General features: G+C 63.4%; 55 protein-coding genes and 1 pseudogene (1 of these 56 running past the window's edge). 25 read left to right on the top strand and 31 right to left on the bottom strand.

What is annotated here, in order from left to right:
• The 5 genes and pseudogenes from JQ624_RS38635 to JQ624_RS19870 form a co-directional block, all read left to right on the top strand.
• A pseudogene (locus tag JQ624_RS38635) lies at positions 1-117 on the top strand (chemotaxis protein CheW); the annotation flags it as partial.
• A 58-nt stretch (positions 118-175) separates the two neighbouring features.
• Entirely contained in the window at positions 176-541 is a 366-nt protein-coding gene (locus JQ624_RS19855) for a PleD family two-component system response regulator (protein ID WP_108517399.1), read from the top strand.
• Between the two features lie 82 nt (positions 542-623).
• Positions 624-1,793: a chemotaxis response regulator protein-glutamate methylesterase gene (locus JQ624_RS19860; protein WP_212420606.1), complete on the top strand. Its 1,170-nt coding sequence runs from the start codon at positions 624-626 to the stop codon at positions 1,791-1,793.
• Positions 1,790-2,668 (top strand): protein-glutamate O-methyltransferase CheR, encoded by an 879-nt coding sequence (locus JQ624_RS19865; protein WP_212420607.1) that lies wholly within the window; start codon positions 1,790-1,792, stop codon positions 2,666-2,668. Before JQ624_RS19860 ends, JQ624_RS19865 begins: the two co-directional genes overlap by 4 nt.
• 70 nt (positions 2,669-2,738) lie before the next feature.
• The gene (locus JQ624_RS19870; RefSeq protein ID WP_212420608.1) at positions 2,739-3,155 is read left to right on the top strand and encodes a hypothetical protein; all 417 of its coding nucleotides are present in this window, start codon (positions 2,739-2,741) and stop codon (positions 3,153-3,155) included.
• 10 nt (positions 3,156-3,165) lie between these two features.
• Here JQ624_RS19870 and JQ624_RS19875 read toward each other — a convergent pair whose 3' ends face one another.
• The 4 genes from JQ624_RS19875 to ctrA all read right to left on the bottom strand — a co-directional run bounded on the left by JQ624_RS19875 (position 3,166) and on the right by ctrA (position 6,012).
• Positions 3,166-4,323, bottom strand: coding sequence for a glutathionylspermidine synthase family protein (locus JQ624_RS19875; protein WP_212420609.1), 1,158 nt, complete (start codon positions 4,321-4,323; stop codon positions 3,166-3,168).
• Positions 4,324-4,328: 5 nt separating this feature from the next.
• On the bottom strand, positions 4,329-4,736 hold the full coding sequence (locus JQ624_RS19880) for a hypothetical protein (protein ID WP_212420610.1): 408 nt from the start codon (positions 4,734-4,736) through the stop codon (positions 4,329-4,331).
• A 2-nt stretch (positions 4,737-4,738) separates the two neighbouring features.
• Positions 4,739-5,143 carry a DUF350 domain-containing protein gene (locus JQ624_RS19885; RefSeq protein ID WP_212420611.1) on the bottom strand — a complete coding sequence of 135 codons (405 nt, stop codon included), beginning with the start codon at positions 5,141-5,143 and terminating at the stop codon, positions 4,739-4,741.
• A gap of 167 nt (positions 5,144-5,310) precedes the next feature.
• Positions 5,311-6,012 (bottom strand): response regulator transcription factor CtrA, encoded by a 702-nt coding sequence (ctrA, locus tag JQ624_RS19890; RefSeq protein WP_008138878.1) that lies wholly within the window; start codon positions 6,010-6,012, stop codon positions 5,311-5,313.
• A gap of 366 nt (positions 6,013-6,378) precedes the next feature.
• On the opposite strand from ctrA, the gene fliI reads away from it, so the two are divergent.
• The 4 genes from fliI (at position 6,379) to JQ624_RS19910 (ending at position 9,887) form a co-directional block, all read left to right on the top strand.
• Positions 6,379-7,704: a flagellar protein export ATPase FliI gene (gene fliI, locus JQ624_RS19895; protein ID WP_212420612.1), complete on the top strand. Its 1,326-nt coding sequence runs from the start codon at positions 6,379-6,381 to the stop codon at positions 7,702-7,704.
• A gap of 108 nt (positions 7,705-7,812) precedes the next feature.
• Positions 7,813-8,229, top strand: coding sequence for a flagellar export protein FliJ (gene fliJ, locus JQ624_RS19900; protein WP_057842912.1), 417 nt, complete (start codon positions 7,813-7,815; stop codon positions 8,227-8,229).
• A 180-nt stretch (positions 8,230-8,409) separates the two neighbouring features.
• Positions 8,410-8,955, top strand: coding sequence for a sigma-70 family RNA polymerase sigma factor (locus tag JQ624_RS19905; RefSeq protein ID WP_212420613.1), 546 nt, complete (start codon positions 8,410-8,412; stop codon positions 8,953-8,955).
• A 17-nt stretch (positions 8,956-8,972) separates the two neighbouring features.
• Positions 8,973-9,887, top strand: coding sequence for an anti-sigma factor domain-containing protein (locus JQ624_RS19910; protein ID WP_212420614.1), 915 nt, complete (start codon positions 8,973-8,975; stop codon positions 9,885-9,887).
• A 192-nt stretch (positions 9,888-10,079) separates the two neighbouring features.
• Here JQ624_RS19910 and JQ624_RS19915 read toward each other — a convergent pair whose 3' ends face one another.
• From JQ624_RS19915 to flhA, 5 genes are all read right to left on the bottom strand, one after another.
• On the bottom strand, positions 10,080-10,286 hold the full coding sequence (locus JQ624_RS19915) for a hypothetical protein (RefSeq protein ID WP_212420615.1): 207 nt from the start codon (positions 10,284-10,286) through the stop codon (positions 10,080-10,082).
• Between the two features lie 313 nt (positions 10,287-10,599).
• Positions 10,600-11,538 carry a U32 family peptidase gene (locus tag JQ624_RS19920; protein WP_312014454.1) on the bottom strand — a complete coding sequence of 313 codons (939 nt, stop codon included), beginning with the start codon at positions 11,536-11,538 and terminating at the stop codon, positions 10,600-10,602.
• Positions 11,535-12,551: a peptidase U32 family protein gene (locus tag JQ624_RS19925; RefSeq protein ID WP_212420616.1), complete on the bottom strand. Its 1,017-nt coding sequence runs from the start codon at positions 12,549-12,551 to the stop codon at positions 11,535-11,537. The genes JQ624_RS19920 and JQ624_RS19925 overlap by 4 nt, the downstream gene beginning before the upstream one ends.
• Complete coding sequence (locus JQ624_RS19930; protein WP_212420617.1) at positions 12,544-13,077, bottom strand: SCP2 domain-containing protein; 534 nt, start codon at positions 13,075-13,077, stop codon at positions 12,544-12,546. Before JQ624_RS19930 ends, JQ624_RS19925 begins: the two co-directional genes overlap by 8 nt.
• Positions 13,078-13,200: 123 nt before the next feature.
• Complete coding sequence (flhA, locus tag JQ624_RS19935; protein WP_212420618.1) at positions 13,201-15,336, bottom strand: flagellar biosynthesis protein FlhA; 2,136 nt, start codon at positions 15,334-15,336, stop codon at positions 13,201-13,203.
• Positions 15,337-16,918: 1,582 nt separating this feature from the next.
• On the opposite strand from flhA, the gene JQ624_RS19940 reads away from it, so the two are divergent.
• The gene (locus JQ624_RS19940; RefSeq protein ID WP_212420619.1) at positions 16,919-17,167 is read left to right on the top strand and encodes a hypothetical protein; all 249 of its coding nucleotides are present in this window, start codon (positions 16,919-16,921) and stop codon (positions 17,165-17,167) included.
• A 149-nt stretch (positions 17,168-17,316) separates the two neighbouring features.
• Positions 17,317-17,778, top strand: a complete 462-nt coding sequence (locus JQ624_RS19945) for a GNAT family N-acetyltransferase (protein WP_212420620.1) — start codon at positions 17,317-17,319, stop codon at positions 17,776-17,778.
• 378 nt (positions 17,779-18,156) lie between these two features.
• Here the strand turns inward: JQ624_RS19945 and JQ624_RS19950 are convergent, their stop codons facing one another.
• A complete protein-coding gene (locus JQ624_RS19950) occupies positions 18,157-18,360 on the bottom strand; it encodes a hypothetical protein (RefSeq protein WP_212420621.1) in 204 nt (67 codons plus the stop codon).
• A 384-nt stretch (positions 18,361-18,744) separates the two neighbouring features.
• Between JQ624_RS19950 and JQ624_RS19955 the strand changes: the two genes are divergently transcribed.
• Entirely contained in the window at positions 18,745-19,011 is a 267-nt protein-coding gene (locus JQ624_RS19955; protein WP_212420622.1) for a hypothetical protein, read from the top strand.
• A gap of 861 nt (positions 19,012-19,872) precedes the next feature.
• Here the strand turns inward: JQ624_RS19955 and JQ624_RS19960 are convergent.
• Positions 19,873-20,325: a hypothetical protein gene (locus tag JQ624_RS19960; protein ID WP_212420623.1), complete on the bottom strand. Its 453-nt coding sequence runs from the start codon at positions 20,323-20,325 to the stop codon at positions 19,873-19,875.
• A gap of 392 nt (positions 20,326-20,717) precedes the next feature.
• On the opposite strand from JQ624_RS19960, the gene JQ624_RS19965 reads away from it, so the two are divergent.
• Positions 20,718-21,560 (top strand): GNAT family N-acetyltransferase, encoded by an 843-nt coding sequence (locus JQ624_RS19965; protein WP_212420624.1) that lies wholly within the window; start codon positions 20,718-20,720, stop codon positions 21,558-21,560.
• A 173-nt stretch (positions 21,561-21,733) separates the two neighbouring features.
• Here the strand turns inward: JQ624_RS19965 and JQ624_RS19970 are convergent, their stop codons facing one another.
• The 7 genes from JQ624_RS19970 to JQ624_RS20000 all read right to left on the bottom strand — a co-directional run bounded on the left by JQ624_RS19970 (position 21,734) and on the right by JQ624_RS20000 (position 27,464).
• Positions 21,734-22,795: an AI-2E family transporter gene (locus JQ624_RS19970; RefSeq protein WP_212420625.1), complete on the bottom strand. Its 1,062-nt coding sequence runs from the start codon at positions 22,793-22,795 to the stop codon at positions 21,734-21,736.
• A gap of 145 nt (positions 22,796-22,940) precedes the next feature.
• On the bottom strand, positions 22,941-23,243 hold the full coding sequence (locus JQ624_RS19975) for a copper-binding protein (RefSeq protein WP_212420626.1): 303 nt from the start codon (positions 23,241-23,243) through the stop codon (positions 22,941-22,943).
• A 47-nt stretch (positions 23,244-23,290) separates the two neighbouring features.
• Positions 23,291-23,764, bottom strand: a complete 474-nt coding sequence (locus tag JQ624_RS19980) for a cupredoxin domain-containing protein (protein ID WP_212420627.1) — start codon at positions 23,762-23,764, stop codon at positions 23,291-23,293.
• A gap of 60 nt (positions 23,765-23,824) precedes the next feature.
• A complete protein-coding gene (locus tag JQ624_RS19985) occupies positions 23,825-25,198 on the bottom strand; it encodes a multicopper oxidase family protein (RefSeq protein ID WP_212420628.1) in 1,374 nt (457 codons plus the stop codon).
• Positions 25,199-25,211: 13 nt separating this feature from the next.
• Positions 25,212-26,648, bottom strand: a complete 1,437-nt coding sequence (locus JQ624_RS19990) for a TolC family protein (protein WP_249129933.1) — start codon at positions 26,646-26,648, stop codon at positions 25,212-25,214.
• On the bottom strand, positions 26,645-26,941 hold the full coding sequence (locus JQ624_RS19995; RefSeq protein ID WP_212420629.1) for a hypothetical protein: 297 nt from the start codon (positions 26,939-26,941) through the stop codon (positions 26,645-26,647). The genes JQ624_RS19990 and JQ624_RS19995 overlap by 4 nt, the downstream gene beginning before the upstream one ends.
• 79 nt (positions 26,942-27,020) lie before the next feature.
• Positions 27,021-27,464 carry a hypothetical protein gene (locus tag JQ624_RS20000; RefSeq protein ID WP_212420630.1) on the bottom strand — a complete coding sequence of 148 codons (444 nt, stop codon included), beginning with the start codon at positions 27,462-27,464 and terminating at the stop codon, positions 27,021-27,023.
• A 196-nt stretch (positions 27,465-27,660) separates the two neighbouring features.
• On the opposite strand from JQ624_RS20000, the gene JQ624_RS20005 reads away from it, so the two are divergent.
• Positions 27,661-28,830 (top strand): MFS transporter, encoded by a 1,170-nt coding sequence (locus tag JQ624_RS20005; protein WP_249129944.1) that lies wholly within the window; start codon positions 27,661-27,663, stop codon positions 28,828-28,830.
• Between the two features lie 61 nt (positions 28,831-28,891).
• Here the strand turns inward: JQ624_RS20005 and JQ624_RS20010 are convergent, their stop codons facing one another.
• Positions 28,892-29,296, bottom strand: a complete 405-nt coding sequence (locus JQ624_RS20010) for a DUF4864 domain-containing protein (RefSeq protein ID WP_212420632.1) — start codon at positions 29,294-29,296, stop codon at positions 28,892-28,894.
• 127 nt (positions 29,297-29,423) lie between these two features.
• Positions 29,424-29,861 carry a cupin domain-containing protein gene (locus JQ624_RS20015; protein ID WP_212420633.1) on the bottom strand — a complete coding sequence of 146 codons (438 nt, stop codon included), beginning with the start codon at positions 29,859-29,861 and terminating at the stop codon, positions 29,424-29,426.
• 124 nt (positions 29,862-29,985) lie between these two features.
• On the opposite strand from JQ624_RS20015, the gene JQ624_RS20020 reads away from it, so the two are divergent.
• Positions 29,986-30,879 (top strand): LysR family transcriptional regulator, encoded by an 894-nt coding sequence (locus JQ624_RS20020; RefSeq protein ID WP_212420634.1) that lies wholly within the window; start codon positions 29,986-29,988, stop codon positions 30,877-30,879.
• 21 nt (positions 30,880-30,900) lie between these two features.
• Here the strand turns inward: JQ624_RS20020 and JQ624_RS20025 are convergent, their stop codons facing one another.
• Together JQ624_RS20025 and JQ624_RS20030 are read right to left on the bottom strand one after the other, a co-directional pair.
• Positions 30,901-32,442 carry a lysozyme inhibitor LprI family protein gene (locus tag JQ624_RS20025; protein WP_212420635.1) on the bottom strand — a complete coding sequence of 514 codons (1,542 nt, stop codon included), beginning with the start codon at positions 32,440-32,442 and terminating at the stop codon, positions 30,901-30,903.
• Positions 32,443-32,580: 138 nt separating this feature from the next.
• A complete protein-coding gene (locus JQ624_RS20030; protein ID WP_212420636.1) occupies positions 32,581-33,129 on the bottom strand; it encodes a cupin domain-containing protein in 549 nt (182 codons plus the stop codon).
• Positions 33,130-33,283: 154 nt separating this feature from the next.
• On the opposite strand from JQ624_RS20030, the gene JQ624_RS20035 reads away from it, so the two are divergent.
• Both JQ624_RS20035 and JQ624_RS20040 read left to right on the top strand, forming a co-directional pair.
• Entirely contained in the window at positions 33,284-34,612 is a 1,329-nt protein-coding gene (locus JQ624_RS20035; RefSeq protein ID WP_212420637.1) for an aspartate aminotransferase family protein, read from the top strand.
• Positions 34,613-34,673: 61 nt separating this feature from the next.
• Entirely contained in the window at positions 34,674-35,939 is a 1,266-nt protein-coding gene (locus tag JQ624_RS20040) for a D-amino acid dehydrogenase (protein ID WP_212420638.1), read from the top strand.
• Positions 35,940-36,045: 106 nt separating this feature from the next.
• Here JQ624_RS20040 and JQ624_RS20045 read toward each other — a convergent pair whose 3' ends face one another.
• The 3 genes from JQ624_RS20045 to JQ624_RS20055 form a co-directional block, all read right to left on the bottom strand.
• On the bottom strand, positions 36,046-36,327 hold the full coding sequence (locus JQ624_RS20045) for a hypothetical protein (RefSeq protein WP_249129934.1): 282 nt from the start codon (positions 36,325-36,327) through the stop codon (positions 36,046-36,048).
• A gap of 382 nt (positions 36,328-36,709) precedes the next feature.
• Positions 36,710-38,479 (bottom strand): adenylate/guanylate cyclase domain-containing protein, encoded by a 1,770-nt coding sequence (locus JQ624_RS20050; protein ID WP_283816936.1) that lies wholly within the window; start codon positions 38,477-38,479, stop codon positions 36,710-36,712.
• Positions 38,480-38,567: 88 nt separating this feature from the next.
• Positions 38,568-39,251 (bottom strand): cupin domain-containing protein, encoded by a 684-nt coding sequence (locus JQ624_RS20055; RefSeq protein WP_212420640.1) that lies wholly within the window; start codon positions 39,249-39,251, stop codon positions 38,568-38,570.
• Positions 39,252-39,415: 164 nt separating this feature from the next.
• Here JQ624_RS20055 and JQ624_RS20060 point away from each other — a divergent pair, with 164 nt between their 5' ends.
• From JQ624_RS20060 to JQ624_RS20080, 5 genes are all read left to right on the top strand, one after another.
• Positions 39,416-40,183, top strand: coding sequence for an ABC transporter substrate-binding protein (locus JQ624_RS20060; protein ID WP_212420641.1), 768 nt, complete (start codon positions 39,416-39,418; stop codon positions 40,181-40,183).
• The gene (locus JQ624_RS20065) at positions 40,183-40,836 is read left to right on the top strand and encodes an amino acid ABC transporter permease (RefSeq protein ID WP_212420642.1); all 654 of its coding nucleotides are present in this window, start codon (positions 40,183-40,185) and stop codon (positions 40,834-40,836) included. Before JQ624_RS20060 ends, JQ624_RS20065 begins: the two co-directional genes overlap by 1 nt.
• The gene (locus JQ624_RS20070) at positions 40,833-41,564 is read left to right on the top strand and encodes an amino acid ABC transporter ATP-binding protein (protein ID WP_212420643.1); all 732 of its coding nucleotides are present in this window, start codon (positions 40,833-40,835) and stop codon (positions 41,562-41,564) included. Before JQ624_RS20065 ends, JQ624_RS20070 begins: the two co-directional genes overlap by 4 nt.
• Before the next feature lie 22 nt (positions 41,565-41,586).
• Positions 41,587-42,873 carry an FAD-binding oxidoreductase gene (locus tag JQ624_RS20075; RefSeq protein WP_212420746.1) on the top strand — a complete coding sequence of 429 codons (1,287 nt, stop codon included), beginning with the start codon at positions 41,587-41,589 and terminating at the stop codon, positions 42,871-42,873.
• Between the two features lie 101 nt (positions 42,874-42,974).
• A complete protein-coding gene (locus JQ624_RS20080; protein ID WP_212420644.1) occupies positions 42,975-44,285 on the top strand; it encodes a DUF1236 domain-containing protein in 1,311 nt (436 codons plus the stop codon).
• Between the two features lie 166 nt (positions 44,286-44,451).
• Here JQ624_RS20080 and JQ624_RS20085 read toward each other — a convergent pair whose 3' ends face one another.
• Positions 44,452-46,041, bottom strand: coding sequence for a gamma-glutamyltransferase (locus JQ624_RS20085; RefSeq protein WP_212420645.1), 1,590 nt, complete (start codon positions 46,039-46,041; stop codon positions 44,452-44,454).
• A 203-nt stretch (positions 46,042-46,244) separates the two neighbouring features.
• Between JQ624_RS20085 and JQ624_RS20090 the strand changes: the two genes are divergently transcribed.
• Together JQ624_RS20090 and JQ624_RS20095 are read left to right on the top strand one after the other, a co-directional pair.
• A complete protein-coding gene (locus JQ624_RS20090) occupies positions 46,245-46,976 on the top strand; it encodes a gamma-glutamylcyclotransferase (RefSeq protein WP_212420646.1) in 732 nt (243 codons plus the stop codon).
• 171 nt (positions 46,977-47,147) lie between these two features.
• Entirely contained in the window at positions 47,148-48,818 is a 1,671-nt protein-coding gene (locus JQ624_RS20095; RefSeq protein WP_212420647.1) for an NAD(P)/FAD-dependent oxidoreductase, read from the top strand.
• A gap of 134 nt (positions 48,819-48,952) precedes the next feature.
• Here the strand turns inward: JQ624_RS20095 and JQ624_RS20100 are convergent, their stop codons facing one another.
• The 4 genes from JQ624_RS20100 to JQ624_RS20115 form a co-directional block, all read right to left on the bottom strand.
• Positions 48,953-50,314, bottom strand: coding sequence for a tetratricopeptide repeat protein (locus JQ624_RS20100; protein WP_212420648.1), 1,362 nt, complete (start codon positions 50,312-50,314; stop codon positions 48,953-48,955).
• Positions 50,315-50,621: 307 nt separating this feature from the next.
• On the bottom strand, positions 50,622-51,473 hold the full coding sequence (locus JQ624_RS20105; RefSeq protein WP_212420649.1) for a phytanoyl-CoA dioxygenase family protein: 852 nt from the start codon (positions 51,471-51,473) through the stop codon (positions 50,622-50,624).
• A 116-nt stretch (positions 51,474-51,589) separates the two neighbouring features.
• A complete protein-coding gene (locus JQ624_RS20110; protein WP_212420650.1) occupies positions 51,590-52,090 on the bottom strand; it encodes an L-2-amino-thiazoline-4-carboxylic acid hydrolase in 501 nt (166 codons plus the stop codon).
• 36 nt (positions 52,091-52,126) lie between these two features.
• On the bottom strand, positions 52,127-52,504 hold the full coding sequence (locus JQ624_RS20115; protein ID WP_212420651.1) for a nuclear transport factor 2 family protein: 378 nt from the start codon (positions 52,502-52,504) through the stop codon (positions 52,127-52,129).
• Positions 52,505-52,654: 150 nt separating this feature from the next.
• On the opposite strand from JQ624_RS20115, the gene JQ624_RS20120 reads away from it, so the two are divergent.
• A complete protein-coding gene (locus JQ624_RS20120) occupies positions 52,655-53,023 on the top strand; it encodes a TfoX/Sxy family protein (RefSeq protein WP_212420652.1) in 369 nt (122 codons plus the stop codon).
• A 53-nt stretch (positions 53,024-53,076) separates the two neighbouring features.
• Here JQ624_RS20120 and JQ624_RS20125 read toward each other — a convergent pair whose 3' ends face one another.
• Positions 53,077-55,424: the 3' portion of an alpha/beta hydrolase fold domain-containing protein gene (locus tag JQ624_RS20125; RefSeq protein ID WP_212420653.1), read on the bottom strand. The gene runs 331 nt beyond the window's last position; 2,348 of the gene's 2,679 nt are visible here — the last part of the coding sequence; its start codon lies off the right edge, out of view — the gene reads right to left on this strand; its stop codon occupies positions 53,077-53,079.

A 55,424-nucleotide genomic window follows, 5' to 3' on the forward strand; every position in this document is an offset into this window, starting at 1 on the left:
CTCGACCCCCGCATGGCCAAGCTCGCCGGCGGCGTTCACCGTCTCGACGGCCAGCTCATGGTCGTCCTCGACGTCGATCGTGTTCTCGAAATCGTGCCGGACCTGATGGCGGCATGAAGACCGAACCTGGAATGGAAACATCCCTCTTGGGATCTGGTGCAAGTGGAGACCTAAAATGAAAACATGTCTGGTCGTCGATGACTCGAGCGTCATCCGAAAAGTCGCACGCCGCATCCTCGAAGGTCTCGACTTTCAGATCGTCGAAGCCGAGGACGGCCAAAAGGCGCTTGAAGTCTGCAAGCGCGCCATGCCCGAAGCGGTTCTGCTCGACTGGAACATGCCTGTCATGGACGGCTACGAATTCCTCGGCAATCTGCGCCGCATGCCCGGCGGCGACGCGCCGAAGGTGGTGTTCTGCACCACCGAAAACGATGTCGCACACATTGCGCGTGCGCTGCACGCCGGTGCCAACGAGTACATCATGAAGCCGTTCGACAAGGACATCGTCACCGCGAAGTTCCAGGAAGTCGGCCTGCTCTGATCTCGCCTGTGTGATCCCGGCGGCTCCACGGCCTTCGGCGTTGTTTTGTAAGTGTGCCGCTTGAGTCGGGTCGGGTGAAGTAATGAGTGTTGCGTTAACGAGATCCCCACCGCCAATCTCGACACGGCAAGACAAGCTGCGCGTCATGGTGGTCGACGACTCCGTGGTGATCCGTGGGATGATCTCGCGCTGGATCGGCGCCGAGCCGGACATGGAGGTCTCGGCCTCCTTGCGTACCGGCCTCGACGCCGTCAACCAGATCGAACGCATCAAGCCCGATGTTGCCGTGCTCGATATCGAAATGCCGGAGCTCGACGGCATTTCGGCGCTGCCGCAACTGCTGGCGAAAAAGCGCGACCTCGTCATCATCATGGCGTCGACGCTGACCCGCCGCAATGCGGAGATCAGCTTCAAGGCTCTTTCGCTCGGCGCCTCCGACTACATTCCAAAGCCGGAGAGCACGCGCGAGGCCACCGCGGCCGAGACCTTCCACCACGATCTGATTCAGAAGATTCGTCATCTGGGCGCCAGGGCTCGCCGGCGTGCGTCGCCGGCTGCGAGCCCGTCCATGGCGCCGGCCCCCGAGCGGGCACGCGAAGTATCGGCCCAGCCGGCCGCTGCACCGGTTGCGCAACTGCAACTGGCACGCCAGCCCTTCAGCATGCTGGCGCCGCGGGTGCTCCTGATCGGCTCCTCGACCGGTGGCCCGCAGGCCCTGATGACGCTGGTTGCCGACATCGGCCCGGTGATCGATCGTTTTCCGGTGCTGATCACCCAGCACATGCCGCCGACCTTCACCACGATTCTCGCCGAGCATCTGGCGCGCGCGAGCCGCCGGCCGGCGCATGAAGCCGTCGATGGCGAGATCGTCAAGCCCGGCCGGATCTATCTTGCACCGGGCGGCCGCCACATGCGCGTGGTGCGCCATGGCGCCGAGACTGCGATCGCGCTCGACGACGGACCGCCGGTGAATTTCTGCAAACCCGCGGTGGACCCGCTGTTCAACTCCGCCATCGACGTCTGGCAGGGCGGCATCATGTCGGTGATTCTGACCGGCATGGGCTCCGACGGCATGCGCGGCGGCAAGGACATCGTCGCTGCCGGCGGCAGCGTGATTGCACAGGACGAAGCGACCAGCGTGGTGTGGGGCATGCCGGGCGCGGCCGCCAATGCAGGTATTTGCGCGGCGGTTCTGCCGCTCAATCAGATCGCGCCAAAACTGGTTCGGCTGTTTTCGGGAGATCGTTCGTGACGCCTTCAGACTATGAGTATCTGCGTAAGCTTCTGAAAGAGCGCTCCGGGCTCGATCTGTCCGCCGACAAGCAATATCTGGTCGAAAGCCGGCTGCTGCCGCTGGCGCGCAAATCCAGCCTGCCGGGCATTTCCGAACTCGTCGAGAAGATGAAGGGCGGAGCCAACGCGCTGACGGCGGAGGTGGTCGAGGCGATGACCACCAACGAGACGTTCTTCTTCCGCGACAAGATTCCGTTCGATCATTTGCGCGAGGCGGTGATCCCTGCGATGGTGCAGGCGCGCGCCGCCCGCCGCGCCTTACGCATCTGGTGCGCGGCTTCCTCCACCGGGCAGGAGCCGTACTCGATCGCGATGTGCCTGAAGGAAGCAGGTTCCCTGCTCTCGGGCTGGCGCACCGAGATCGTTGCGACCGATCTGTCGCAGGCGGTGTTGGAAAAATCCAAGGCCGGAATCTTCAGTCAGTTCGAGGTGCAGCGCGGATTGCCGATCGGGCTGCTGGTGAAATATTTCTCCCAGAACGGCGAACTCTGGCAGATCAATTCCGAGATTCGCAGCATGGTGCAGCATCGTCAGCTCAACTTGCTGCAGGACTTCTCCCATCTCGGCGTGTTCGACATCATCTTCTGTCGCAACGTGCTGATCTATTTCGATCAGAATACCAAGACCAATATCTTCGAGCGGCTCTCCCGGATGATGGAGCCCGACGGCGTGCTGGCGCTGGGCGCGGCCGAATCCGTCGTCGGCATTACCAACACCTTCAAGCCCTACCCGGAGCGCCGCGGACTTTATCGTCCGAACATCGCGCCGGTGATACGGGTGGGGGCGTCGACCCTGGTGCCGCAAACGTTGAGGGCCGTTGCTTCTGCGCGATAGCAGGCCGCATGGATAAGAAGATTCTCATAAGGCACTGACTGTCATTGTCCGTTCGCTGGGAATTTGCCAAATGCCGCCCACGACTCCGATCCCTCTGCCGCTTCGTCCGTCCTGGCTGCCCGGACTGATGCTGGCGTTCCTCGGTTTTGCCGTGTGGACGGTATTTTCACTTTGGCCATGGCTGATGAACTCCCACGCGCCGTTTCGAATTCGCGAGGCATGGGACACCGCCTTGTTCTGGCGCGTCGGCGTTCCCGTCATGTTGCTCGCGCAACTCGTCGGCGGGATGATGTCCGACGGCCGGATTTCATGGCAGCCGCTCGGGCTGCTTAGCGGATTTCTTGCCGGGATCATGCTTGTCCGTCCTGCCGGTGGCGATTTGGGCATGTTGCCCGTCGCGATGATCCTGATCGGCGCTCCGGCCTATGTTGGCCTGCTTGCGGCCGCAGCAATCGGCCGGACTCTCGGCAAGCACCTCGACCTCTAAACAAAGCCAGCTACACTATCGCGTGCGGCAGGAAGCGTGACGTGTTGCCGGTGATCGGGTTCTCGTCCTCGCGGATCGACAGGCCGCATGGCGTGTGATCGACCAGCCAGCTTCCAAGCACCGGGTATTGGTCGGAGAAACTCGGCAGCGGCGCGAAAGCCTGCCGGATGAATCCTTCCGCCCCGTACGGGCCTTGCTGTTCCATCAGCGTGGTGCCGGCGCTGACGAGCGCGACGTTGGCGCCTTCGCGCGAATAGAGCGGCTTGCGCACGAACGAGGAGCCGAGCATTGCCGCCTTCGGATCGTCCTCGAAATAGGCCGGCAGCAAATTGGGGTGCTTCGGAAACATCTCCCATAGCAGCGGTAGAATACCCTTGTTGGAAAGGATCGCTTTCCAGGGCGGCTCGATCCAGCGTGTCGGCGCGCTTGCGAGCTTCGCACCGAACGCGTCGTGAAACATCCATTCCCAGGGGTAGAGCTTGAAGGCGAGCTCAATTCCGCGATCGTCGAGATCGACGAAGCGGCCATCGCCGCCCAGTCCGACGTCCTTGATATCCATCAGCGTGGTCTTCAATCCAGCCTGGCTCGCGGTGTCCTGCAGATAGGCCAGCGTGCCGGCATCCTCGGTATTATCAGTCATCCCGGCGAGATGCAGATGCTTCGCGCCGCCATGTTTCTTCCAGGCGTCGATCAGGCGCTCATGGATTGAATTGAACTGGTCGGCCCGCTTCGGGATGATGTTGCGCTCCATCGCCTGTTCGAGCCAGGTCCACTGAAAGACCGCCGCTTCGAAAATCGAGGTCGGCGTATCCGCGTTGTACTCCAGCAATTTCGCCGGGCTCCAGCCGTCGTAGCTCAGGTCGAGCCGGCCGTAGAGGCTGGCATCGCGGCGGCGCCAGCTCTCGGACAGCAGCGGCCAGAAGGCTTCCGGTATTTTCAACCGGCGCAGATATTTTTCGTCGTTGATCGCGCGGCCGACCAGTTCGAGGCACATCGCATCGATCTCGCCGGTGGGCCCCTCGATCCGCCGTTCGATCTCGTTCAGCGTGAACGCGTAATAGGCCCGTTCGTCCCAATAGCGCTCGCCGTCGATGGTGTGAAAAGTGAACCCGACGCCTTCGGCGGTGGCACGCCAGTCGTCGCGTTCGGGGCAGGTGATGCGCTGCATGAAATTCAGCCGCCGGAAAAGCCGATAGCATGCCCGAACGAGCCGAAGCCGCCGCGCTGTGCGCTGTGCGAGCCGGAATCGGAAGTGCCCGAGGATGAATGGCTCGAGGACGAATCGCTGCTGTAGTAGCTGCTGCGCGACGAGCCGCCGCCGGAGCCGCCATGGCTGCTGGACGAAGAGCTGCGCGACGAGCACTCGGTATTGTCTTGCTGGAACGACGAGGAGGCCGCATTCGGCGATGGCTCGCAACTGCGGCTCGGCATCAGCGTGTAGGCGGCGCCGCCGACCGCAAACGTACCCATCAGCAGCAGCGCAACGTGGCCCGAACGTTTCGCCGGCGGACTGGGCCGCGGCGATGCCGGCACCGAGACCGGTTTGCGCTTGCCGAAGTCCTTGTCTGATTTGTCGGCCATGGTCAGTAGATCATGCAGGCGGCGTTGAGGGCGCCGGCGGAGAGCGAGGACAGTCCGAGCCAGATCGCGGCGGCGAGTTCACCGGAAGCGATCCGCTCCGATAATTTCGGCACCGGAACCTTGACGAGGAAATAGACGATGATCTGCACGATCAGCGCGATCGCGGCCCAGATCAGGCAATCCCAGACGTTGGCGGAATGGGCGATGGCGCTGACCAGCGGCAGCACGAAGCCAAGCAGGCTCAGGCCCAGCGCAATTGCGGCTGCCGGCTCGTTGGCGCGGATCAGGTCGAACTCGTTGTGCGCGGTGACGCGGGTATAGACGAAAAGATAGGCAACCACGGCAACGATCGCCGTGCAGAAATAGACCAGGAACGCCGGCAACCCGGCGAGCGATTGAAGGATCATGAACTCGCCCCAACTCGTGCGGTCCGAAGGTTCGCACGATCTGTCAGTCGGCGTACAGGAGCGGCGGGTTCAATCCCAATAAAAACTGTGCCCAAACAAAAACCCCGCCATTTGCGGCGGGGTCCAGTCGGGAGGAGTGAGCCTTTCGGCTCGCCGTAAAACCCTGATCAGGCGGGGATGCGCTCTTCGTGCTCGTGCGGCTCGCGCAGCACGTAGCCGCGGCCCCACACGGTTTCGATGAAGTTGCGGCCTTCGGAGGCGTTAGCCAGCTTCTTGCGCAGCTTGCAGATGAAGACGTCGATGATCTTCAGCTCGGGCTCGTCCATGCCGCCATAGAGATGGTTGAGGAACATTTCCTTGGTGAGGGTAGTTCCCTTGCGGAGCGAGAGCAGCTCCAGCATCTGGTATTCCTTGCCCGTCAGGTGCACGCGCTGGCCGCCGACTTCGACCGTCTTGGTGTCGAGGTTGACGACGAGATCGCCGGTCTGGATGACCGACTGGGCGTGACCCTTGGAACGGCGCACGATCGCATGGATGCGGGCGACCAGTTCGTCCTTGTGGAAAGGCTTGGTCATGTAGTCATCGGCGCCGACGCCGAGGCCCTTAACCTTATCCTCGATGCCGGCGAGGCCGGAGAGGATCAGAATGGGGGTCTTGATCTTCGAAACCCGGAGCTGCTTGAGCACGTCGTAGCCGGACATGTCGGGCAGGTTAAGGTCGAGAAGGATAATGTCGTAATCGTAGAGCTTACCGAGGTCGACGCCTTCTTCCCCGAGGTCCGTCGTATAGACGTTGAAACTCTCGGATTTGAGCATCAACTCGATCGACTGCGCGACAGCGCTGTCATCTTCAATCAGCAAAACGCGCATGCCAGTCCCCTTTAGTCGCCGCTCCGGGCGTCAGGTCGGCCGCACTTGCGGCACTCAAAACGCCTTTGAACAACTGATTCGGATCCTGACAGACACATGGTTAACAAATCCTGATTCCGGTTCGCAAGGTCTTTAAGTGCAATTTTTATCGAATCGCCCTAAGATGTTGCGTCGAAGCAGCTTTTCCCTACCGTGCCTGCTCAAGCTCCAAGTTAAGAGACGGGCCTAACCGACTCTCGCGATTCGTCCTTCTTCTGACGGGCGAGCGCTCTCAGTCACCAAAGACAGTGACGCAATGATTAATGATGCGGGTAAACACGAGGTTAAGCGCCCCCGGTTAAAACGCGGAAACTTAAGGTTTTCGCAATGAAGGCGCTCGCGGAGCAGATCGGCGATATCGACGGCGTCAATATATATGGCCGTGTTGTGGGCGTGCGCGGGCTGATGGTCGAGATCGCGGGGCCCATTCATGCGATGTCGGTCGGCGCGAGGATCGTCATCGATACCGGCGGGAACCGCTCCATCTCGGCCGAGGTGATCGGTTTTTCCGGCAGCAATGCTGTCGTGATGCCATTCGGCGGGCTCGACGGTGTCCGGCGCGGTTGCCGCGCGGTCATTGCCACGGCGGCCAGCCAGGTGCGGCCGTCACCGGCCTGGCTCGGCCGCGTCATCAACGCCATGGGGGAACCGATCGACGGAAAGGGGCCGCTGGTGCAGGGGCCGTCGCCGATGCCCTACCGCAATTCGCCGCCGCCAGCGCATTCGCGCAAGCGCGTCGGGGCGCCGCTCGATCTCGGGGTGCGAGCGCTCAACACGTTCCTGACCTGCTGCCGCGGCCAGCGGCTCGGCATCTTCGCCGGCTCCGGCGTCGGTAAATCGGTGCTGCTGTCGATGCTGGCGCGCAACGTCGATGCCGATATCACCGTCATCGGGCTGATCGGCGAACGTGGCCGCGAGGTGCAGGAATTTCTGCAGGAGGATCTCGGCGACGAGGGTCTTGCGCGCTCGGTCGTGGTGGTGGCGACATCGGATGAGCCCGCTTTGATGCGGCGGCAGGCGGCTTATCTGACGCTGGCGATCGCGGAGTATTTCCGCGATGAGGACAAGGATGTGCTGTGCCTGATGGATTCGGTCACGCGCTTTGCGATGGCGCAACGCGAGATCGGGTTGTCGGCCGGCGAGCCGCCCACGGCCAAGGGCTATACGCCCACCGTGTTCACCGAATTGCCGAAACTGCTCGAGCGGGCGGGGCCGGGCACCGGCGTCGGCACCATCACCGGCATTTTCACGGTGCTGGTCGACGGCGACGACCATAACGAGCCCATCGCCGACGCGGTCCGCGGCATTCTGGACGGCCACGTCGTGATGCAACGCTCGATTGCAGAGCGCGGGCGGTTTCCCGCGATCAACATCCTCAAGTCGGTCTCCCGCACCATGCCGAGATCGGCCAATCCCGACTATCTGCCGGTGATCATGCGGGGCCGCCAGGTGATGGCGACCTACGCCGACATGGAGGAACTGATCCGGCTCGGGGCCTACCGGGCGGGTTCGAGCCCCGAAGTCGACGAGGCGATCCGGCTGCACGAGCCGCTGGAAGCCTTCCTGCGCCAGGCCAAGGACGAAAAATCGAGCCTGGATGACGGCTACCGCCAATTGGCGCATATCCTCACCAATTTGGAAACGGAACGCTAACTTTGTCAGGCCATCATCCGCGGCACATGATTAATGAAGCCGGTGGGGCCCTCCGGGGAGCCGGCTCCGTCCCGCGTTCAGATTGGGACTTCTGGGGAGTATGAGTCGATGAAGTCACGAGAAACGCTGATCCGCCTGAAGAAATTTCAGGTCGACGAGAAGCGCCGAAGGGTTACCCAGATCGAAGGCATGATCGCCGACTTCCAGCGCATGTCGGTCGATCTCGAGCGCGAAATCCAGACCGAGCAGGAGCGGGCCGGGATCAACGATCCCTCCCATTTCGCCTACCCGACCTACGCCAAGGCCGCGATCCAGCGCCGGGAGAACCTGACCCGTTCCGCCGACGAACTGCGCATCCAACTCGAGGACGCCAAGAGCCTGTTGAGCGAAGCGTTCGAGGAGTTGAAGAAGGTCGAACTGCTCGACGAGCGCGACCAGGCGCGCGAGCGCGCCGAGGAGAGCGCCCGGGAGCAGGCCGACATGGACTCCATCGGCCTGATGCGCGCCCGGCTTGGCGTCGCCTGACGCTTCGCACACTCATCGGTTGCACGATCAAAACCCGGGCCGCAAGGTCCGGGTTTTTCTTGTCCAATCTGCCGGAATCGGCCGACTTGGTGGCCCCTTTGACGCAGGGTATGCTACGAAACTTCTCGACGGCTCCGGCGTAGGAACGCGATGGAGGATCGAGATTTTGGGGGACGCTGAATGCTGACGCCAGCGGAGCTGGTCTGGCTGATTGCCGCGGTGGCGAAGGGGGATGAGGCCGCTTTTGAGCGCCTTTACGCCGCCACGCGCGCGAAACTCTTCGGCGTCGTGCTCCGTATCTTGCGCCGTCAGGACCTCGCGGAGGAGGTCATTCAGGAGGCTTACGTCAAGATCTGGAACAGCGCCGGACAGTTCAATCCGGCGCTCGCTTCGCCGATTACATGGATGGCCTCGATCGCGCGCAACCGGGCGATCGACGTGGTGCGCAAGAAGGGCGAAATCTCGATCGAGGAGGAGCCGACCGCGATGGAAGTCGCGGCCGATTCACCCGATCCGCTGGCGCGGCGCGAGATGACGGAAGAGTTGAAGCGGTTGCTGGAATGCGTCGGCCGTCTCGAGCCGGATCGGCAGAAGCTGGTGCTCCTGGCCTATTACAACGGCTGGAGCCGCGAGCAGCTCGCCGCCAAGTTCGAGACGCCGGTGAACACGGTGAAGACGTGGCTGCGCCGCAGCATGATGGACATAAGGGAGTGTCTCGGGCTTTGATGTCTGGACGTTAGATGATGGCCTATAGCGAAGACCATATCGCGCTCGCCGCGGAATACGCACTCGGCACCCTCGATGCCGACGAGCGCGCGCAGGTCGAGACCATGATGGCCGTCGATACCGAATTCACCGCGATCGTGCACGCCTGGGAATACCGGCTCGGCGTGCTGAACCAGATGGTCGGCTCCATCGAGCCGCGACCGATCGTGTGGGAGAGCATCAAGGCCGCGATTGGACATTCCACCGAGCAACGGGCGCCGCTGGTGCTGCCCGAGGCGCCGCCGCCGCCGGCCGAAGCTCCGGCCGAACCTGTAGTGGCCGAGGCGACGCCAGCCGTCGAACCGACGCCGGCAGCAGCGCCGCCCGCCACTGATAATTCCAACGTCATTCAGTTGTCGGCCGCCCGGGCGAAGCGCTGGCGCAATGTCGCCTCGGTCGCCACCGCGCTTGCCGCGGCCCTGGTCGGGATGCTGGCCGTGCAGGTCTATCGGCCGGAGCTGTTGCCGGACGCGCTGCGGCCGAAGCCGCGCATCCAGACGGTCGAGGTCAAGACGCCGGTGCCATCGCCTGTGCCCTCGGCGCAATATGTCGCCCTGCTGCAGCGTGACGGTGGCTCGCCCGCCTTCATCCTGACGGTCGACGCCGCCACCAAAAATTTCACCGTCCGCAAGGTCGGGGCTGATGCCGAGCCCGGCAAGAGTTTTGAGCTCTGGCTGATCTCCGACAGGCTGCCGCAACCGCGTTCGCTCGGCGTGATCGGCGGCAGCGATTTCACCGCGCGTCCGGTGCTTGCCGACTACGACGCCGGCACGATCAATTCCGCGCTCTATGCGGTGACGGTCGAACAAGCCGGTGGCTCGCCCGACGGCAAGCCGCACTCGGCGCCGATCTATACCGGTAAGCTGATCGAGACGGTGCCGGCTACGCGCTAGCGCTCGTGCGCTGGGTGTGTCCGGAGGCCGATCGGTGGGCGCAACGGCGATCGCTGCATCACCCCGCAAAAAGAAAACGCCCGTGGGGAGCGGGCGTTTTCGCAGTCAACTTGGGGGTAGTTGGGGTCTTAAATATCCACGTGGCGACTTTGGGGGGCTGTAAAGAGCCGCGTGAATTCCGTGAATTCTCCTTTAGCGTACGACTGAGTTGCCTGAGCTCGTAATCACGACCGGCTTGCCGGCCTTCATCACGCGCGTGCTCGCGGTCTGGGTCAGACCTTCATCCGAGGTGCTGCGCGCGGAGATGCTGAATCCGGCGACCACGATTCCCGCAACCAAAGCCACGACCACGATCTTGAGATGGGTCGTGCGATCTGCGCTGTAGATCGAATGGTTCATGGAAGTCTCCTGCCGCCTTCCGCCTTGCAAATTCGTCGATGCCATTCGCAGGGCGGTTCAACGTCTCGCGTCAGGAAACGTGGGAATCCGGGGAATAGTTCCCAATAGGAGATCACAAGGCGGTGAAAAGACTTGAACGGTCGCGATTGGAACGACGGCGAAAAGGCAAGAATCTGCAAAACAATGTATTATTACAATATCTTAATGGGATGGATGCGCAGACTCTCGCAAAAAGCCTTCGATCGGGTGAATTCGACAAACCATTTGCGTGTGGCCGAAAAGCCCGGTTGTCAATCGGGGCTGATTTGCTCATCTAGTGAGACACCGCGCCGGTTGGCGCCGTCCAGCCGTAGCCGGGCCGGCCGTGATGAAAGCCGTTCGAGAACGGTGCATCGAGCGGCATTTCCTGAAGACTGGCCAGCGTCTCTTCCGCGCTCAGGACGCCAACCAGCACGCCGCGGAAGATGGTCGCGACCTGCACCATGTCGCAGCTATGCGGCGAGAGGCGGTAACGGGAAACGCCGGCCGCTTTCAGGGCGGGGATTTCCTGCGCCAGGTTCAGATACTCGTAGGACAGGGTCTGCACGCCGTTGGCGACGAGGAACGGCTTTCGCTCGAGCGTCGAAAGCACCAGGCCGTCGGGGTCGTTCTCGCAGACGAACAGGCAGGTATCCTTGGTGCGGCCGTGCGCGCGGGCGTGATAGCACCGCGCCGAGAGCGCAAGCGACTGGCGGCCAAAGACCTGAACCTCGATGGTCACGTTCTCTGTCCGCGCAGCTGCGCAGAGCACGCCGATCGAGGTAAACGGCAGCTCGATCGGCAGGCAGATGTTCTGCGCGCCCTTGCCTGCGAGGAAGCGCAAGGTTTCCTCATTGTAGACGTTCATCAGCGGGCCGATGCAGTGCGGCCGTCCGCGCAAGTGGAATGTGGCCGATGAATCATTGGCCTCGACCAGATCGTCCGTCACGCCGCAGACGTCGCTCACCAGACGGCGGTCGACCCGCGAAGCCGTTTCGCCCAGCGTCGAATGCACCACGGTCTTGCCAGCCGCGCGCAGCCGCTCGGTAACCGCCGCATAGTGATCGCGAAACAGCGGCACGCGCTTGGAGCAGATGGTCTCGCCGAGATAGACGACAGCCAGCGGCGCCTCGTCGGCGATCCGGAAGTAGAAGTCGCGCCAGGTTTCGGGTGCCCAGTTGAACAGGTTCGGCCCCAGCGTCAGTTCGTTTCCCGCGCCGCGCATCTCTTTCATCTCCAGCTCTTGCTCTGAAAGGCGCCCTGGGTCTCCTTGTGGCCCTCGGTCAGCGCGATCAGGTCGGTCAGCGCGGCCTGCCTGCCCGCCATAATATCGTCGACGGCCCGGCGAAACGCCGCAACGACCGATTTGACGTAGGCGCGGCTGCGCTGGCGGCCTTCGATCTTCAGGGCGGTGACTCCGGCGCGCATCAGATCGGGCAGCAGCGCCGACAGATTCAGCGAGCGCGGCTCTTCGAAGGCGTAATAGGGTTCGGGCTGCGCGGCGCAGGAATACCGCCCCTTGCAGATGGTCGGATAGCCGCCGTTTTCGCCGCAGCCATATCGATCGATGACGAACGAGCCGAGACGGGTCGTCAGCGTGCCGTCGGCTTCCTCGTCATAGCGGACCGCGGCCGCGGGCGAACACACCCCGTCCATGTTGGTCGAGACGCCGGTGACGTAATTGGTCAGGCTGCAGCGGCCCTCCGCCATCATGCCGATATTGCCGAAGACGAACGCCTCGATCTCGCAAGGGATCTGGCGGTGGATGTCGGCAATCTCGGCGACGGTGAGGATCCGCGGCAGCACCACGCGCCTGACGTCGAACTCCTCGCAATAGAAGCGGATCGCTTCCGGCGACGATGCACCGGCCTGCACCGACAAATGCAGCCGCAACTGCGGATATTCGCGGGCGGCATAGCAGGCGACCCCGATGTCGGCGACGATGATCGCATCGGCCCCGACCGAGGCGGCAATCCCGATGGCGTCCTTCCAGAGCTGGAACTGGCCTGCCGGGGGGAAGGTATTGACGGCCAGCAGGACCTTGGCTCGCCGTGTATGGGCGTAGTCGACCGATCTTCGCAATTCGTCCGGCGTGAAATTCAGGCCGGGAAAATTCCGTGCATTGGTAGCGTTCTGAAGGCCGCAATAGACCGCGTCTGCGCCGGCATCGACCGCGGTGCGGAGGCTCGCCGGCGTACCGGCCGGGCAGACGAGTTCGGGACGGCGAGGGGCGGCGTGGTCATTCATGGTTCTTTCCTCTCCCGCCGAGGGTGCGCAAATGCGAAACCGTCGCCGAGGCAACGCCGGACAGCGGACCGAAGGCCCTGGTGATGCTTTCCACGACCCCGCCATCGACGTCGTCGAGCGCGTTGCGCAGCGCGACCACGGCTTCGGTGTCGCCGGTGACGCGCAGCTTGCGCGAGAAAAACAGCGCGTCGCCGTCGAGCGCGCCGTCGATCAGGTCGAACAGGTTCAGGAACGAGCCGGCGATCCGCGCATGCGAATGCGGCGCGTTGCCGCGACGCCAGGCGCTGAGCGCGGGAGCCTCGGGTCTTGGTTTCAGCACCAGCACAAACGGAAGATCGGTCGGATCGATGACGAAGGATTTTTGCGCGTGCGGACCGAGGCGCGCGAACACATCGGGCTGGGCTTTCGCAACCTGGGTGCCGATGAGAGTGAGAATAGGTTGCAGGAGCAGAGGCAGGAAGCGAAGCAGCGGAAGCGGCCAGGGAAGATCAGGTGAACGTTCAGATGCGCGCGGCGAAGCCAACATGCCGCGTCATGTAACGCCGCGACAGTTCGACGGCAAGTCAATCGCGCGCAGCCTTGAACTATTCCAGCAACAATTCTTTCTGCGGATGACACGCAACTTCAATCGCAGTTTTCGAGGCGAATCCTACACGCTGCCCACCGTCTTCAGCCGCGCGCGCGGATGGATTTCGGCCTGCGACAGCACGGTGGTCTGCGAGCGGAAGCGCTCGACCAGCGAGCGCACGAACGGGCGGATCGCAGCCGATGTGACCAGCACCGGCGCTTCGCCTTCGCGGGCGGCCTGCTCGAAGGCGTTGCGGACCGAGGTCATGAACTCCGAAAGTTTTGAGGGCTGCATGGCGAGGCTGCGGTCCTCGCCGCTGCCCACGATCGATTCCGCAAACGCCTGCTCCCAGCGCGCCGACAGCGCGATCAGCGGCAGGTAGCCGTTGTAGGTGGTGTTCTGCGCGCAAATCTGCCGCGCCAGCCGGGCGCGGACGTGTTCGACCATGGCGGCGGGGTTGCGCGAGAAGGCCAGCGCATCGGCGATGCCTTCGAGAATGGTGGAGAGATCGCGGATCGAGATCCGCTCGGCCAGCAGCAATTGCAGCACGCGCTGGATGCCCGATACTGTGACCTGGCTCGGCACGATGTCCTTGACCAGTTCGCCCTGTTCCTTCGGCAGGTCCTTCAACAGCTTCTGCACCTCGCCATAGGACAGCAAGTCGCTCATGTTGTTCTTGAGCAGCTCGGTCAGGTGCGTCGACAGCACGGTCGCGGCATCGACCACCGTGTAGCCCTTCAGCGATGCTTCTTCCTTCAGCGCAGCGTCGACCCAGGTCGCCGGCAGTCCGAACGTCGGCTCCACGGTGTGAATGCCGGGCACGCCGACCTGGTTGCCGGCGGGGTCCATGACCATGAACTGGTTCGGCCAGATCTTGCCCGAGCCGGCGTCCACTTCCTTGATCTTGATGACGTAGGTGTTGGCCTCGAGCTGGACGTTGTCGAGGATGCGCACCGCCGGCATCACAAAGCCCATTTCGATCGCGAGCGACCGGCGCAGCGCCTTGATCTGCTCGGTCAGGCGGTCGGTGCCGTCGGGGCCGTTGACCAGCGGCAGCAGCGCGTAGCCGAGTTCGATCTTGAGGTCGTCGATCTTGAGCGCGGTGGAGATCGGCTCTTCGGCTGCGGCCTGGGCGGCTGCGGCCGCCAGTTCGGGCGCTGCCGCTGCGGCTGCTTCCGCGTCCCTGGCGGCGCCGTTGCGTTTCCGCGCCTTCCAGGCCAGCGCCGCGGCGCCGCCGCCGAGCGCCAGGAACGGCAGCATCGGAATGCCCGGCAACAGCGCCAGCACCAGCATCACGCCGGCCGACATGCCGAGCGCCTGCGGATAACCCGAGAGCTGCTTCATCATCGCCTTGTCGGCCGAACCGGTGATGCCGGCCTTCGAGACCAGGAGGCCCGCCGCGGTGGAGACGATCAGCGCCGGCACCTGCGTCACCAGGCCGTCGCCGACGGTCAGCACGGTGTAGGTGCGGGCGGCGTCGGCAAAGCTCATGCCCTGCTGGGCGACGCCGATGATGATGCCGCCGATGACGTTGATGAAGACGATCAGAAGGCCTGCGATGGCGTCGCCGCGGACGAACTTCGAGGCGCCGTCCATGGCGCCGAAGAAGCCGCTTTCGTCCTCCAGCGCCTTGCGGCGTGCCTTGGCGGTGGCCTCGTCGATCAGGCCGGCGGAAAGATCGGCATCGATCGCCATCTGCTTGCCGGGCATCGAGTCCAATTGGAAGCGGGCGGCGACTTCGGCGATGCGGCCCGAACCCTTGGTGATGACGACGAAGTTCACGATCACGAGAATCGCGAACACGATAATTCCGATGACGAAATTACCGCTCATCACGAAATTGCCGAACGCCTCGATGACGTGGCCGGCCGCGGCCGTGCCCTCGTGGCCGTGCGACAGGATCAGCCGGGTCGAGGCCATGTTCAGCGACAGCCGCAGCATGGTTGAGATCAGCAGCACGGTCGGAAATGCCGAGAATTCCAAGGGCGCCTGGATGAACAGCGACGTCATCAGGATCAGGATCGACACCGTGATCGAGATCGCCAGAAACAGATCCAGCACGATCGCGGGCAGCGGCAGGATCAGCACCACCAGGATGACGAGGACGCCGAACGCCAGCGCCAGATCGCCGCGCTTGAGGATTTCACCGATTTCGCTGAGGCTCGGAAATCCGCCGCTCGGCCCTGCCGAGCCCTGACCCGCCGTGACATCGACCATGGTAGCCGCTTCCCCCCGCGTATGGCGCCGGGCGCCAAACGTCTGCGCGGCGGCTGGAGTGCCACCGTTTCGAAAGTGAGGTACCGCACTGGCGTCCACGGGGTTCCTCCCGTTCTACGCGGCCGACGACACTCGACTTCACTCGGCAATTCTTGCCGGGTGTATGGTTAGCAAAGGGTTAACGGGGGTGGTTTTGGCCCGTCATTCGGGGCGATGCGACGCATCGAACCCGAAATCTCTTGCCGTATCCGAACACTCGCCTCGCACCCAACCCGTCATACCCCGCGCAGACGGGTATCCAGTACGCCGCGGCCATCCGGCTCAATCACTGCTGCCTCTGGAATACTGGATCGTCCGCCTCCGCGGACGATGACGGTGGAGGGTATGGCGCCTTCGTATTACACCACACACACCTCAGCATTCCCGCGACGCATCTCGCCCGGGCTTTTCCAACCGTTTCGCCCAAACAAGAGGGCGCAGGGAATGCCGGGTGCTTGCTGCACCCGCGGTCTCGTGTGCAAGGATGGTAGTAGAGGCGCACACGAGCATACAGGTACAGCCGGAGCACTCCGGCATTCCCTGCGCAATGGTTTTACGGCTTATGCCGCGCTCTCCCCGGAGACGAATTCCTTTTGCCTCCGTCATCAGCGAATTGACGGCGTGCGCGCCCGGTCGGGCTTCGCAACACCTCCGCCGACTTGACGCCAGCCACGGGCGCCAGGACCACACGGTTTTGCCGTACGCGTCAGTGCCGCTCGTCTGCCGCGCCGCCGATCGCTCACAGGCCAAAGCCCGCCCTGCAATCCGTTCAGCGCAGCGGGCGCTGCCGCGTCCACCGCATTCCCTGCCCAACGTCCGTGACGATCGCGATACGCCCCTCTTGGCGGGCCGGAACGGGCCGACTTGTAGGACTGATTTGGGGGCGACGAGAAGAAGTATATTTTTGCGGCGAGGACTGGACGGGGCAAATCACGTTGATTGGGTTGAGGAAATTCGTCCCTTCGCGCATTGCCCTGCAGGACTTGCTCGCGCTCAATCATAATCCACCGCAAAAACGCTTTAGGTCAGCCCGACTGCATTTTTCGACTCGGTGGATCGTGCTCGCTTACCCGAAATTTCAGCCTGGTTTGCGGGGGCCAAGGTGTGAGCCAGTTTTCTTGCATGCTTCTGCTCGTGGTGGCTTTGATGCTCACGGCGTGCTTCGGAGTAGCTGCTTGGCGCATCTCCGGTGATGGAGAGGATGTCACCGGAAGCACTTCGCCGGTATCTATCCGCTTGCGCTGACATCCATCCCCTTCGGGGGCGCCCGTATGCCTACGGGCTTGCTCTCCACCGTCGGTTGCGCTTGGATGACGGCGGGACGGGGAATTTCAAAAAAATGCAGATTTGGGAATCGTGATGCCAGGCGCCGCGCTGGCGACGACGTCCGAATTGAGAGTTGCGATTGGAAGACTCACCAAGGTTCACAACAATCGGAGGCAGCGCACCGAACGCAGCCGAGACACAGCAAATGCCAGTGGCTGAATGAAGCGCGATAGAAGCACAAAGAACTTTTGAACAGTATCATTTAAGGGAGGGCGAAATGAGGTTTGCAGCATTGATCGGTGCGCTTCTACTGGCATTGCCGGGTATCGCAGAAGCTCAGAGCAAACACGAACGCGACATGCAGACCATTGACGCGACTATCCAGACGGCCAAGCTTACGCCTGCGCAGCGCGCGCAAGTGACGAGACTCCGTCAGGAAGGTGCAAAATTGCACTACGCCGGCAAGCATGGCGCCGCCGAAGTTGCCTTGGAGAAGGCCAAGGCGATCCTGGCTTCGGCGCGCTAACTACCGATCTTCATCCGGACGCACCCCACTTGTAGGGCGTGATCGGCCGATGGGTAGAACGAAAGTGAAACCCATCAATCCCGTGCGCGGAGGGGCGACGGGTATCGCTGCGCTCCACCCATCCTGCACGCTACTGGGGACTGCGCCTCATGGCCATCACCGCAAGACCCGTCGCACCGCACGATCTTAAACTGATTTGCGAGCACCGCGAGCGAATGTTCGCCGAGTCCGGCCGCACGCGCGAAGCCTTGCGGCCGATGACTGCGGCCTTCGAGCAATGGCTTGCACCGCGACTGGAGGACGGCAGCTATTTTGGCTGGATGCTCGAGGAAGCAGGCGGCGTGATCGCGGGCCTCGGCATGATGGTCATCGACTGGCCGCCGCATCCCAGCCATTCGGCCGACCACCGCCGCGCGTACATCCTCAACGTCTTTGTTGAGCCGGAGCACCGCCGCAAGGGACTGGCCAGGCGGCTGATGGTGTTGGCCGAGGCGAGGGCCCGCGAACTGGGTGTTTGCTATGCGATCCTTCATTCGACCCGGCAGGGGAGGCCGCTTTACGAGAGCCTCGGATGGGGTCCGACGAGTGAGATGGCGATCCGCTGGGAATAAGTGAGATTGCGGTTCGTAGGATGGGCGGAGCGAAGCGAAACCCATCTTCCTTGTCGAATGGAAGTAGATGATGGGTATCGCTGCGCTCCACCCATCCTACGCGCTGACCCGGAAAAGGCCGCGCGCGGGATCATCGAGGTTGCTGCACGTGAGATTCACGTTCGTCGACAAGAAGTAACCTTCTGACGTGTAACCCCTATTCGATCATCACCAACCATAGCGAGATCGGCGCAAGGCAATGCTGAGTTCTGGACCGAAATAGGCACCTGCTGCTTGCTGGCCCCGTGTTGAATGAAGCGTTGCCCGGCTACCCACATACTCGTAGCGAATGCGATAATGACCATCGCGCTCGCACACTGCATCCGCCATTCCCGCGAACTAGTCACGAAGGTCCACCAATTTGAGATATTCGCCATTGATGCTGCTGGCGGCGTCACCAGCCACCACGACAGCCGCCGTCGAGATAACCATCAAGGTCAAAGCGGCAAACATGATGCCAATCAATTTCAAAGCGCGCTTGTCTGCCATCGCAAAAGCGTCCTTCCAGGTACGGTCGGGAAAAGCCCGGCTGCCTTCATCCATAAACGCGGCCTGATTGCCACTTGTTCCCGATCTGCACCCTCATCGCAAATGACGCGATGTGCCGAAAGCCCGGAGCGCAAGAAATGGCTTTGGCGCCGCAGCGCCTGATCCCGTCTTTCCGCCCACGCCCTTGAAGGGTTTTCGCAACGTATTCGAAGCGAGGAACTGCCGGCCTGCAGAACAACGCATCCAGAAATGGTCTTGCGTGCACGGCTGCTACCGCAGTCGTTTCGGTTGGCCCTTGGCCAAATTGTTCCGGCGGAACGCTGCTTTAGTTGCGGGAACTGCGTGCCCTGAAAATCGATTGTTGGTGTGCCGCCCATCGCCCTCTTGGAGGCAGGGCAATTGGAAGTGGACGGCACGGGCTTCTGCGGGAGCACTATAATGAAAGCATTTTTGAAGGCCGTTACCTGGATGGCAGCCGCCGTCTCAGGTCTTGTTGTTTGGAACGTGGCTCCTGACTTTCGACCGCTGGTCTCCTCGATTCTGGCTGCGGCATTCGTCTGTTACGTGTTGTCTGTTATCGTTGAAGTCACAGTCAAACGTGTCATATCGGATGAGCAGGTGGAGCTTCGCAGCCGCCTTGAAGTGCTGGATCGCAAGGTGACGGCAATTTTGCGGGACGCTTTTGAACGACGCCGCCTTCGATGACGATTTGAAGCAGTGATCTCCGATGCGGGCCCGCGCCAAGCGTTGCCCGCCATACCCATCCCCTCAGGTCCTTCCACGACAAATGTTAGCCTGCCTGACGTCGGCGTGTCCCAAGTCGACCGGTACGCTGGCAATCTTCCGATTGCCTGGGCCGCTTTCACGCCCATAAAATCGAATCGTTTTGTGGCGCCAATTCGAGCGGTTCTGAAGAGATATTCATCGTCCAAGGCAAGCCCCGCAGTGCGGAGGGCATCCTGAAGGTCATCAAGCATACGCGGGGGGAGGCCATGCAGGCCGCGAACGATCTACTGGAGGGCGGCATGGCCTTTGTGACCATCATCGCGGAGGGCCGCGTCTACACGGTAGAGGAGTTTGCTCTCACCACTTTTCCGGATCATGCTCTGGGACGCGCTCCATGCCCAGGCCGCGTCCAGCCCAGCGGAATTCGCTATGTCGGGAATCAGACATTATCGCCAACGTTGGCGGGATGCCTCAGGCCACATTCACGCAAGAAGCAGGAAGATCAGTCCGCCGCTGAGTGCGGCCAGCCAGATCAGCGAGACCACGAAGGGGATATCGTGATGCGTCATGCTCATCAGCCCAGCGAACGGCCATCGATCTTATAATCCAGCGGCCCCCAGGTTGCAATCAATCGCAAAGTATAATTTCGCCTCCCTGGACTTTGGAGGGTACACCGCGGCGCGCGCCGCCTGCCTTAACATATGATAGGAGGCGGGGAAAAAGTGGCAACCGTCGGTGGAAGGTGAGGACTGCGCCGCAGTGCGTAGGACGGCGCGGCGCTACCCTCGCGATAAAGAACGATGCCGCTTGTCCGCGGACAGGAGGTCCTGCGTGCGTGCTTCAATCGCAGTAAGCCCATCCGCCATAGCCGTCGTCGCATCGCGCCCGCGCCCGCGTGCGGTAGGGCACGGGCAGCGGCGGCCGCGGCGCATATTCATAGTCGTATTCCTGCGCGGAGTAGCGCTCCCGGGCGTAGTAACGCTCGGGAGCGTAGTGACGCTCGGGATAGGCGGGCGCGCGGTCGACATAGACCGGCTGCGCGGCGTAAGGCGGTCCGTACTCGCCATAGACCGATGCCGGTGCGCGGTATGCAGGATCTACCCCGTAAGAGGGCTCCCGATATCCGTAACCGGGTTCCGCGTAAGGCCGATGGGTTGGTCCGGGACGCACGTAGACGTTGGCGGAAGGCGCGTAGATTCCGCCGGGCGCCACGTAGACGGATGACAGGTCGCTGGCCGCGCCGGCCGCCGAGTACAGGACACAGAAGGCCAGCGTGAGCGATGATCGGTACATGTGTGAAGCCTCCAACAACGCAGCCCCGCCAGCCAGCGTGGTTAATTTTCGCTAAACAATCAGCAGGGCGCAATGATATTCTGCGCGATGAAGTGTGCCATTTCTGGACTGTGCACATCGGCATCGCAAGTCGCGTTGGATGGGTAGAGCGAAAGCGAAACTCATCAATTTGCGTGCGTGGAGGAGCGATGGGTATCGCGGAGCCTGTCATCGGGCGCGCATTCGCGCGACCCGTTGGCTCCACCCATCCTACGAGCTGGTGAGCTGCGGCGTAACGGCGTCATTGCGAGCGAAGCGAAGCAATCCATCTTTCCGCGTGCGAGGATAGATGGATTGCTTTGTCGCTTCGCTCCTCGCAATGACGGCTGGAGACGCATTTCGAGGATCGTCTTATGAACACCTTCACAATACGGCCAATGCGGCCAGATGAAATCTCGCTGACCGTGGACTGGGCGGCAGCCGAAGGCTGGAATCCGGGCCTTGCCGACGACGTCTGCTTTGCTTCCGTCGATCCGGAAGGTTTTTTCATCGGAGAGCTCGATGGCGCGCCGGCGGCGACTGTCTCCTGCGTCAATTATGGTGCGCGCTTTGCCTTTCTCGGCTTTTACATCGTGCGAGCGGATTTGCGCGGCAAAGGCTACGGCTTGCGGATATGGAATGCGGCCATCGCACATGCCGGCCCGCGCGTGATCGGGCTCGATGGCGTGACGGCGCAGCAGGATAATTACCGAAAGTCCGGCTTTCACCTCGCTTACGCTAATGTCCGCTATGGCGGCACGGTTGCGGCGTCCATCGCGCCGCAGGCTGATGTCATTGCCCTGTCCGACGTCCCGTTTGCGGCAGTGGAGGCGGACGACGCCACCGTGTTTCCGGCGCCGCGATCTGCGTTCCTGCGGGCCTGGATCGGCGCGCCCGGACATATCGGCTGCGCGCGCGTGCGCGATGGCCGGCTTGCCGGCTGGGGCGTGATCCGTCCATGCCGGAAGGGTTTTAAGATCGGCCCGCTGGTGGCCGAAGACCGCGCCAGCGCGGAGACGGTTTTGTCCGCCTTGGTCGCCAGGATGGGCGGCGGCGAGATTTTTCTTGACGTGCCCGGCATCAACCGCGAGGCGGTCGCGCTGGCGCAGGATTTCGGGCTCGCGCCGGTGTTCGAGACGGCGCGCATGTATACCGGCGCGATTCCGCCGTTGCGGCTGGAGCGGGTGTTTGGTGTTACCAGCTTCGAGCTGGGGTAGACAGCGCTGCTCGACCTGACCTGTGTCCTAACCGCGTCATTGCGAGGAGCCAACGGGTCGCGCGAATGCGCGCCCGATGACAGGCTCCGCGACGAAGCAATCCATGTCTCTGCAAACCGCGATATGGATTGCTTCGCTTCGCTCGCAATGACGGAAAAAATGTCCGGCGGATGCTAGGCGTTGCTAGCCGGGTCGTCCCGCCGCGATGCCGAAAAAATCTCCCAACTCACCATGAACATCGCCGCGATCAGCGGACCGATGACAAAGCCGTTGAGGCCGAACACCTTGATGCCGCCCAGCGTGGAGATCAGCACCACGTAATCCGGCAGCTTGGAGTCCTTGCCGACCAGGAATGGACGGAGCGCATTGTCCACCAGTCCGATGACGAGCACGCCGTACAGGATCAGTCCGATCCCCTGCCATATGGCGCCGGTCGCCAGGAAGTAGATCGCAACCGGTACCCACACCAGGCCGGCGCCAATGGCCGGCACCAGCGACAGGAACGCCATCACGGCGGCCCACAGCAGGGCTGCATGGATTCCGAGGAACCAGAACGCGATGCCGCCGAGCGTGCCTTGCGCGATGGCGACGAGAATCCCGCCTTTGACGGTCGCGCGGACGACGTCGGCGAATCTTGTGAACAGCGTCGCCTTCTGATCGCTGCGCAGCGGAATGATTTCCCTGACCCGGTCCGCAATCGTGTCACCGTCCCGCAGCAGGAAGAACAGCAGGTAGAGCATGATGCCGAGGCCGATCATGAACTCGAACGTGTTGATGCCGAGGCTGAGCGCCTGCGGGGCGAGAGCCTGCCCGCCCTTCACCAGGCTGGACGTGAAACTTTCGGGAAGGGCTGAAAAGTTCGTGAGCTTGATCCGCTCGATCAGGCCGGTTGCCCAGGCCGGCAGGGCGTCGAGTATCCGCTGCACGTAGCTGCCGAAATCGTATTCTCCGGACTGGATTTTCACGACAAGGCCGGACGCTTCCTGGACCAGCGACGTCGCGACGATCGCCAGCGGCAGCAGAACCATGGCGATAATGATCAGAACGGTGACCGCCGCCGCAAGGCCTGACCTGCCTTGCATTGATTGCAGCAGCCATCGATGAACCGGCGCAAAGATGACGGCCACGACGACCGCCCAGAGGATGGCCCCGTAGAACGGCCACAGAATCCACGCGAAGGCGACGGTGATGGCGAGCAGCAACAGCCGGAAAACCTGGTCATCAATCCTTGGCACGGGCGTCTCGTTCACTTGATTCCGATTGGGCGCCGGTGTCCAGACAGTGAAACCGGCGCGCCTTGCTTGTCGCCTTGTATAGCGTACCGCGCCGGTTTCATAGGATCCTCAAGGAAGTGCCGAAGGGGCGGGGCGATACAGCCCGTCAGTTGCTCTTCTGCAGCTTCGTCACGGTGTAGCCCGATGCGCCGTTTTCCGCCTCGAACTCGACCTTGTCGCCGACCTTGACCTGCTTGAGCATTGCGGGATCGGTGACGCGGAAGACCATGGTCATGCCAACGTCCATGCCGAGGTTCCTGATCGGGCCGTGCTTGAGGGTGATCTTGCCGGCGGCCTCGTCGATCTTCCTGACTTCGCCCTGGACGGCGTTGCCTTGCGCGGTTGCGGCGGACAGCGACAGAATCGCGGCGAACATCGCGGTTGCCAGGGTGTGAACGGGTTTCTTCATTTTTGTCTCCTTCTTGACTTGCAGTCTTCGCTTGGCTTTGCGTCGGCTCACTTCACCGTCACCCGGCCGATCATGCCGTAGTCGCGATGGTCGGGGATCAGGCACGAATATTCGAATGTGCCGGCCTTGGTGAATTTCCAGACGATTTCGGCCGACTTGCTCGGTTTGAGCCGCACGCCATTCGGATCGTCGTGCTCCATGTGCGGGTGCTTCTTCATGTCCTCGGCATGCTTCAGGTTCTCTTCCGTGGTGGCCAGCAGGAATTCGTGATCTTCCTTGCCGGCATTGCGGATCACGAAGCGGATCTGCTCGCCGCGCTTCACCTCGATGCGCGACGGCTTGTATTCCATCTCGCTCATTTCGACCTCGATGGTGCGCGAGGGCTGTTTGGGATTGCCGGGCTCGCCGGCCGAATAGGTTGCCGAATGGGTTCCATGAGCATGTTTGTCGTGGCTGTTCGCAGGTGCCGCCAGCGCGACAAGTGCAGTCAGGGCCAGGGTGGTCTTCGCGATATTCTTCACTGGTTGTTCTCTCGTTGTTGATTCATGCGTCGTCGGTTCAAGGCAATCGCGGGCCACTTGCTACATCTTCATCCCCTTGTGCATGGACTTGTGATCCTTGCCTTTCGCAGCCGGCGGGGAAGCCGCCGGCGTTTCCTGCCGCACCGGTGCGGCGGCGGGCGCGTCGACTTCCCAAGCCACCGTGCCCGGCGGGAATTTGTAGGGACCGGGGTCGCGGTAATCGTCGCGCGCGAGCCCTTCGCGGATCTTCATCACCGTGAACATGCCGCCCATCTCGATCGGGCCGAACTGGCCGGTGCCGGTCATCATCGGCAGCGTGTTGTCGGGCGCGGGCATTTCCATGCTGCCCATCGACATGCCGGTCGACCCCATCACCATCGCGTCCGGCGCGAGCTTGCCGACGGCCTTGGCGAGATCCTTCTGCGGCACGCCGATCATGTTGCGCATGTCGTGGCCCATCGCGTTCATGGTGTGGTGCGACTTGTGACAGTGGAACGCCCAGTCGCCGGGATTGTCCGCCAGCATGTCGAACGCCCGGATGGCGCCGACCGGAATGTCGGTGGTGGTCTCCGGCCATTGCGCGCTCTCCGGAATCCAGCCGCCATCGGTGCAGGACACCACGAATTTGTGGCCGTGCAGATGAATCGGATGGTTGGTCATGGTGAGGTTGCCGATGCGCACGCGCACCCTGTCGCCGAGCCGCACCGGCAGCGGATCGATGCCGGGGAAGACGCGGGAATTCCAGGTCCACATGTTGAAGTCGGTCATCTCGTTGACCTTCGGCAAGTAGGTGCCGGGGTCGATCAGGTAGCTCGACATCACGAAGACGAAGTCGCGATCGACGGGACGGAATTTTTGATCGCGCGGATGCACGACGAACATGCCCATCATGCCCATCGCCAACTGCACCATCTCGTCGGAATGCGGGTGGTACATGAACGTTCCGCTGTGTTTGAGCTGGAACTCGTAGACGAAGGTTTTTCCGGGCGGGATGTGCGGCTGGGTCAGGCCACCGACGCCATCCATGCCACAGGGGAGGATCATGCCGTGCCAGTGCACGGTGGTGGCTTCGGGCAGGCGGTTGGTGACGAAGATGCGCACCCTGTCGCCCTCGACCGCCTCGATGGTCGGCCCCGGCGCCTGGCCGTTATAGCCCCACAGATTGGCCTTCATGCCTTCGGCGAATTCGCGCACCACCGGCTCCGCTACAAGGTGAAATTCCTTCCAGTCGCCGTTCATGCGCCATGGCAGCGACCAGCCGTTCAGCGTCACCACCGGCCGGTAGTCGGGGCCCGAGGCCGGATGCAGCGGCGGCTGCATCACCGCCTTGTCCATGACAGGCGCCTCGGGAATGGCGGCGGCCTGCACGCGACCGGTGACGGCGCTGGCGCCAACCAGCGCGGCGGTGCCGAGAAATCCTCTGCGTGAAAACATGTTTGGCTCTCCTTCAGTGCGCGCCGCCAGCCGCCGGCGCCGCCGCGGCTGTCGTCGTTGGATTGTCCCTCGCGCCCGATCCGCCGCCGTTGACGGCGGTCTGCAGGTCGGATTGCGCCAGCCAGAACGCGCGTTTGGCGTCGATCGCCGCGCGCAGCGAGGCGAGGCGCTGGCGCGCTTCGGTCAAGAGCGCGAAGACGTCGATCTGCATGCTGGAGAAGCGAAGCTGCATCTCCTCGGTGATGATCTGGCGAAGCGGCAGGATTTCGCGCTGGTAGTGGCTGGCGATGTCGTGAGCCGAGCGATAGATGCGATAGGCGTCGCGCGCTTCCGAGCGCACATTGACGGCTTTCTCGGTCAGCAGGTTGAAGGCCTGGTTGTAGCTCTCCACCGCCTGACGCACGCGCACCTCGCCGCCGTCGAAGATCGGGATCTGGAACTGGATGTCGAAGCCGCGTTCGCGGAACGGCGGGGCTTCCGGATCGGTGGTGCGCTTGCTGATGCCGGCGACGTCGAGCAGCGTGACGAAGCGGGTCGCCTGCGTCAGGCCGAGCGATTTTTCCAGTGCGGCGAGTTCCATCCGCGCGATCTGCAGATCGATGCGATGGCCGACCGCATCGGCTTCGATGGTCGGAAGCGATCGCGGTTGCCGCGGCAGCGCGGGCAAGCGGTCGGGCAGCCGGAAACCGAGATCCTCGCCCCACAGGCCCATCAGTCGCGTCAGCCGCTCGCGGGCGCTCGTCGCCTCCTGCCGCGCGGTGGCGAGATCGGCGGTGGTCTCGGCGTAAAACACCTGCTCGCGCGCCTGGTCGAGCTTGTTGAGCGAGCCGGTCTCGCCGAGCTTTTTTGCAAGCTGCGCCGTGCTCTCCGCGGTCGATTTCGCGTCGGTGAGCAGGACGACCATTTCGTTGGCCGCGACGCTGCGGAAATACGTGCGCCGGACATCGGCGGCGAGCCGCAGCGTCGCGAGCGCCGCGCGCAACTGCGCCTGCCGGAACCGTTCGCGCGCGATCTCGGAACGGAATGGAAGTGTCGCGAGCGCCAGAATGTCGCCGACGACCTGTCTTTCGATTTCAGAGGCGCCGTTGCCCGAGATGCGGGAAACGGAAAACACCGGGTTGGGCGGCAGGCTCTGCTGGACAAGATCGGCTTCCGCCAGCGCGAGTTCGTTATAGGCGGCCTGCAGGCCCTTGTTGCTGAGAAGCGCGATCTGCACGGCGGCGTCGGCGCTCAGCGTGCGGCCGAGCAGGCGGCGAACGGCGCCGCCGGCGCGCTCGGCATCGTCGGCCGAACGCACGAAGGCTGTGTCCTTGCCGATGGTCTGGCCGGCGACGTCGGATACGACGCTCATGCCGCTGTCGGGCGAGAACGATGCGCATCCGGACAGGCCGATGCCGGCCGCGAGCAGCAGGGCGGTGATCGGCGCGCGCCACATCAAACGAATGTTCATGGCTGTTCCCGGCGAGGTTTCGGCGCGACGCTGTCGTTGCGCTCGCGCCAGGGCGCGGGCGTCGACGGGCGCAATGAAGTGTAGGGCGCGATCGTCGAGCGGTAGCCGACACCGGCGGCCGTCGCCGCAGGATCCGCCGGATCGGCGCCGGCGACGCGCACCGTGGCCGGCGTGCAGCCGCTCACAGCGACGGCCAGGGCGACGACCGCGCCGCTTACCGCCGACTTGAAAATGGCATGGCGTTCGCCCGCCGAACCAACGGCGGCGAACCACGCCCCAAACTGCGCAGACATGATTGGATCCCTGATCTCGCGATGGACCACGGGCATGCGCGCGCTGGTCGCGCGGCTGCCCACGTCGTTACGTCAGAGATCAGGCGATGGGGGGACGATAGAGCAGAGGGGGCGCCTCGCCCGGCAGACGCTGGAAGTTTTCGGCAAGGCAGAGCGAGATCGGCTGCACGGGTTTTGCGACGGCAGGCAGATTGGCCGCGATCGCCGAAACGCACAGCATGGCGCAGCATGGTCCCGGCGAGCCCTTGCCGTCGTGCTGATGCCTGGCGTGATCATGCGTGGCGCCGCCGGTATCGGCGTGTTGATGTCCTTCGCCATGCTGGTGCGCGGCGCTCGCCGCATGCATCGGCTGCGCGCCGTCATGCGCATGCGCGGCGGCGGTCGTCGGTAGCTCGGTCATCAGGCAGGACGCGGCATCGCCAAGCGCCAGCGCCACGCCGGGCGCGAGTACGCAAAACAGATAGAGCAGGGCGACAAACCACCCCGCTTTGGCGCGCACCGGCCTCGTCAAGCGAACGAACATGGCGACAACTTAACGCCATCAGCCGATTCAGCCAAGGTGCGGAAGGGCGCTGTCCCATCACATCTGCATGCCCAATATCGCGGCAATGTGGCTTGACGTTAGGCGATTTGCCACCGAAGTTGCGTGCGCCGTGGCCATTTCTTCTGAACTTTCCCGAGATTCCGACCTGTTCGTTCCCGACGCGCGCCGGGCATGGATGCGGCTTGCCGTGGCCGTGCTGATCGGCTCGCTCGGCAGCGTCGGCATGTGGTCGGTGGTGGTCGCACTTCCCGTGGTGCAGACCGAGTTCGCCGCAAGCCGCGGCACCGCCTCGCTGGCGTTCACGATGATCATGCTCGGATTCGGTTCCGGCGCGGTGCTGACCGGCAGGATCACCGACCGCTACGGCATCGTCACCGCGATCGGGCTCGGCATCGGCATTCTCGGCCTCGGTTATGTCGTCGCGGGAATGTCGACCTCGATCTGGCAATTCATCCTGGTGCATTTCGCCATCGGGCTGTCCTCGTCGGCCACTTTCGGACCCTTGATGGCGGAAGCCTCGCACTGGTTCGACCGCTACCGGGGGCTCGCGGTCGCGATTGCCGCCAGCGGCAATTACATCGGCGGCGCGATCTGGCCGCCGCTGGTCAACCACGGCATCGAGACCATGGGCTGGCGCAACACCCACATCGCGATCGGCATCTTCACGGCGGTGGCGATGACGCTGGCGCTGATCGGCTTGCGGATGCTGATGGGGGCGGGGGTGCAGCGCAACCATGAAAACGCGCCGCCGCCGCGCGTCGACTTGCGCCTTTCCACCAATGCGCTGACGGTGATGCTGTCGCTTGCGGCGATTGCCTGCTGCGTGGCGATGTCGATGCCGCAGGTTCATATCGTGGCCTATTGCGGCGATCTCGGCTATGGCGTGGCGCGGGGCGCCGAGATGCTGTCGCTGATGCTGGGGTTTGGCATCATCAGCCGCATCGCAAGCGGCTTTCTCGCCGACAAGATCGGCGGCATCCGCACGCTCCTGATCGGCTCGGTGGCGCAGGGCACCGCGCTATTGTTCTATTTGTTCTTCGACGGCCTGACCTCGCTCTACATCATCTCCGCGATGTTCGGCCTGTTCCAGGGCGGCATCGTGCCGAGCTACGCGATCATCGTGCGCGAGGCGATGCCGGCATCTGAGGCCGCGACACGCGTCGGCATCGTGATCTTCGCCTCCGTGTTCGGCATGTCGTTCGGCGGCTGGATCTCGGGCGCGATCTTCGACGCCACCGGCTCCTACGGCGCCGCCTTCGCCAACGGGCTGGGGTGGAATGCGTTCAACATCGCCGTCATGCTATTGTTGCTGATGCGCGCACGGCAGCGGCTGGCGATGGCTTAGAATCTTTTTTGACGCGTTTTCTTCACGCGAACCGGAATCCACTTCGCTCGAAAACGCTATGTTACACCGCCTGTCCCGCCTTCAATAGCGAACAGCCCGTGATCTTGAAACTGCCGTCCGGCTGTTGCTCCAGCGTATACATCGCCTCCCAGGCCTCGCCATTGTCGTCGACGATGTGGACGCGCTGGGCGATCCGGCCACCGGCGGCGCGCGCCTCGCCGAATTCAAAACTCTTGTGGCGATAGACCGGCGTGTAAGCCTGCTGGACCATCTGCATGAAGATGTCGGCCTGCGGAAACAGCTGCCTGATCTCGGGCGCCGCATGGGAATAGGCCGCTGCGGCGTCGTCGCGGCTGAACGCCCGCTCCTGCGCGCGGATCACGCTCTGCGCGGCGGCGACGTCGTCGGCGAATGCCGGCGCTGCGAGGCCGAGCAGAAACACGAGAAGCAGGACGATGGCGCGCATGCGATTGCTCCCGTTGGTCGCGCTGGTGCGACGGAAGCAAAAGTTACACCTGCCGGAAAGGGCGTACAAATCACAGCTCGCGGCGCTGGTGCCGCTTCCGCACGCGATGCGGTTCGGGCGTTCTCGCCTAGTGCGACATCATGTCGAGGAACGGCGTGTCGTTGGCGCTGACGTAGAAGATGACGACCTTGGTCGCCTCGGTGGCGCTGCGGTTGTAGCCGGTCATCGGTACCTTGGGCGGCTCGACCAGCGCTTCGCCGGCCTTGACCGTCAGCGGCGGGCGGCCGTCGAGCTCGAGGGTGAAGGCGCCTTCCAGCACATAGACCGTCACCGGAAACCGGTGGGTGTGATAGACGGTCTTGTCGCCCGGCTTGAACGTTGCGGTCATGACCCGCACGGTCTGCTTGTCGTCCGCGGGCAATCCCTCGACGACCTGCTGCAGGACCAGGTTGGGCTTGGCGATACCGGGTCTGGCCGCGCCGTGCTGCTGCGCCACTGCCGGGTAGCCAAGGCCGGCGCCGAGGCTGGCAAGCAGGGCGATGCCCGGGACGAGATTGCTGCGCATCTTGTTGCTCCTATCGTTGGCCAATTACCGCGCGGTCGTTCGTTGCAAAAAGCCTAGGCGGCACGGCCCCGCCGCGGGAGCCGCAAGATTGCTAGACCCGGCTCCAGAAGTGCATAATGGGCGCATGTTCGACTGGAACGACCTGAAATATTTCCTCGCCGTTGCGCGCCACGGCAGCACGATCGCCGCGGGCAAGGCGCTTGGCACCAGCCAGTCGACCGTGCATCGCCGGCTCGAAGAGCTCGAACGCCGGATCGGGCAGGCGCTGGTGACACGAGCTGCCAGCGGCTATCGCCTGACCGAATACGGCACCACGCTGCTGCCGTTCGCCGAACGCATCGAGGCCGCGGTCGGGGACTTCCAGCGGCGGGCAACCGATGCCGAGCAGGACATGAAGGGCACGATCCGCGTCACCTGTCCGGAGCCGATCGTCATCCGCATGACGCAGTCGGGCCTGATCGAGGGGTTTCATGCCCGCCATCCGCATCTGCGCGTCGAATTCATCACCAGCGACCGCTATCTCGACCTGTCGAAGGGGGAGGTGGACATAGCCTTCCGCTCCGGCGATACCGACGACGACGAGCTGATCGGCCGCAAGATCGCGGATTCGTTCTGGGCGGTTTACGCCAGTCATGGGTATATCGAGCACCACGGCAAGCCCGGCCGCGTGGAGGATTTGTCGCAACATCTTCTGGTCGGCTTCGACGAAACGTTGGCTGGTCACCGCGCCGCGAAGTGGCTGAAGGAGGTCGCGCCCGAGGCCAGGATGCCCGTGCGCAACAACAGCGTGCTTGGACTCGTCTCCGCGGTGAAATCCGGCGCCGGCCTCGGCCCGTTGCCGACGGCGCTCGGCGATGCTGAGCCGGATCTGGTCCGCGTGCTCGGTCCCGTTCCGGAACTGACGCGAAGCTGGCGGCTGTTGACGCATCCCGACATTCGCCGCGTGCCGCGCATTGCCGCGTTCTTCGACTACATCGTCGAGCAGCGCGACGCGCTGAAGCCGATCCTGACTGGATGATGGCTGAGATAATCCGGCGGCCTACCGGATCGATCCGCCGAGATTATCGATATCGGGCGAGGGGCGGGCGGGAAACAGTTTTGCGGTCGATGAGTTCGACACATTGCGCCGGCATTTGGCCTCGTCGGCGGTCTCGTCCTCCGTGCCGTCCTTCTTCCAGCGTTTTTTGGCGAAGGCATCGTCGAGCCGGTTGACGATCAGCGTGGCGTGGTCGCGCTCCAGCGTATCCGGGTTCTTGCGCTTTTCGTCGGCGCGGAAAATGCCGTTCACGACCTTGCCCGTCATCGCGTAATCGCAGCCGGCCTTCCAGTCGCCCTGTTCCCATTTCCAGCCCCGGCCGGAGAGGGTGCCATCCGCGTTCGCGGTGATCTTGATGATCGCATTGTAGGCAAGCCAGATGCCGGCGAGGCCGGTGCGCCTGTCGTCAAAGCCCTCGAGCAAGGCGATCCGCTCGCGCTGCAACCCGTTGAGATGGTCGCGGGCGTCGGTGGTGTAGTGCATCTGCGAGGTTCGCTTCTCCCAGGCCGGATGCAGGAACTGCGGAAACTGCGCGGCCTGGGCCTTGACCCAATGGCGCTGGTCCTCCGTCAGCGCGCGCCTTGTCACGTCATCGAGCCGCGGCAGCAATACCTTCCAGGCGCGGTTCAGCCGCTGGTCGTTGTCGGCAAGGTCCGGATCGGAGCAGATCTCTTCCTCGGTCGCGGTCTTAGGGTCCGTGCAGTCGAATGTCGGCGTCACGAAAGTCGTGTCCGCCTTGCCCGGCGCGGCTTCCGGCTTGCCGTCCGGAAAATAACTCGCCGTGATCTGCTCGACCGATTCGCAGCCGGGCAGGTCGTTGGTCCAGCCCTCGTCGCCGGCCACGATCGCAACGCGGAGCGTCTCGCCCTGGCGGCGCATCTTAATCGTCGCCGGCTTCTTCGGTTCCGATTTGGCATCGGCCGTTGCCTTGTCGTCGGCGGATGCCTTCGCTGGCGCGGCCTCCTCCGGCAGCAACGATCCCGCCAGCCATCCGCCGGCGGCGGGCTTGACGAGCGCGCCCACCGTGCACGCCGTGTGCCGGTCGCTGCCGTAGTTGACGCGGATGTTGATAGCGAGGCGATAGGCGTCGCCCTCCGCCGGCGTCACCGCGATGCCGCCGAACGCGCTGCTCCATCGCCCGGTGAAACCAGTACGACCGATGCCGTCAGCCATACCTTCGAGCGCGGCAACCCGCGACCGTAGCGTCTCCGCAAAACCGGTGCGGATATCGCCATCGTCCATGTCAGCCGCGGCTTCGAGAATCATTTCGTTGAACCAGGTCTGATCTCGCTTCAGCAGCGGGCGGATGTTGGCCGGCGTCTTCGGCAGCACGGCGTCGAACGCCTTGTCGATCCGGGCGACCAGTTTGTCGTAGCCGTGCTCCTTGCAGAGGGCGGTCTTGATGCGGTCGGCGTCGGTCTCGCCGCACAGCCTGACCGGCGTCGGCTTGCTGTTGGAGGCGCGCAGATAGTCGTCCATGGCGCTCGCGCTGGCCGGCACCAGAGATAGCGCGACGGCGAACGTCGCAAGGCGAGGCATGGACATGGATATCGGCTCTCGGATGCGATCCTCCGCCTTAGTCGTCCTTGCCGCCGTTCGGGTTCAGCGTGCGGCCGGGAGCTTTCCCGAGAGTGTTGCGAATGGTGTCGTCTCTTTCAGACGCCCGTCCATCTATCTATTGTCTCAAAACGTCGGCGGCGTACAGGCGGAGATCACCTCGCACGGTTTTCCGCCAACGCAGCGAAAGCGATGCGGCCTGCGGCTTTCGAAATAATAGGCGTCGCCGGGGTCGAGAATGCGGCGCTCGTCGTCGACGGTGACCTCGAGCCGGCCCGAGACCACGATGCCGCCTTCCTCGCCATCATGGGTCAGTGGCACCCGGCCGGTGTCGCTGCCCGGCTCGTAGCGTTCTTTCAGAATTTGCAATGCGCGGCCGAACATGGTGTCGCCGACCTGGCGATAGGAGATCGGCTGCTTGCCGATCTCGGTCAATTCGTCGGCGCGATAGAACGCCTTGCGCGGCCGCTCCGGCTCGATCGCGAAGAATTCGGCGAGCCCCATCGGCAGCCCGTCGAGGATGCGCTTGAGCGCACCGACGCTAGGGTTCATCTGGTTCGATTCGATCAGCGAAATCGTCGAATTGGTCACGCCGGAGCGCTTGGCCAGCTCGCGCTGCGACAGCTTGTGCCGGGCGCGGACGAAGCGGAGTCGCCCACCGATATCGACGCTCATCGGAAATCCCTGTTGCAAGTGTTTCGGATCGAACAAATATGCCCCGACGTGGCTAGCAAAATCAATGGGTTGCAGGAACGTAGAAAAGGACTTGTTGTGGCTTCCCGAGCGTGGCCCGGTGGTGCCTTGCGCTGCCAGCACAGGAGCTAGAGCCGTGACCCTTCATCAGAAGCCGAACACCCTGCAGACCGATTCGTTCTGGATGCCGTTCACGGCCAACCGGCAGTTCAAGAAAGCGCCGCGGCTGTTCGCTTCCGCCGAGGGCATGCACTACACCACCGTCGACGGCCGCAGGGTGATCGACGGCTCCGCCGGCCTCTGGTGCGTCAATGCCGGCCATGGCCGCCGCCAGATCGCCGCCGCCGTCGAGCGGCAGCTGATGACCCTCGACTTCGCGCCCTCGTTCAACATGGGCCATCCGCTGGCGTTCGATTTCGCCGAGCGGCTCGCCGAGATCGCGCCCAAAGGTCTCGACCGCATCTTCTTCACCAACTCGGGCTCTGAATCGGTCGACACCGCGCTGAAGATCGCGCTGGCCTATCAGCGCGCCATTGGACAGGGGACGCGGACGCGCCTGATCGGCCGCGAGCGCGGCTACCACGGCGTCGGCTTCGGCGGCATTTCGGTCGGCGGCATGGTGGCGAACCGCCGCGCCTTTGCGACCCATCTGCCTGGCGTCGACCACATTCGTCACACCCATGATCTTACCCGCAACGCCTTTGCCAAGGATCAGCCGGAGCATGGCGCCGAGCTCGCCGACGATCTCGAGCGGATGGTGGCGCTGCATGGCGCCGATACCATCGCGGCCGTCATTGTCGAGCCGGTGCCGGGCTCGACCGCGGTGCTGCCGCCGCCGAAGGGCTACCTGAAGCGCCTGCGTGAAATCTCCGAGAAGCACGGCATCCTGCTGATCTTCGACGAGGTGATCACCGGTTTCGGCCGCCTCGGCGCGCCGTTCGCGGCGGATTATTTCGGCGTCACGCCGGACCTGATGACGACCGCCAAGGGCATCACCAACGGCACCGTGCCCTGCGGCGCGGTGTTCGCCAGCCGCAAGATCCACGACGGGCTGATGAACGGCCCCGAAGGCATGATCGAGCTGTTCCACGGCTACACCTATTCCGCGCATCCGGTCGCCTGCGCGGCGGGCCTTGCGACGCTCGACATCTACAAGGACGAGGGGCTTTTGACGCGCGGCGCAACGCTTGCCGAATACTGGCGCGATGCGCTGCATTCGCTGAAAGGCCTGCCGAACCTCATCGATATCCGCAATGTCGGCCTGATGGGCGCGGTCGAAGTCGCGCCGCGCAAGGACGGCATCGGCGCGCGCGGCTACGACGTGATGGTGGATTGCTTCAACCGCGGACTTTATCTGCGCATGAGCGGCGATTCCTTTGCGCTGTCGCCGCCCTTGATCGTCGAGAAGAGCCATATCGACGACATCGTCTCGATCCTGGGCGACGCGATCAAGCGTGTGGCCTGATCCTTGCTCGCAAGGAAAACAGCGGCCGCGGGATAATCCCGCGGCGGATGTGTGAGGGATCGTGAAGACAATCGTTCTCGGCAGTGGCGTCATCGGCGTCTCCACGGCCTATTACCTGGCGCGCGCCGGCCATGAAGTTGTTGTCGTCGACCGTCAGGCCGAGCCCGCACAGGAAACCAGTTTCGCCAATGCCGGTGAGGTCTCGCCCGGCTATTCCTCGCCCTGGGCCGGCCCAGGCGTGCCGGTCAAGGCGATCAAATGGCTATTGATGCGGCACGGCCCGCTGGTGATCTGGCCCAAGCTCGATCCTGTCATGTGGATCTGGGGCCTGAAGATGCTGCGCAACTGCACCGAAGAGCGCTACGCCATCAACAAGAGCCGGATGATTCCGATCGCCGAACACAGCCGCGACTGCCTGCGGGCGCTGCGCGCCGAAATCGGCATCAAATATGACGAGCGCAGCCGCGGCACGCTGCAGCTGTTCCGCAAGCAGAAGCAGATCGACAGTACCGGCGGCGATATCGCGGTGCTCAAGCAATATGGCGTGCCCTACGAAGTGCTCGACCGCGAAGGCTGCATTGGCGCCGAGCCTGCGCTGTCGACGGTGAAGGACAAGTTCGTCGGCGGACTGCGGTTGCCGCAGGACGAGACCGGCGATTGCCATATGTTTACGCAGGCGCTCGCCAAGGAAGCAGCAAAGCTCGGCGTGCAGTTCAAATTCAATACCGGCATCGAACGGCTGGTTGCGGAAGGCGACAAGATCACCGGCGTCGTCACCAGCGCGGGGCTGTTGCAGGCCGATGCCTACGTCGCGGCACTCGGCAGCTGGACGCCGCGATTGCTCAAGCCGATCGGCATTTCCGTTCCGGTCTATCCCGTAAAGGGCTATTCGATCACGGTGCCGGTCACCGATCCCGACAGCGCGCCGGTATCGACCGTGATGGACGAGAGCTACAAGGTCGCGATCACGCGGCTCGGCGACCGTATCCGCGTCGGCGGCACCGCGGAAATCTCGGGCTATTCGGACCGGCTCGATGCGGCGCGGCGCGCGACGCTCGATCATTCCCTGACCGACATGTTTCCGCGCGGCGGCGACCTCGGCAAGGCCACGTTCTGGAGCGGCCTGCGCCCGATGACGCCAGACGGACCGCCGGTCATCGGCGCCACGCGCTACAGCAATTTGCATCTCAACACCGGCCACGGCACGCTCGGCTGGACCATGGCCTGTGGTTCGGGGAGGGTGCTGGCGGACCTGATGTCGGGACGGAAGCCGGACATCGACGTGAGCGAGCTGAATGTGAGCCGGTACGATCATCGGTTCGGGTGACGGCCCAGACGGCGTCCGCATCGTCAATGCGACCGCTGGATTCGTCGGACGCCTCACGGTCGGTCGCGCGCAATTGGCCAGAGGCGCGAGACCCGCTGAGTTCCACTCAGTGCAGCGCCTGCTCGCGGGCGCTTAGCGCCTTCTTCACCAGCTCCGGCAAGGTCCTGGCGTAGACCTCAATGAATGTGGCATCGCCATTGGAGCGCGGCGTGTGGGCGGCCTGTTCGGCGATGCGTGCGGCCTTGGCCTCGCACTTCGCGAACAGGTTCCAGAACCATTCCGGCTTTTTGTCCACCGACTCCTTGTGGAGCTTGATGACGGCAGCGCCTACTGCCGCCATGGCATTGACGGCGCCCGCGCTCATGGCGCTTAAGGCAGCCGAACTCATGATATCTTCTCGGGCCTCGGCGGCAGCGGCTCGTGCTTTGCCATGCTTCCCTTGGTTCGGCATGCTCGGCTCCTTTCCTCATGTACCCTATACCAACTCCGGGAAGCCTAGGCGTCGGGGGTTGTCGACAATCCTAAATTGGGATTGTCGATTTCGTTCGGGTATATTTAAATTCCTTCATGTGAACTCGATGGCTCCAAGCGAGCATGGGTTTTAGCTCATGGCCGGTGGAAGTTGTTCAACGGGACTGTAGATCGCGCGCCGATCGTCCGGATCATCTGTATTGAGAGGATCAGCGCAGTGCGTCGTTGTTCGACCGTCTTAAGGATCCGTTCACTATGTTTGTCGTGGATGCGTGGAAACTGGGCGTGGCGCGTGGCCATCACCGCAAGTTCGATACACCCGCGCGACGTAAGCCATCTGCGAGGTGTTCCCGGTACTTCAGATCAAGATAAGGCGTCGTAACCTCGAACAGCCGCTGCGGGTCCTTCGGCTGCAGGGAGTTGAACTCGTTTAGTAACGGCCGTGCTTCCTCGGTGCGTCCAAGTTGGCCCAGGCTCGCGAGAAGAATCCTGAGACCAAGATGGAGATGGCGTGGACGTACTGCGAGCTGGCTGTAATGTAGCGCCTCCTCGTAGTTCTCTTGATGGTAGTGGGCCAGCGCGACGAAGCTCTGGAAACTTCCGGCTTGAGGATCATTCGGATTCAGCCGGAGGCTGCGCAGCAGGGAATCGAGAGCTTCCCTGAAGTGTCCGATATGAACCCGAACCAAACCAAGGCTGAAAAAGCCGAGCGCGAAGTTCGGGTTGAGATCGATCGAGCGCTGCGCCTCCGCAAGCGCCTGCGCATGCATAGAGTTCAGCAAACTCGCCCAGCAAAAGGCATAGTGGGTGTAGGGGTCGCGGTCATCAATCGAGACTGAATGCGCCGCAGCCGCATAGCTCTCAGCCAGGTCGTTCGTGAGATCGCTGCTCCAGCCGTACATGATCCGGCCGACAAGCATGCGCGCGAGCATCATGTGTGGCTGGGCGATGTTCGGATCAAGCTTTATCGCCTGCCGCAGCAGGGTTACGGCTTGCACATGGTGCTCGGGCGCAAGTTGCGAGAAATGGCCCATCGCGCGCATGCAGCAGTCGAATGCGTCCGGATTGCCGACACTCTTGCGAAAGGCTCGTTTTCCCTCCACCAGAAGTATCTCAGGTTCGATCGCACCTACGACGCTCTGCGTGATCTCGTCCTGGATGGCAAAGATGTCGGCCATATCGCGGTCGAATCGCTCGGCCCATAAATGATTGCCGGTTTCCGCTTCGATGAGCTGACCTGTAATCCGCACGCGTTGACCGGCCCTTCGTACGCTTCCTTCGAGGATGTATCGCACGCCAAGCTCGCGAGCGACCTGTTTCACGTCGACGGCTCGTCCCTTGTAGACGAACGTTGAATTTCGCGCGATGACAAAGAACCATCGGTGATGGGACAGGGCGGTGGTGATGTCCTCTGTGATGCCGTCCGCGAAGTACTCCTGCTCCGGATCCCCACTCATGTTTGAGAATGGCAGCACCGCAATTGAGGGTTTGTCCGGCAATGCGAGTTCGCCGCTCAACACGCCTGCAGCCACCGGGTGCTCGGGTCTCCAATCCACGAAGTAGATCGAAACCGGACGGCTAATGTTCTTTAGCGATCGTTGTCCGATCGGCGTGAGGGGAAAGCTCAGCTTGCCCTCGATCTGATCGCGGATCGCACCAGAGATGCAAATTCCGCCCGGCTCCGCGACACCTTCCAGCCGCGCGGCAACATTCACTCCGTCGCCGAACAGATTGTCGCCGTCCACCATGACGTCGCCGAGGTTTAGGCCAATTCGAAATTCCATCCTCCGGTCGTTGGGGAGATCGGCATTGCGGCGATGGAGCGCGCGCTGGATCGCAACTGCGGCGCGCACGGCCTGCACCGGGCTGCTGAACTCCGCAATCACGCTGTCGCCGGCGGATCCGAAAATGCGCCCGGCGTGCTCGGATACAAGATCGGATATCGTGCGACGGTATGCGTCCCAGGTCCGCAAAGTCGCTTCTTCGTCGACTGCCATGAGGCGGCTGTATCCAGCAACATCCGCCGCCAGAATTGCAGCCAAACGCCTACTGATCGTTGGGACGTCCATGGCATGTACGCCCGATCTTGCCAACTGGACCAGTCTAGCCGATCGGAGCGCGCCGGTAAAACCAGTCGCGCTTGTCGACAGCCTGAATTTACCCCGCCTGGGTCACACAATTCACCCACAGCACGACCGCTTTCGCATCCTGCGCGGGATTTGAGAAGCGGTGCGGGCGGCGACTGGCGAAACGAAAGCTGTCGCCGGTCTTGAGGGACCAGGTCTCGGCGTCCACCGTGAGCGTCATCTCGCCTTCCAGCACCAGGCCGGCTTCCTCGCCGTCATGCGTGTAAAGCTCGTCGCCGGTATTGCCGCCGGGCTCCAGGTGCACGAGAAACAGATTGAGACGGTTTTCCGTGCCCGCCGGACTCAGCAATTGTTTGGAAATGCCGGTGCGCCACAGCTTTAGTTCGGCGCGCTGCAGCTGCCGCGTCACCACGCCGCCGGAAGCGGGATCATCGCTTGGCCGGGAGCCGAACAGCGCGGCGATGCCAACGCCGAGCACGTCCGCGAGCGTCGCCAGCACGCGCAGCGAAGGCGACGACAGCCCGCGCTCGATCTGGCTGAGGAAGCCGATCGACAGATCGGTACGATCAGCGATCGTCTCCAGCGACAGTTTGTGTTCACGGCGCAGGTCGCGAATGCGCCGGCCGACGGCGAGATCCATCGCGGGCTCGGCCGGTCTGGCGGCAGCCTTCGCCTTCGGCCGTTGCGCGGCCTTTCCCGCGGCCCTTGCCCCGGCTTTGGGCGCCGGCTTTTTTATTCTCCTGCCACCGCTCACGTCAGACCGCTTCCTTCATGTGCATGAAAATTGCTTGCAAAGCCTCGGGAAGTGTGACCACAATTTCATATTGGTGAAAATAGGCCTGAACCGTGTTCCCCGCAACTCTTTGGTCTAACGCAGAGCGGGCGGGCCGGGCGGCGTTCGATTCAGGAGGGTGTGCGATGGCTCTGAAACGTCTCGTTCAGGCCGCGTTGGCGGCTTTTGTTGTCACTGTCGCGATGCCGGCATCCGCGCAGCAGGTATTGAAGGTAGGCTCGACGCCGACCGGCGTGCCCTTCACCTTCCTCGATACCAAGACCAACAGCATTCAGGGCATCATGGTCGATCTGATCACCGAGATCGGCAAGGATGCCGGCTTCCAGGTCCAGATCGAGCCGATGCAGTTCTCGACGCTGATTGCCTCGCTCACCTCAAACAAGATCGACATCATCTCGGCGGCGATGTTCGTCACGCCGGCGCGCAAGGAAGTGATCGATTTCTCCGAACCGTTCTACAGCTATGGCGAGGGCCTGCTGGTGCCGAAGAGCGACAGCAAGACCTACACCAAGCAGGACGATCTGAAAGGCGAAGTGGTCGGCGCGCAGGTCGGGACCGCGTTCGTCGATGCGCTGAAGAAGTCGGGCCTGTTCAGCGAGGTGAAGGCCTACGACACCATCCCTGACATATTGCGCGATGTGAACGCCGGGCGATTGAAAGCCGGCTTCGCCGACTATCCGATCCTCGCCTACAATTTGAAGCAGGGCGGTTTCCCCGAGGCGCGAATCGTCGAGAGCTACAAGCCGGCGACGGTCGGCTCGGTCGGAATCGGCGTGCGCAAGGGCGATACCGAACTGCTCGCCAAGATCAATGCATCGCTGGCGAAGTTGAAGGCGAACGGCACGGTAGAAAAGATTCTCGATAAATGGGGCCTGAAGGCGCAGGGGACCTGATGCAGGCCTTCTGGCGCGATACTGTCGAGTTCCTGCCGATCCTGATGAGCGGCGTGGCGCTGACGATCATCGTCACGATCGGCTCGCTCTTGCTGTCGACGCTGCTCGGCCTGATCTGGGCGCTGATGCGCGTCTCCGGTATCGGCGTTGTCACGGGGTTCAGCGCCGGGCTGATCAACGTGATCCGCGGCATTCCAATCATCGTGCTGCTGTTCTATCTCTACTTCGTGATGCCGGAGTTCGGCGTCACGCTGACGGCGCTGCAGGCGGCGATCCTGGGCCTTGGCATCGCCTATTCGGCCTATCAGGCCGAAAACTTCCGCGCCGGCATCGAAGCCATCGACAAGGGGCAGATCGAGGCGGCGCAGGCGATCGGCATGAGCTGGTGGCAGACCATGCGCCGCGTGGTGCTGCCACAGGCGGTGAAAATCGTGCTGCCGCCCTACGGCAACGTCATGATCATGATGCTGAAGGATTCGTCGCAGGCCTCGACCATCACGGTCGCCGAGCTCGCGCTGCAGGGCAAGCTGATCGCGTCCTCGACCTTCAAGAACACCAGCGTGTTCACGCTTGTCGCGCTGATGTATCTCACCATGAGCATCCCGCTCATCCTTCTGGTCCGTCACTTCGAAAAGCGCGCGGGCCAGAAATGATCGAGCTTTCCAACGTTCACAAGAGTTTTGGCAAGGTCGAAGTGCTCAAGGGCATCACGGCGTCGGTCGAAAAGGGCGAGGTGGTGTGCATCATCGGCCCCTCCGGTTCGGGAAAATCCACCATCCTGCGCTGCATCAACGGGCTGGAAAGCTATGACAGCGGCGACATCCTTGTCGAAGGCGCGAAGGTCGATCGCAACGCGGCCTCGATCGTTTCGATCCGGACGCAAGTCTCGATGGTGTTCCAGCGCTTCAACCTGTTTCCGCATCGGACCGCGCTGGAGAACGTCATCGAAGGGCCGGTCTATGTGAAGAAGGAGCCGCGTGCCGAGGCGCTGGAGCGCGGCCGCGCCCTGCTGGCGCGGGTGGGGCTGGCCGAGAAAGCCGATGTCCATCCGCCGCAATTGTCGGGCGGACAGCAGCAGCGGGTCGCAATTGCGCGTGCGCTGGCGATGCAGCCGAAGGCGATCCTGTTCGACGAACCGACCTCGGCGCTCGATCCTGAACTGGTCGGCGATGTGCTGTCCGTCATGCGCAAGCTGGCCGATGACGGCATGACCATGGTCGTCGTCACCCATGAGATGGCCTTTGCCAAGGACGTCGCTGATCGCGTGCTGTTCATCGACGGGGGCGTGATCGTCGAGCAGGGGCCGGCGAAATCCGTTCTCAACCAGCCGCAGCATGCGCGCACGCAGGACTTTTTGCGGCGCGTGCTGCATCCGCTCTAAACTTCGGTCGTTGTCCATGAATTTGCCTGTCTCGCTGCCGCTGCCGCCAAGCCTCTATGCCGATACGGCCGTGGCGCCGACACCGGCGCCGCCGCTCGATGCGGACAAAAAAGTTTCGATCGCGATCATCGGTGGCGGCTTCACCGGATTATCCACGGCGCTGCATCTGGCCGAGCAGGGCGTCGACGTGACCGTGCTGGAGGCGCAACAGCCGGGCTGGGGCGCATCGGGCAATAATGGCGGCCAGGTCAACCCGGGCCTCAAGCACGACCCTGACCAGATCGAGGCCGATTTCGGCGCCGACCTTGGCGGCCGCATGATCGCCTTTTCTTACGGCACCACCAACTTCACCTTCGACCTGATCCGGCGTTACCAGATTGCCTGCGAGGCGCGGCAAAACGGCACGCTGCGCGCGGCCTACAATGAAACAAGCGCGGCGGGAATCGAAAACACCGCCAAGCAGTGCATCCGCCGCGGCATGCCGGTGACGCTCCTGAACCGCGAACAGATGCGGGAGATGACCGGCACCGACCGCTATCTCTGCGCCATGCTGGATAATCGCGGCGGCGACCTGCATCCGCTGAGCTATGCGCGCGGCCTGGCGCGCGCCGCGATCGCGGCGGGCGCTGCCGTCCATGGCGAGACGCCGGCGCTCTCCTTGTCGCGTGAAGGTGCCGGCTGGCGCATCGAAACGCCGCGCGGAACCGTGCGCGCCGAAAAGGTGCTGCTGGCGACCAATGGCTTTACGGACGATCTGTGGCCGGGCCTGCGCCGCACCATCGTGCCGGTATTCTCCTCGATCGCCGCCACCGCGCCTTTGTCCGAGGAAGTCGCGCGCGCGATCATGCCGACGCGCCCGGTGCTGTACGAGAGCGGCCACATCACGGTCTATTACCGCATCGATGCGTATAACCGCCTGTTGATGGGCGGACGGGGGCCGATGCGCTGGATCAGCAAGCCTGCCGATGTCGCCTATCTCATCCGCTACGCGGAACGGCTGTGGCCGGGCGTGAAGGGCGCCGCCTGGACCCACGGTTGGAACAGCCGGCTCGCGATCACACCGGATCATTATCCGCATGTGCATGAGCCCGCGGAAAATCTTTTGATCTCGCTCGGCTGCAACGGCCGCGGCGTCGCACTCTCGACCGCGATGGGGCAGCAACTGGCACGCCGTCTCGTCGGCGGCAAGAATGCCGAGATCGATATGCCCGTGACCACCATCAAGCCGATGCCGCTGCACGCGTTCTGGCCGATCGGCGTCACCGCGGCGGTCGTGGCGGGGCGGGTGAGGGACCGGCTGGGGATCTAGCGGTTTCGCTGACGAAATAGGCACATCACAGTCGGTCCGGGTGAGGAACATCCATCACCGGTGCACGTTCGCTTGCGTATCGTCACGTGGAGGAGATCAACATGCGCAAGCAACTGCTGTTGTCGACTGGATTCATCTGTCTGATGCTGGCGCCGGCTGTTTCCTACGGCCAAGCGCCGGGAGCAAGAGGCGAGGAGCAGAAACAAATGCGGCCGAGCGAGGCCGGCAAGGGTGCTGCATCGCAAGAACGCGGTGCCGATCGGGTGCAGGAACGCGCACAGGGCGCGGAACAAAAGGCGCAAGGTGCGGCGGGCCGTGAGGAAAAGGGAGCCGGTTCCCGCCAGACTGAGGAAAGGAGCAAAGCCGCACCATCGAGCGAGCGTCCAGCGACTGCAAAGGATGACAAGCGTGGGCGGGGCGACGACGCAAAATCCAGCGAGCGCGCACAGGATTCCCGCCAGGGCGGTCGCGACGCGCAAACCGTGCGCGAAGGCAAGGACGCCAAGGACAGCGCCAAGGGTCGCGCCGAGATGGATCGCGATAATGCGGCCCGCGGCAAGTCCAGCGCCGAGCAGGAAAAATCGAAGGATGGAACCACGGCCGCTCAAAAGGAGCGCGAGGGAACGACCACGACGCAGAAAGAGCAGGGCCGCGATCAGCGCGAAGGCGCGAAGAATGCCGCCGAGCAGGGCAAGGATGCGAACCGGCCGGCCACCGCGACCGATAGCACGCGCACGCAGCCTTCCACCAATGCGCACACTGCTCCGGGCGGCGCGACCACCCAGAGCCAGACGACGCAGAGCCAGACCAGCCAGACGCAGGTCAGCCAGCAATCCAACATCTCGACCGATAAGCAGGTGCGGATTTCGCAGACCCTGACCCGCGAACGTCTGGCGCCGCCGGAGCGCAATCTCAACATCTCGATCCGGATTGGCGAAACGGTCCCGCAGAGTGTGCGGTTCCACCGGCTGCCGCCGGAAATCGTCTCGATCGAGCCTGAGTACCGTGACTACGAGTACTTCACGACCGATGACGACATCGTCATCGTCGAGCCTCGCACCAAGCGGATCGTCAGCCAGGTCCCGCGTGATGCCTCCCGCATTCGCGCCGCCGGCGGCCAGCCGGGCAGCGGCAGCACAAGCAGCTCAACCGGTTACACCGGCACGGTGGCTGCCGCCGGTGGCGCCTCGCCGTGCCGCATCATGCGGCGCGATAGCGCTGGCAATGTCACCGAACTCACGCCGCAGACGGTCGGTGCGGCGGCACAGCAGGAAACCATCAGCGTCACGGTCCGTGTCCCTGGTGGAGCGACGACCGCGCCGATCTCGATGTCCGCACCGGACGGACAGATCGTGGTGGCGGGCCAGAGCGGCGCCGATTGTACGGTGACGATCGAGCCGCCGACGCGATAAGGAAGCAGCCTCGAGCCGCTTCTTTCGTCATGGCCGGGCTAAAGCGCGAAGCGTGTCTTCGCGCTAGATGTCCCGGCCATCCATGTCCTTTCTTGCCTTGTTGAAGCAAAGACGTGGATGCCCGGCACAAGGCCGGGCATGACGGGTTTCCATGAGAACCCTTGTCTCATTCCGCCACCGCCTCGCTCCAGGCGTGGAACGGCTCGGTGGCGCCGCTGTTGGTGTCGCCGTCGCGCAGCACGATGCTGGGGCAGGCGAACTTCATCGGCAGGTTTTGGATGCGCGCCTCCTCGTAATCGAAACGCGAGCCCAACGTTTCGCGCGCGGCCTGCGGCAGGCGGACGTCGCCGATCACGATGGCGCCCTCGCTGGCGTCGATGCGCGGCTGGTGGATCACCGCATCGAGGTCCATGCCGTAATCCATCACGAAGGATAGCAGCTGGCTCACCGCGGGCAGGATGCGCCGGCCGCCGGAAGCGCCAATCGCGGCGCGGCGGCCGTCGGCTGCCTGCGCCAGCACCGGGGTGTAATTGGTCAGGCAGCGCTTGCCTGGCGCCAGCGAGTTCGGCGTGCCCGGCGTCGGATCGAACCACATGATGCCGTTGTTCATGGTGATGCCGGTCTGGTTGGATACGAATTTGGAGCCGAAGGTCGACAGCAGCGTCTGCGTTACCGCGGCCATGTTGCCGTCGCGATCGACCGCCGAGAAATGCGTGGTGCAGGCCGGCGCCAGTGCTTCGGCGCCGAGCGCGCGCCTGCCGTCTTCATCGCCCATGTCCTTCAACCGCTCGCGATAGGCCGCCTGCAGCGCCGAGGCATAGGCGACATAGGCCGCCGCATCCGGTCCGCCGCGCGCGGGCTTGAGATCGTTCTGCAGCAGACCGAGCGTGCGCGACAGCGTTGGACCCGCGGTGAGTTCGGGTGTCGCGAACACCTTGCCGCCGCGATAGGGAATGGCCAGCGGCTCGCGCAAATGCGCGCGGAACGGTTTGAGGTCTTCGACCGACAGCGCGCCGCCGGCGGCCTGGATGTCGGCGGCGAGGCTTTTTGCCAGATCGCCTTCATAGAAGTCGCGCGGGCCGGCGCTGGCGAGCTGCGCCATCGTGGCCTGGAGCCGGTCCTGCGGCATGCGGACTTTGGACTTGATGCCCCATTGCGGATTCGGCGGCAGTCCGTCCTGCAGATAGGCGGCGGCGCTCGCGGGGTAACGCCGCAGATCCGCAGCCGCACTCGAAATCATCAGCGTGGTCCACCAGTCGACCGCGAGGCCTTCGCCGGCGAGCTTGACGCTCGGCGCCAGCAATTCCTTCCACGGCAGTTTGGCGTGGCGGCGATGCGCTTCCTCCATGCCGGCCACCACGCCGGGCACGGCGATCGAGCCGGGGCCATGGATGTTGCGGTCGCCCTTGACGCGCGGCCAGGGAAAAATATCCGACGCCGCGCCGTCGCCGGTCAACGGATAATCCTCCAGCCGGAGGCTCACGGGAGCGCGCATGCCGTAGTCGATCACTTCATAGCGGTCTTCGCGCGCACGGTAGAGCACCATCGCGCCGCCGCCGCCGAGCCCGCTCATCCAGGGCTCCAGCACGCCCAGCGCGAACGTGGTCGCGATTACAGCGTCGACGCAGTCGCCGCCCCCGGCCAGCACGTCGGCGCCGACATGCGCCGCCCGGCTCGATTGCGCCGCGACGATGCCGCCTTTGGAGGTGACCGCGGGTTTGCGGATCGCTTGCGTGTTGGAGAACTGGTCGCGCATGGAATTGCCTTCGATATCGGGTGGAAGTTTGCGGGGTGGGGGGCGTGGTCGGAGTGAGCTTCATTACACCCTAAAAATCCTGGGCGAGCCATGACAGAATAACATGCAAGGGGACCACATTCGCTCGTCTTCAAGCTTGGCGCCAGGCCGCCGACGATGGCAGATTGCGGAGCATTGCTGCATCACCAAAGGAGCATGCCGGCTTGACCGCGGACGCATTCATTCATCTGCCCGAGCTTCGGACCCGGGTAACGCATCCGGAAAAATCGCTGCTGCGCCTGACGCCCGAGATGTTTGCGATGTGGGAGCAGCGCGCCCGGGCCGCGGGATGGCCCGCGGGCTGGCGGCTGCCGGACGAGGTGATCGAGGCGTCACGCCTTGCGGTGCTCGGCGATCACAAGGCGGGAGACGACCTCTGGATCTATTCCTACGGCTCCCTGATGTGGGACCCTGGATTTCATTTCGCGGAAGTCCGGCTCGCCGACGTCGAGGGCTATCAGCGCCGCTTCACGCTGAAGATCAATCTCGGCCGGGGATCGCATGACTATCCGGCGCTGATGCTGTCGCTGGAGCCGCAGGAAGGACGTTGCCACGGGCTGGCGTTCCGCATCGCCGCCGATTCCGTCCATGCGGAAACGGCAATCCTGTGGCGCCGCGAGATGCTGCGCGGCGGCTATGCGCCGGCGATGGTGTCGATGCTCACGCCGCAGGGGCCGATCGATGCGCTTGCCTTTGTCTCGAACCCTTCGCATCCGAGCTATGTCGGCGAACTGCCGTTTGCCGAGACCGCGCGCCTGATCGCAAGCGGGAAGGGCATCCTCGGCACCAACAGGGAATACCTCGTGCAACTGGCGACGCAGCTCGACGCATTGGGGATCGAGGACCCCTATGTCGCGCAGCTCCACGCCGAGATCGGCGCTATGCCGGGCATCTGACGCGGTCAACCTGCGGACGCGCCGATGCGACCGCTTGTCAAACAATGTTTGAGCGCTGGTTTCCACCGCCCAACCCGGCATCCTGACGCAAGTGCATGGTGCGAATAATTCGGTATAGTCGCCCCCGACCGCGCCAAAATCGTCCAAGAAACAACAACGGGGAGGCAGCGCATGACCGACGGCATCAAGTCGCACTACGAGGTCGTCGTCGTCGGCGCGGGCGTGTCGGGCATTTACCAGATCAAGCGGCTGGCCGATCTCGGGGTGGATGCCCTTGTGCTGGATGCCGCTCCCGATCTCGGTGGAACCTGGTACTGGAACCGCTATCCGGGCGCGCGTTTCGACTCCGAGAGCTACACCTACGGCTATTCGTTCTCCAAGGAGTTGCTCAACGAGTGGCACTGGAAGGAGCGGTTTTCGGCGCAGCCGGAGAACCTGCGCTACCTTAACTACGTCGCCGACAAGTTCGATCTTCGCAAATATATGCGGTTCAACCGCAAGGTGGCGGCGGCCGCCTTCGACGAGGCTAGCCATCTGTGGCGGCTCAGGCTCGACGACGGCTTTGAGCTAACCTGCCGGTTCGTCATTCTCGCGGTCGGGTTGCTGTCGATACCGACGCTGCCGCGGCTGGAAGGCATGGAGACGTTCAAGGGGCGTTCGTTCCACACGTTTTATTGGCCGCACGAACCGGTCGAACTTGCCGGCAAGAAGGTTGGCATCATCGGCACCGGCGCGACCGCCATCCAGGTGATCGGCGAGATCGCGGACAAGGTCGGCGAACTCACGGTGTTTCAGCGGCGTCCGAACTGGAGCGCGCCGCTCAACAACAGCCCGATCTCGGATCAAGAAATGGCCGACATTCGCTCACGCTACGACGAAATCTTTGCCGCCTGCACCCGCACGCCCGGCGGTTTCGAGCATGAGCCGGACCGGCGCGGATTCTACGAGGTCACGGCCGAGGAGCGGATCGCGCTGTGGGACAAGCTCTATGACGAGCCCGGCTTCGGCATCTGGCTGAGCAATTTTCGCGAAATCTTTACCGATGAGGCGGCGAATGCCGAGTTTTCCGCCTATATCGCTGACCGCATCCGCCGACGCGTCAAGGACCCGGTGACGGCGGAAAAACTTATTCCGAAGGATCACGGTTTTGGCGTGCAGCGGGTGCCGCTGGAGACCAATTACTTCGAGGCCTATAACCGCGACAATGTGCATCTCGTCGACATCAGCGAGACCCCGATCGAGCGTGTGACCGAGACCGGCCTGCGCACCAGCGCGCGCGACTACGAATTCGATATCATCGTCTATTCCACCGGCTTCGATGCCATCACCGGCGCATTCGATGCGATCGACATCACCGGCACAGGCGGGGTCAAACTGGCCGACCAATGGCGCGACGGCCCCTCGACCTTTCTCGGCATGATGGCCCATGGTTTTCCGAACCTGTTGATGCCGACCGGGCCGCAAAGCGGTTCGGCCTCGACGAATTTTCCGCGCGGCATCGAGAACGGCGTCGGCTGGTGCATTGGCCTGCTCGAACACATCTGGCGCCAAGGCTACACGCGGGCGGAGCCAACGGCCGAAGCCCAGGCGCGCTGGACCGCGCATGTGACGAAGATGTACGCCATCATGCTGATGCGCAAAGCCAAGTCATGGTTCACCGGCTACAATTCCAACATCCCCGGCCACGAACACGGCAAGACGCGCTATCTCGTTTATAATGGCGGCACGCCGAAATACGTTGCCGCCATCACCGACGTCGCACAGAAGGGCTATGAAGGCATCGTGTTCGATGCGGACGCGCGGGCGGCGCGAGTCCCGATCAGGTCGAGCGCTGCGGAGTAGCGCGCGGGCCGACTGGCGCGCGGAGCAACTCGCCTGAAAGGGATCTCAAGCTCAGGGCTGCGATCAGCAGGCATTCCTGCTCGCGCTGTGAACTTGAACGGAACGTGCGGTTGTGCGCGCTGCTTAGCGGCGGTTTACTTTTCCGGAAGACCAGCGATCCGCAGACCTTTCATCAGCGTATCTTGCGCAAGCTGCAGGTACGCAGGCTCATTCATTGCCTCGATCCGCGCGATGGAGATCTCCGGCCTGAGCTTCAGTGCCTCTTGGAGCGCACCTTTTGCCTTTTCGGCGTCTCCCTTTTGCGCGAATGCGGCCGCTAGATTCAGATTGAGGGTCAGCTTGTCGGTCGGCAATACTCCGGCTTTCGCGCCCGCTTCGATCGCATCATTCCATTGGCCCAGCAGTACATAAGCGCGGGTGAAATGCATCTGGATGACGCCCATTGCCGGGTCACGCGGACTGCGGGCGACAGCCTCGTTGAGATAATTGACGGCATCGCGCGGTTGTCCCAGTGCGAGCGCCACGGCTGCAAGATTGTGATAGTTGACCGCGTAATTTGGGTCGAGCGTGCGCGCCATTTCATGCTCGCGGGCCGACTCTTGTGGCTTGCGTTCAACTGAGTAGAGGCGGCCCTTGCCGTTATGTCCTATTGCGGATCGCGGATCGATGAGGAGCCCGCGATCAAGAAGTTCCCGCGCTTCGGTCACAGCAGCGCTGATCTGTTCTGGCGTCATGCGAAGATTGAAGCGATGCAGGCTGAGACGGACCGCCAGCAGATTTCCAAGGCCGTTTAGCGCGTCTGGATTTTTCGGATCGAGTGCGAGGGCTTGTCGGTAAAGGCTTTCGGCGGTCTTGAGCGAGTCGACGGTACGATTATTGGTCAGAAACTCGGCTTGTGCGCGGAAGACAAGGTCGACCACTTCAGGCTTTTGTCGCCGCTCCGCCTCTGTCGATCCGTATCGGAGCAAGGCAACGCCAAACGAGTTGGCTATTCTTGCCGAAATAAGATCCTGAATTGCGAATGGATCGTCCCCGGTCCCTTCGAATTTTTCAGCCCATAACTGCCGCGCAGTCTGCGTCTCGACCAGGCGAGCGTCGACCCGTACCCGACTGTGATTTCGCTGGACGGTACCGAAGAGCACGTATCGCGCGCCGAGTTCACGCCATAGCTGCTGCGGATCGGCTTTTGTCTTGAGATAGGTGAAGGCGGAATCCACGCCGATGATGAACAGTCCGGGCACACGGATGGAAAGGTCGGTGGTCAGGCTGTTGGTTATGCCGCTCCCCAGATAATCGGGCGTGCCATCGTGCAAAGCCGTAAACGGTAGCACCGCAATGGAATAGCGGCCGGGCACCGCAGTCTTTGATGCTGACTGATCTGCAGGCTTTTGCAGGCCTAGCACATCGTAGGCGACGGTCTTGTAGGCAGACCAGTAGCCGGTCAAGCCGCCAAGCACGGCACCAACGGCGGCCACCGCTGCAAATAGTGCGCCCATCCGCTGCAGTCTTGGGCGATGCCGGACTGCGGTCCGGCGCAGAGCTTCGCGCCATGCTGACCGTCCGGTCGGTTTGGCGGTTACGTCATCTTCTGGCGGCACGGATCACACCTCAGCCATAGGGTTTACATCTTACCGTTCTTCGGTAGTCACACCACCAAAGATTGGCGAATACCGCCGTCGGCGCCGCCCGAAGCAATCAATTGTCGCGACTTGCAGGTGATGATTCTCCCAACACGCAACCGGAGGATATCGGTGGCAAGGTGGTCTGGCCCGGTCCAGTGCACGCGTCGTGCGGCGTATCGCGTCACTGCGTCCGCAAGAGGCGCCTGGGATGAACGCCGTCGACATATCCCATGAACGGCGGATGGATCGAGTAGCCGATCAACTCGCGTGCGCGCTCCGGCAATTGACTCGCCACTTCGGCGGGGACGGCGAGCGCCATGTTTTCGAGTTGCCGCACCCAGCCTACGCAATATTGCGGCGTGACGATCAGGCGCGGCCGGTCCGACCGGTTGGCGCCGCCGCGGTGCCACAGCGTTCCCTTGGTGATCGCCAGCGATCCCGACGGCATGGTCAGCTTGACGGCGTCCGGCCGGTTGCCCTCTTCGTGATCGGCTTCGTTGGTGAAGTGGGCAGGCTGCACCGCGCCCGCGATATATTGCCCATCCCACAGATGACTTCCCGGGATGATTTCGGTGGCGCCGTTCTGCTCGGTCGTGTCGTCGATCGCCCAGAATGTGCTGATGCCAAGGGCAGGGCGGGGCCGCGGAATCCTGGCGCCGCTGTCGTCAAAATGCCAGGGCTGCACGGTTTCGCCGGGATGCAGATTGATCGCGAGCATGGCGGATAATAGACAGCTCTCGCCGAGTTCGGCTTCGACAAAGGCCAGGGCGAGCGGATGGATCGCGAGCTCGGCGAAGACAGGCGATTTCGCCAGCAGGGCATAGACGCGGTTGGTTTTGGTGCCTTCAAAATCGTTGCGGCCGAGCAGATCGCGCGCCAGATGCGGCGCCAGCGCCGCGCGGATTTCAGCGACGCGCTCGGGCGGGAGAACGCGTTCGAAGATCAGGTAACCGCTGCGGTCGAACTCTTCCCGCAAGGAGGCGAATGACCGTCCCTTGAGCCAGGGTGACGCTTGCTCCGCTGTCGCTGCCATCGGCGCTCTCCCTTGCGAGCCCGGTCAAGCCAGGCTTCTTGGCGCCCATCATACGCGATCATGGGCGTCTTTCAGGGGAATTTTGCGGCGTAGAGCACACCGGCATCGGCCGGCATTTACGCCCGCGGAGCGAACCTGTAGCGGAAGGTGCAGCTCGGCGCGCCCTGCATCAGGGTCTGGTCGCGCGTGAGGCCGACCTCGCTGCCGCCGGCCGCAACGATATCGAAATCGGTGGCGCAGACCAGCAGCGCGCCGAGTTCCGGCTCGCCGAGCGCACGAAAGAATTCCGCGAAACGGCAATGCGTGACATCGAATTCCAGCGCTTCCTTGTCGTGCCTGATCATCTCCACCGCCACTTCGCGTTCGGTGACTTCGGCGAGCGCGGTATGCATGGCCGCCCATTTGCGCCGCGGGCCGCCCTCGACGCTCTCGCCCACGGCGGCGAATAGTTGCTTCGACCAGTGGCGCAGGGCGTGCCTGACGATCGCGTCGGCCTTCTCCTTTCCGAGTTCCGCGCGCAACGCCCTCAGCACCGGCACCAGCACCTGGGCCTGGATCCGCGTCTTGTCCAGCAGCGACAGGCGGGAATCGATCATATAGTCGTCGAGTACGTTCATGCCGGCTTCCTCCCATAAGGCACGGCCTGCGGCAGACTATTCCCGCAGCTCGGTCATAAAAACCTTTTGCGCGATCTGCCAGCGGCCGTCGATCTTCAGCAGCGAGAGCTGGTCGGTGAAGAAGCGCGGCGGAATCGCGCATTTGAGCTTGACGTAGGCCATCGTCGGACCGACGAGGTCGATCGACAGCACCTGATCGTGGCGCGACAGGCCCCGTTGCTTCGGCGACGGCCTGTTCCGGACGTTGTCCAGCCAGACGTCGCGCGGCGTGATCGTCAGTTCGCCGTCGTCCGCGACGCTGGTCAGCGCGCTGGTCGGATGAAAGGCGCTCGCAATCTTGTCGGCGTCGCCCTCGTGGAGCCCGTCGAGGTAGGACTGGATCACGCCTTCGATGGCTTTTGTGTCGTCTGTCATGAGATTTGGCTTCCGATGTCTTTTGGTGGTGTCACGACGACAATAAGCGAAATCCATCGGGCGGTTGACGTAGAAAATCTATTGCATGACAGTCTGCCGGACGCCGCGAACCAACAGCGTGACCGGGTTTGAACCAGGCCGGATAGAAGGATGGTTGCCAGCGAAACCTATGCCGAGTTTCTGCGCGAGCAGCTCGCGCCGCTCGGCCGCGTCACGATGCGGCGCATGTTCGGCAAGACCGGTGTGTTCTGCGACGGGGTGATGCTGGGGATGGTGACGGAGAACACGCTTTATTTTCGGGTGGATGACCAGAACCGGGAGACGTTCAGGGAAGCCGCGGCGTTTCCGCCGCTCAATTACACGAAGAAAGGCGAGACCATTGACCTCGCATTCTGGCGCGTGCCGGAGCGGCTGTTCGACGAACCCGACGAGTTCTTCGCGTGGGCGCGCGCCGCGCTGGCGGCGGCACACCGGGTTGCGGCCAAGAGGCCGGCGCCGAAGCAACGCAAGCGCTCGTGAGCAACCAGACCTGAGAGATGCCCAGGTCGCCCAGCCATTGCCTGCCTTGCGCGCTACCCCGCGGCAGCGTTCACCGCGATCGGCGAGGCGTCCTCGCCGCTCGCTTCCAATTTCCGCGGCAGTCCCGCAAAGCCGCGCAGCGCTTCCGCCATCTTCGCACGTCCGCTGACGCCGGTGATGACCACGTCCACCATCATCAGGGATGTGTGGATGTGGCCACGCGCCTGCAATTGCTCGACGGGGACGCCGGCGGCGGCGAGCGCCTCGGCATATTCGATGCCCTCGTCGCGGAGTGGATCGAACTCGCAGGTGGCCACGAACGCCGGGGGCAGGCCGGCCAGATTGCCGCGCAGGGGTGACACGCGCGGATCGGTGCGGTCGGCGGGCGAACAATAGATGTCCCAGAACCAGAACATCATCGATCGCGTCAGGAAATAGCCGATCGCGTTGTCGGTGTAGGAGGAGCGGTCGAACCTGCAATCGGTGACCGGGCATATCAGGAGCTGGCCGGCGATCTGCGGGCCGCCGCGGTCACGCGCGAGCTGGCAGGTGACGGCCGCGATGTTGGCGCCGGCGCTCCAGCCCGCGACCAGCACCGGTCCCGGTTTGCCGCCGAGCTCAGTCGCATGTTCGGCGATCCAGCGCGTCGCCGCATAGCCATCCTCGGCCGCCGCCGGGAAGCGATGCTCGGGCGCATGGCGGTATCCGACGCTGACGACGATCATGCCGCTGCGGCGGCAGATGTCGCGGCAGAACGGATCGTCGGACTGCTCGTCGCCGATCACCCAGCCGCCGCCGTGGAAATAGACCACGATCGGATGCGGCCCCGGCGTTGCCGGCCGATAGAGACGATAGGGCAGCGGACCGGCGACGCCTTGCAGCGCGCCGCTACCGACCTCGCCGACCGGCCGGCCCGCGGGACGGCTCTTGTTGAATTCGGTGAGGAAGTCGCGCGCGCCTTGTGAGCCCAGCTGTTCGATTTGCGGCAGGTTCATCTCCGCCAGCATGCCGAGCACCAGCCGCACGTCCGGCTGCAGGCGAACCACCTCGCCGTCGTTGCATTGCTCGGCGACATTGGGGCCTGACAGCCTGAAGCCCAGCATGCCGCGGCCGACGACCTCGTTGCAGATGCTGCGGTAGGGACCGACGCCGCCGGTATAAGGCATCACGCCCTGTGCCTTGCCGGGAACGTTGGCGCCCGTGTACCAGGTGTTGGCCAGCCGATGCAGCGTCATCATCGAGCAATCGGCCATGTGCCGCGCCCAGCCGGCTTGCGCCGTCTCCGTCGGCTCGATGGTGGTGAAGCCGGCCTCGCGCATCGCCGCCAGCCGGTCCACCACCCAGTCGACATGCTGCTCGATCGACACCGCCATGTTCGACAATACCGACGGGCTGCCCGGGCCCGTGATCATGAAAAAATTGGGGAAGCCCGCGACGGTGAGCCCGAGATAGGTCTGCGGGCCGTTGGCCCAGACATCCGACAGCGATTTGCCATCACGGCCCGTGATCGGATGCACCGCCTTGATGGCACCTGTCATGGCGTCGAAGCCGGTGGCGAACACGATCACGTCGACGTCGAACGTCCGCTTGCCGGTTTTGATGCCTGACGCCGTGATCTCTGTGATCGGCTCCTGCCGCAGGTTCACCAGCGTGACGTTGGGCCGGTTGTAGGTGGCATAGTAGTTGGTATCGAGGCAGGGGCGCTTGGCGCCGAACGGATGGTCGTGCGGCGTCAAGGCTTCGGCCGTCTCCGGGTCCTTGACGATGGTCCGGATCTTCTCGCGGATCAGGTCGGCGAGCAGCGTGTTGCCGCCGAGGTCGACGCCCTGGTCGGCCCAGAGCTGGGTCAGTATGTAGACGAGATCGCCGGTGGCCCACGCCTGCTCGAACCGCTCGCGCCGTTCGGCATCGCTCAATTGCCAGCTTACCGCCATCTGTTGCGGATAGGGAACGCCCGCGAGCGACCAGCGCGCCTGCTCGCGGTAAGCGGCGCGGTTGCCCTCCAGCATCGCGCGGCGGTCTGCCGGCGCAGCACCATTGTGGGCGGGCAGGGCGAAGTTTGGGGTGCGCTGGAATACGGTGAGATGCGCCGCCTGCTCCGCGAGCAGCGGGATCGACTGGATGCCCGATGATCCCGTGCCGATGACGGCGATGCGCTTGCCGGCGAGCTTGACCTCTTCATGCGGCCAGCGGCCGGTGAAATAGATCTCGCCCCTGAAGTCCTTGACGCCATCGATCTCCGGCGGTTTTGGTGTGGAGAGGCAGCCGGTCGCCATGATGTAGTAGCGGCAGGAAATGCCAGCGCCATTGTCGGTCGTCAGCCGCCAGCGTTCCGCGGCCTGGTCCCACTTCGCCGCCGTGACTTTTGTGCCAAAGCGAATATCGCGCCGCAGATCGTATC

This window comes from Bradyrhizobium sp. AUGA SZCCT0283, from assembly GCF_018130385.1.
Taxonomy (GTDB): Bacteria; Pseudomonadota; Alphaproteobacteria; order Rhizobiales; family Xanthobacteraceae; genus Bradyrhizobium.

What these genes read in the sequence shown, in the direction of transcription:
- JQ624_RS19855 (WP_108517399.1), top strand. Translation starts at nt 176, where the DNA reads ATGAAAACATGTCTGGTCGTCGATGACTCGAGCGTCATCCGAAAAGTC.
- JQ624_RS19860 (WP_212420606.1), top strand. Translation starts at nt 624, where the DNA reads ATGAGTGTTGCGTTAACGAGATCCCCACCGCCAATCTCGACACGGCAA.
- JQ624_RS19870 (WP_212420608.1), top strand. Translation starts at nt 2,739, where the DNA reads ATGCCGCCCACGACTCCGATCCCTCTGCCGCTTCGTCCGTCCTGGCTG.
- JQ624_RS19875 (WP_212420609.1), bottom strand. Translation starts at nt 4,323, where the DNA reads ATGCAGCGCATCACCTGCCCCGAACGCGACGACTGGCGTGCCACCGCC.
- JQ624_RS19880 (WP_212420610.1), bottom strand. Translation starts at nt 4,736, where the DNA reads ATGGCCGACAAATCAGACAAGGACTTCGGCAAGCGCAAACCGGTCTCG.
- JQ624_RS19885 (WP_212420611.1), bottom strand. Translation starts at nt 5,143, where the DNA reads ATGATCCTTCAATCGCTCGCCGGGTTGCCGGCGTTCCTGGTCTATTTC.
- ctrA (WP_008138878.1), bottom strand. Translation starts at nt 6,012, where the DNA reads ATGCGCGTTTTGCTGATTGAAGATGACAGCGCTGTCGCGCAGTCGATC.
- fliI (WP_212420612.1), top strand. Translation starts at nt 6,379, where the DNA reads ATGAAGGCGCTCGCGGAGCAGATCGGCGATATCGACGGCGTCAATATA.
- fliJ (WP_057842912.1), top strand. Translation starts at nt 7,813, where the DNA reads ATGAAGTCACGAGAAACGCTGATCCGCCTGAAGAAATTTCAGGTCGAC.
- JQ624_RS19905 (WP_212420613.1), top strand. Translation starts at nt 8,410, where the DNA reads ATGCTGACGCCAGCGGAGCTGGTCTGGCTGATTGCCGCGGTGGCGAAG.
- JQ624_RS19910 (WP_212420614.1), top strand. Translation starts at nt 8,973, where the DNA reads ATGGCCTATAGCGAAGACCATATCGCGCTCGCCGCGGAATACGCACTC.
- JQ624_RS19915 (WP_212420615.1), bottom strand. Translation starts at nt 10,286, where the DNA reads ATGAACCATTCGATCTACAGCGCAGATCGCACGACCCATCTCAAGATC.
- JQ624_RS19920 (WP_312014454.1), bottom strand. Translation starts at nt 11,538, where the DNA reads ATGAAAGAGATGCGCGGCGCGGGAAACGAACTGACGCTGGGGCCGAAC.
- JQ624_RS19925 (WP_212420616.1), bottom strand. Translation starts at nt 12,551, where the DNA reads ATGAATGACCACGCCGCCCCTCGCCGTCCCGAACTCGTCTGCCCGGCC.
- JQ624_RS19930 (WP_212420617.1), bottom strand. Translation starts at nt 13,077, where the DNA reads ATGTTGGCTTCGCCGCGCGCATCTGAACGTTCACCTGATCTTCCCTGG.
- flhA (WP_212420618.1), bottom strand. Translation starts at nt 15,336, where the DNA reads ATGGTCGATGTCACGGCGGGTCAGGGCTCGGCAGGGCCGAGCGGCGGA.
- JQ624_RS19940 (WP_212420619.1), top strand. Translation starts at nt 16,919, where the DNA reads ATGAGGTTTGCAGCATTGATCGGTGCGCTTCTACTGGCATTGCCGGGT.
- JQ624_RS19945 (WP_212420620.1), top strand. Translation starts at nt 17,317, where the DNA reads ATGGCCATCACCGCAAGACCCGTCGCACCGCACGATCTTAAACTGATT.
- JQ624_RS19950 (WP_212420621.1), bottom strand. Translation starts at nt 18,360, where the DNA reads ATGGATGAAGGCAGCCGGGCTTTTCCCGACCGTACCTGGAAGGACGCT.
- JQ624_RS19955 (WP_212420622.1), top strand. Translation starts at nt 18,745, where the DNA reads ATGAAAGCATTTTTGAAGGCCGTTACCTGGATGGCAGCCGCCGTCTCA.
- JQ624_RS19960 (WP_212420623.1), bottom strand. Translation starts at nt 20,325, where the DNA reads ATGTACCGATCATCGCTCACGCTGGCCTTCTGTGTCCTGTACTCGGCG.
- JQ624_RS19965 (WP_212420624.1), top strand. Translation starts at nt 20,718, where the DNA reads ATGAACACCTTCACAATACGGCCAATGCGGCCAGATGAAATCTCGCTG.
- JQ624_RS19975 (WP_212420626.1), bottom strand. Translation starts at nt 23,243, where the DNA reads ATGAAGAAACCCGTTCACACCCTGGCAACCGCGATGTTCGCCGCGATT.
- JQ624_RS19985 (WP_212420628.1), bottom strand. Translation starts at nt 25,198, where the DNA reads ATGTTTTCACGCAGAGGATTTCTCGGCACCGCCGCGCTGGTTGGCGCC.
- JQ624_RS19990 (WP_249129933.1), bottom strand. Translation starts at nt 26,648, where the DNA reads ATGAACATTCGTTTGATGTGGCGCGCGCCGATCACCGCCCTGCTGCTC.
- JQ624_RS19995 (WP_212420629.1), bottom strand. Translation starts at nt 26,941, where the DNA reads ATGTCTGCGCAGTTTGGGGCGTGGTTCGCCGCCGTTGGTTCGGCGGGC.
- JQ624_RS20000 (WP_212420630.1), bottom strand. Translation starts at nt 27,464, where the DNA reads ATGTTCGTTCGCTTGACGAGGCCGGTGCGCGCCAAAGCGGGGTGGTTT.
- JQ624_RS20005 (WP_249129944.1), top strand. Translation starts at nt 27,661, where the DNA reads ATGCGGCTTGCCGTGGCCGTGCTGATCGGCTCGCTCGGCAGCGTCGGC.
- JQ624_RS20010 (WP_212420632.1), bottom strand. Translation starts at nt 29,296, where the DNA reads ATGCGCGCCATCGTCCTGCTTCTCGTGTTTCTGCTCGGCCTCGCAGCG.
- JQ624_RS20015 (WP_212420633.1), bottom strand. Translation starts at nt 29,861, where the DNA reads ATGCGCAGCAATCTCGTCCCGGGCATCGCCCTGCTTGCCAGCCTCGGC.
- JQ624_RS20020 (WP_212420634.1), top strand. Translation starts at nt 29,986, where the DNA reads ATGTTCGACTGGAACGACCTGAAATATTTCCTCGCCGTTGCGCGCCAC.
- JQ624_RS20025 (WP_212420635.1), bottom strand. Translation starts at nt 32,442, where the DNA reads ATGTCCATGCCTCGCCTTGCGACGTTCGCCGTCGCGCTATCTCTGGTG.
- JQ624_RS20030 (WP_212420636.1), bottom strand. Translation starts at nt 33,129, where the DNA reads ATGAGCGTCGATATCGGTGGGCGACTCCGCTTCGTCCGCGCCCGGCAC.
- JQ624_RS20045 (WP_249129934.1), bottom strand. Translation starts at nt 36,327, where the DNA reads ATGAGTTCGGCTGCCTTAAGCGCCATGAGCGCGGGCGCCGTCAATGCC.
- JQ624_RS20050 (WP_283816936.1), bottom strand. Translation starts at nt 38,479, where the DNA reads ATGGACGTCCCAACGATCAGTAGGCGTTTGGCTGCAATTCTGGCGGCG.
- JQ624_RS20060 (WP_212420641.1), top strand. Translation starts at nt 39,416, where the DNA reads ATGGCTCTGAAACGTCTCGTTCAGGCCGCGTTGGCGGCTTTTGTTGTC.
- JQ624_RS20065 (WP_212420642.1), top strand. Translation starts at nt 40,183, where the DNA reads ATGCAGGCCTTCTGGCGCGATACTGTCGAGTTCCTGCCGATCCTGATG.
- JQ624_RS20070 (WP_212420643.1), top strand. Translation starts at nt 40,833, where the DNA reads ATGATCGAGCTTTCCAACGTTCACAAGAGTTTTGGCAAGGTCGAAGTG.
- JQ624_RS20080 (WP_212420644.1), top strand. Translation starts at nt 42,975, where the DNA reads ATGCGCAAGCAACTGCTGTTGTCGACTGGATTCATCTGTCTGATGCTG.
- JQ624_RS20085 (WP_212420645.1), bottom strand. Translation starts at nt 46,041, where the DNA reads ATGCGCGACCAGTTCTCCAACACGCAAGCGATCCGCAAACCCGCGGTC.
- JQ624_RS20095 (WP_212420647.1), top strand. Translation starts at nt 47,148, where the DNA reads ATGACCGACGGCATCAAGTCGCACTACGAGGTCGTCGTCGTCGGCGCG.
- JQ624_RS20100 (WP_212420648.1), bottom strand. Translation starts at nt 50,314, where the DNA reads ATGGGCGCACTATTTGCAGCGGTGGCCGCCGTTGGTGCCGTGCTTGGC.
- JQ624_RS20105 (WP_212420649.1), bottom strand. Translation starts at nt 51,473, where the DNA reads ATGGCAGCGACAGCGGAGCAAGCGTCACCCTGGCTCAAGGGACGGTCA.
- JQ624_RS20110 (WP_212420650.1), bottom strand. Translation starts at nt 52,090, where the DNA reads ATGAACGTACTCGACGACTATATGATCGATTCCCGCCTGTCGCTGCTG.
- JQ624_RS20115 (WP_212420651.1), bottom strand. Translation starts at nt 52,504, where the DNA reads ATGACAGACGACACAAAAGCCATCGAAGGCGTGATCCAGTCCTACCTC.
- JQ624_RS20120 (WP_212420652.1), top strand. Translation starts at nt 52,655, where the DNA reads ATGGTTGCCAGCGAAACCTATGCCGAGTTTCTGCGCGAGCAGCTCGCG.